Raw genomic sequence first — 56,395 nt, forward strand, 5'->3', positions numbered from 1 at the left:
TGCCCCGTCGCCTCGAGCTTGGACAGCACCTTGGCGACGGGCCCCTCAGTGTCGGCGGAGGTGCGGCGCGGCAGACCTTCGTGGTTCATCAGGGTCCTCTCGACGGTCCGATTCGCCGGATCAGCCGATTGGTCCGGGGTCCGGCGGACTGGCAAGATTAGCACCAATCATTCGCCTGAAATCCCGCCGACGAACCGGTAAACCGCCACCATGAGCGCCTACGACCCTGCCGAACTCTTCGACCTGACAGGCCGTACGGCGGTGATCACCGGCGGCAGCCGTGGACTGGGCCGGGAGATGGCGATGGCGTTCGCCGGCGCCGGCGCCGATGTCGTCATCGCGAGCCGCAAGCTCGAAGCGTGTGAGGCCGCCGCGGCCGAGATCGCCGAAGCTACGGGCCGGCGGGCGCTGGGCGTGGCCTGCCACGTCGGGCACTGGGACCAGGTCGAAGCACTCGCTGAAACGGCCTACCACGAGTTCGGCTCCGTGGAGATCCTCGTGAACAACGCGGGGATGTCGCCGCTGTACCCGTCGCTCGACGAGGTGACCGAGGCCCTCTACGACAAGGTCATGGACGTCAACCTCAAGGGGGCGTTCCGGCTGAGCGCGGTGATCGGCTCCCGCATGGCCGAGGCCGGACGCGGGTCGATCATCAACGTCAGCAGCAGCGCCGCACGACGTCCCACCCACACAGAGACCGTCTACGCCGCGGCGAAGGCGGGTCTCGAGGCGTTCACGATGGCATTCGCCCACGAGTACGGGCCGGCGGTGCGGGTCAACTGCATCGCCCCGGGTCCGTTCCTCACCGACATCGCCGACGCGTGGGACCCGTCTTCGATCGACAAGCTCGGCGAGGTGATGGCCATGAGACGGGGCGGCCAACCCGCCGAGATCGTCGGCGCGGCCCTCTACCTCGCCTCGGACGCCTCCAGCTACACCACCGGTTCGGTGATCGCGGTGGACGGCGGCCCGCCTCAGGCGCTGCTCTAGGGTGGCGGCGCCGCACGCTCACCGAATCGCTCACCGACCGCAGCTGCACAGGGGGAACCAGCGATGACCTGGGGATTCGAAACCGACCCGGAGTTCCAAGCCGAGCTCGACTGGATCGACGACTTCGTCACGAACGAGGTCGAACCGCTGGACCACGTGATCCCCCATCCCTTCGACCTCGCAGATCCGGTGCGTGCCGAGCTCATCCCGCCGCTCCAGGAGAGGGTCCGGGAACGGAAACTGTGGGCCTGCCACCTCGGCCCGGAACTCGGTGGCCAGGGATACGGCCAGGTGAAGCTCGGCCTCATGAACGAGATCCTCGGGCGCTCGGACAACGCTCCGAGCGTGTTCGGCTGCCAGGCGCCGGACTCGGGTAATGCCGAGATCCTCGCCCACTACGGCACCCCCGAACAGAAGGAGCGGTTCCTCGAACCGCTCCTGCGAAACGAGATCGTCTCGTGCTACTCGATGACCGAACCCCAGGGCGGCGCCGACCCGAAGGTGTTCCGTTGCACGGCCACCCTCGACGGAGACGAGTGGGTGATCAACGGCGAGAAGTGGTTCTCCTCCCACGCCCGCTGGGCCGACTTCCTCATCGTCATGGTGGTGACCGACCCCGAGGCCGAGACCTACCGCAAGATGTCGATGCTGCTGGTCCCCGTCGACACGCCCGGCGTCGAGATCGTCCGCAACGTGGGACTCGGGATCGAGGACGAGTCACAGGACAACGGTTCGCACGCCTACATCCGTTACACCAACTGCCGGGTACCCACCGAGAACATGCTCGGCGACCGCGGACAGGGTTTCGTCGTCGCGCAGACCCGCCTCGGTGGAGGACGGATCCACCACGCGATGCGCACGGTCGGGCGCTGCGGTCGGCTGCTCGACCAGATGGCCGAGCGTGCCCTGTCACGGACCACCCAGGGTGAACTCCTCGGCCGCAAGCAGATGGTCCAGGACATGGTGGCCGAGTCCTGGATCCAACTCGAGACCTTCAAGCTCCTCGTGCTGCAGACCGCATGGCGGATCGACAAGTACCACGACTACCAGCGCGTCCGCGCCGACATCTCCGCAGTCAAGGCGCTGATGCCGAAGGTGTACCTCGACATCGCCTCACGGGCGCTCCAGATCCACGGGTCCCTCGGCCTCTCGTGGGAGATGGGCTTCTCGCGCGAGGTGATGGAGTCCTTCGCCATGGGCCTCGCCGACGGCCCGACCGAGGTCCACAAGACGACCGTCGCGCGCCAACTGCTCAAGAGCTACGACGGCGGCGACGAGATCTTCCCGTCGACCCACATCCCGAAGCTTCGGGCCGCGGCGCGTGAGAAGTACCGCGATGTCCTGGAGCGCCACGGTCGCCTCTGACCGGCGGGCGCAACGCCTCAGTCGAGGAGTTCGATGCCCCGTTCGGCCAGGGCGAGGATCGCCGGCACCAGCGTCTCCTGGTAGGGGTCGTGGTGTCGCCCCTCGCGGTGGCGCCGGAGGTTGTGGCCCATGATGGCCGCCATCTTGAACCGGCCGAACGCCTGGAACCAGACCCAGTCACGCACCGGGCCACCCGACGCGGCCTCATAGGCAGCGACCACCTCGTCGGCGCTCGGCATGCCAGGGGCGTCGTAACTCGCGCCGGGGAGATCGCCCTGCTCGGTGAATACGCAGAACCATGCGAGATCCCCACGCGGGTCACCGATGGACCAGATCTCCCAGTCGATGATGGCTGTCGGGGTGACCCCGTCGATGAGGATGTTGCCAAGGCGGTAGTCGCCGTGCACGACCGACGGTTCGACGTCGTCGGGGACCTCAGCTCGCAGACGGGCGAGCAGTTCAGGTCCCCGGGGACGCAGTTCGGGGGGAACCGCATGCATCGTCTTCTCCCACTTCTGCATCTCCTCGACGATCGACACGACCGGTTCGTCATCGAGGCCGATCTGACCGGGGACTGCGCCGTGCAGGGCCGCCATCAACTCGACCGCGGCGAACGTCCGGGCCCGCGTGACTGCCGGGTCCAGGGCGTTCGCGCTGAGCACGGGTTCGGTGGCTTCACCGGTGGCGAAGGACATGGCGAACAGCGGTGGCGGATCGTCGTCAGTGAAGTACACGTCAGGCACGGCCACACCCTCGACGGTCCCGAGACCCTGAAGGAGGCGGGCCTGGCGCATGACGTCGTGGCGACCGACCGGGGTTCGCCCCGGCGGGGCGACCTTCATGACGATCTCGCGCCGCTCCCCCGCCCCGTGGAGCGTGCCTGCGAGAGTGAGCCCCGAGTGGCCGCCCATCATCATGTGAACGCCGTCGACGCTCGCGCCCGGCCAGACTTCGGCGGCGGCCGCCGTCGCCCGCCGCGCGACGTCGTCGAGATCCAGTGCCGGCCGCTCCCCCATCGCCCGATGCCCCTTTCGCCGCGTCCTGCGGAAAACCTAGCCCACTCGCCTTGGCAGAATTAGTGCGAATGTTTAGGCTCTATTCGAGCGACGCCACGCCGGAGGCACCCGATGACCCTGACAACGCCCGAGCCCACGACCACCGACCCACTCGGTGACGTCGCGATCATCGACTGTGACGCCCACTTCACCGAACCGCCCGACCTGTGGACCTCGCGTGCCCCCGCTTCGATGAACGGGAAGGTCCCCGTCCAGAAGACGGTCGACGGTCGCACCGGCTGGTACCTCGACGACGAGGTCTGGGCATCCACCGGCGGCAACACCATCCAGCAGGGACACAACAAGATCCTCGGCTCGCACGTGGTGCAGCCCTTCAGCGACATCGACCCCGCAGCGTGGTCGGTGCCCGAACGTCTCGAACTCATGGACGAACAGGGCATCCACGCCGAGATCATCTACCCCAACGGCGTCGGCTTCGCCTCGAACCACATCTTCGCCATCGCGGACCTCACCCGCCGACAGGCGATCCTGCAGATCTACAACGACTTCTTCGCCGACATCCAGGACGAGTCCGGCGGGCGACTGCTTCCCCAGGCGATGCTGCCCATCTGGGACATGGAACTCACCGTGGCCGAGATGCAACGCATGGCCGACCGCGGTATCCGGGGCTTCACGCTCTCGGACAAGCCCGAGATGATCGGTCTGCCGGAGCTGTGGGAGGACTACTACACCCCGATGTGGGACACGTTCGAACAGACCCGGTCCGTTGCAAACTTCCACATCGGCGCCGGCGCGACCCGTGAGGACCTCGAGTCCATCAGAGGGTCGCGGTTCAAGACCCGGGAGCAACGCATGGCCGACGAGGCCGAGGAGCGTCGCAAGAACCCCGGCAAGGCGTCCACGTGGTGGAACGAGTTCGACTCCCAGCGCCGCCTCGCCGTGCATGCCACGCAGATGTACATGAGCAACGTCCGCATCATCATCAACCTCTGCATGAGCAACCTCTTCGACCGCCATCCCGGCCTCAAGATCGTCTCGGCTGAGAGCGGGATCGGGTGGGTGCCGTTCATACTCGAGGCGCTCGAATACCAGTACGACGAGATGGTCACGGTGCCCGACGAGCTCTCCCATGCGCAGCGCCGGCCGCGTGAGTACTTCACCGATCACCTCTACGTCATGTGGTGGTTCGAGCAGTCCGGACCGGCCAAGCTCATCGCCGATATCGGCGTGAACAACGTCCTCGTCGAGACCGACGTCCCGCACCCGACCTGCCTGTACCCGACCGCCCGGGCCCACTTCGCGAAGGTGCTCGCCGACGTCGACGAGCACACGAAACGCCGCGTCCTGCAGGACAACGCGGCCGAGTTGTACCGCATCGAACTCTGACGTCGCGGAGCGTCCGGCCGCCTGGTCGCTGACGAACCAATAGGGTTCCCGAGATGAATTCCGGAGACCTGCCACTCGACGCCACGTCTGTCGACATGGCTCGCCGTCCCGCAGCGGTGAGCCTGAACGGCTTCGTCCTCGAGGGACTATGTGACGTCGATGCACTGGCCGACGCGGTCACCGCGATCCAGGACGACCGCCCCGAACTGCGGTCCCGGCTCGTCGATGCCGGCACCCTGGTGTCGAAGGGGTATGCATGGCGGCCGGGGGCGCCCGCCGAACCGCGGATCGTGGACCTGGGGGACCTGGACGACTTCGGCCGGGACTACTCGGCCGTCATCGACCGGATCTTCGATCGACAGTGCACATGGGACCTGCGAACCCATCGTCCCTTCGAGGTCACGATCGCCCGATTGAGTGGCGAGAAGACCTTCCTCTCCCTGGACCTGCACCATGCGGTCGGCGATGCCGAGACGAACTTCTCGTGCGTGAAGGCGATTCTCGCCGGTTACCACCTGCGCGTGACGGGCACCAACCCCGAGTGGGCGCGCCGCGACAGCCTCGCCAGCACCGCGGGTACCGCGAGGGCGAAGGCGGCGAGTTTCACCACCGTGGTGAAATACCTCCGCGAGTTCGCGCAGACCTACCCCGCCGACCGACTCACCCGGGCCCACGGGACCAGCGGGGCCCAAAGGGAACGGATCGCCGCGCGGGTGACCATCGACGACCCTGAGATCCAACGGACGATCCGCGAGCGCGCACGGGCGCAAGGTGCGACCATCACCGACCTCACACTCGCTGCGACGATGCGGGCCATCGCCACATGGAACCGCTCCAACGGCGCGGACGTCGACGTGCAGCGCGGGGCGATCGCCGTCAACCGGCGCAGCGCCGGCGGCCGTGGGAACAACGAGATCAGCATGGTCGTGGCCGCCAGCCTCAGCCGGGACCTCGACGACCGTGATGCGCTCATGGGGAACCTGGCTGCACAGCGCATCCACGGTCTCGAGCTCGGTATCGACGGGGGGCTTGCCAACGCGCTGCGCAACGTGACGACGCTCAGCACCCTGCGACCCCTGCACGTCATCGCCGAGAGGCGGGCTGCCTCTCGAACCGGTCCTCCCGGAACGGCCATGTTGACCAACGTCGGGGTTCTGTGGCCCGAGATCGTCGACGGTCGACCGACTGCACGGTCATTCCTGGCTGAGGCCGGTGGGCTACGACTCGTCGACATCGTCGTCGTTCCCAACCTCGACTCCTCGGGCGCGTTGATGCTGATCCCGATGACCTTCAACGGCAGGTTCCAGGTAGTGGTCGCAGGGAACACGGCCAGGATCCGACAAGAGGAGCTGAACGCTCTGACCGATCTCGTGGCCGACGAGATCGTCGCCTACGCCTGACGGAAGCTGCTCACTCTACCCGTCCAGGGTTCGCCGACTCCGACGAGCGGAACGATCCACAACCCTCTGTCTCTAGTAGAGGTCGATGGTCGCTCCAGAGGGGGTCGCATGCCCTGCCCCGGCCCATCAATTCTGATGATTTTCTGACATCACCTATGGCTACGGAGCGTGGTCGACGTCATAATGAGACCGTTCGTCGGCCACTCTGCGTGGTGCGGCGGGAGGAAGGCTACGAGCCGTCACCGAAGTTGGTCGCCGATCGGTGGGCGGGGAGCCAGGGCGAAACCGATCCTCATCCACACCCACGGAAACGGATCACGCTCATGAGGATCGGCTTCAACTCTCTGGCCCGCACCGCCCGCCTGCTGATGGCGTTCGCCATGCTCTCTGTCGTCGTGGTCGTTGCGGACACATCGGTTAACGCCTCGACTGCACTCGCCGACGCCACCCAGACGGCGGTCGTCTCTCCCTGCATCGACGCTGACACCGACGGATGCCGCGTCATCACCGTGCACAAGGTCGGCGACCAGGACGGCGTCGACACTCCGGGCGACATCGCCAACGACGGCATCGGCGACGCCGGGGTCTTCGACGGAGGCGGTCGTGTCGTCGACGGCTCGGACCTCAGCGGAGCGACCTTCGAGATCACCGGCAACGGCATCACCGATGGCGACGACATCCAGTGCACCACCGGCGGGGACGGCGAGTGCCAGTTCATCGTGCCCGACGGAAACGGCTACTCGGTCACCGAGGTCTCCGCACCGACCGGCTTCAACACGTTCTCGACCTTCGCCTACGGGCAGGGCAGCGGCGATGTCGGCGACGTCGACGCCTACCTCCCCCGCGCCGTCCGTGACGACGACTCCGATCGGGACCTGTACTTCGTCAACCGGCGCAACAACCCGGCGCTGCCCACTTCGTGCGGGGTGGATGTTGCGCTCGTCTTCGACAGGTCCGGTTCGATCGGCTCGAGCGGGTTCACCGAGAACTTCAAGACCGCCGGCAAGGACTTCGTCGAGGCGCTGAGCGGGACCAACTCGAACATCGCGCTCATCTCGTTCAGCGCGTCGGCGACCCTGAACCAGAACTACCTGAACGTCGGCGTCGAGGACGGCGCCAACGAGATCGAACTCAAGAGCGACATCGATGCAATCTATGCGTCCACCGGCGGCGGAACGAACTGGGACGACGCCTTCGACGTCGTCGCCGGCCTCGCCACCACACCGGACCTCGTCGTCTTCCTCACCGATGGGAATCCCACGGTCTACGCGAACGGCTCGGGCAGCTCCAGCACCGTCTCGATCATCGACGTCGAGGAGGCGGCGCAGTCAGCAAACTCGGTGAAGGCGAAGGGGAGCCGAGTCATCGCGTTCGGGATCCTCCCGAGCAGCGGCGGCTCGACCAACCCGGTCAACCTCGCGACCATCTCCGGGCCCACACAGAACTCCGACTGGTTCACGTCGGCCAACTCGAGCGCGCTTCAGACCTTCCTGGCCGAACTCGCCGTCGACCTGTGCGCCCCCTCGGTGTCGGCCACCAAGGTGGTCCCCGACGCCCAGGGCAACCTGGTCCCCGCGGCCGGATGGGACTTCACCGGCTACTTCGACGGGTTCACCACACCGGCCGTCCCTGCGACGGTCGACAGCCCGCCGGGGCTCCAGTCGCCCATCGACCAGACGACTGCCGGCTCCGGCATCGTCACCTGGGAGTGGAACCAGGACCTCGGTACGACGGTGGACTTCACGATCACCGAAGACCTCGCGTCCCAGGCCGGCTACGTCCTCGACGCCATCTCGTGCACCGATCAGAACGGCCCACTCGCAGACAATGACGTGACCGTCGACCTCGACGGAACCTCGGTGACCGTCACCGTTGCCAACGATGCGATCGTGAACTGCCAGTTCGTCAACCGCCTCACACCCGCAGGAGTGAAGATCGTCAAGACCGCCGGGACCGCAGCCGACGGAGCAGCGTTCGAGGTGACCGGGCCGTACCCGGCCGACGTGACCTACACATACGTCATCACGAACACCGGCGACACCAACCTCGCCGACATCGTGATCGTCGACGACCTCGGGACTCCCGGCGACGGAGGCGATGACGTCACCATCGACTCGTCGAACTGCACCGAGATCGACGACCTCCCGGCAAGTGGCCTGGCGCCGGATGCCAGCGTGACATGCACCCTGGTCCTCCCGATCTCCGCCGACACGACCAACGTCGCGACGGTCACCGCCAACCCCGTGGACGACCAGGGCGACGATCGCGCTGACCTCGACGATGTCACCGACGACGACAGCGCAGTCGTGACCATCTCCGCCTCACCCGACATCGCGATCGACAAGACCGTCTACCCAGGCCACGACTCCGGCCTCACATGTCAGGGCGAGGACCTGATCACCGTGGACCTCGGGTCCGATGTGACCTACTGCTTCACCGTCGAAAACACCGGCGACACGGACCTCGACGTGGGCGACATCACCGATACGACGCTCGGAGTCACCATCTCCGTCGATCTCGTGCTGAGCCCCGGCCAGTCGGTCACGAAGTTCGTGGAGACGACCGTCACGACGCTCACCGGCGACGACGACGGAAACGACGGGCGCCTCACGAACACGGCATCCGTGTCCGGCAACCCCGTCGACGACCAGGGCAACGACCTCCCCGGCATCGACGACGTGACTGACGACGACACCGCGGCGGTGGACCCGACCGATCCGGACATCGCGATCGACAAGACCGTCTACCTCGGCCACGACTCCGGCGCCGGTTGCCCGGGATCGGAGCTCGCCACAGCGGACTCCGGTGAAGCCGTCACCTACTGCTTCACCGTCACCAACACCGGCGGCACCTACCTCGAGGCCGTCACCATCGACGACGCCGACCTCGGCATCGACCAGGCCGACATGACCATCCTCGCCGGCGACCTGTTCCTCGCCCCGGGCGAATCGGTCACCCTCTACTACCAGACCGCCATCGACGGCGACCTCACCAACACCGCCCTCGCCACCGGCAACCCCGTCGACGCAGAGGGGACCGACATCCCCGACGTCGACAACCCGACCGACGATGACGACGCGGAAGTCGTCGACCCGGAGCCTGCGCTCGAACTGGCGAAGACCGTCTACGTCGGCCACGACGACGGGGCTTCGTGCTCCGCCGCAGGCGGCGGTGACGAACTCGTCACCGGTGGCGCCGGGCTTGCCGTGACCTACTGCTTCGTGGTCACGAACACCGGCGACACCCACCTCGCCGACGTGACGGTGGACGATCCCGACGTGCCAGGGCTGATCCTCGTCGCCGACGCGGCCAACGTCGATCCTCTCCCCGTCGGTCAGTCCGCCGTCTTCTACGGCGAGACAACCATCGAGGGGGACCTGACCAACACCGCGACGGCGAGCGGCGATCCCGTCGATGACGAGGGCACGCCGATACCTGGCGAGGACCCGGTGGGCGACGACGACTCCGCAGAGGTCGCCGAGGTGTCGGCCGCGATCGATCTCGACAAGCGCGTGTTCGTCGGTCACGACGCAGGGGCGTCGTGTGACAACGCGCTCAAGTCGATCCTGGTGGGCGACGACGTCGACATCACCTACTGCTTCACCGTCACCAACACGAGCGCCGGAATCGTGCACCTCGACGACATCGTCGTCCAGGACTCGACGTTCGGTTGGAGCTACGGCGACGGCGGTACCGACGAGCTGACGGCGAGGGCGGACCTCTCGGACACGCCCCCGCTGGCACCCGGTGAGGCGATCGTGCTGTTCATCGAGACGACCGGTGGAACCGAGGACGTGACCAACGACGCCACGGCGACAGCGAACCCGACCGACTCCGAGGGTACGGACCTGCCCGGGGTCGAGGACCCCTCCGACGACAGCTCGGCCGAGGTCGACGTGGTCGATCCCGACATCGAGATCACGAAGACCGTCTACTTCGGCACCGAGGATCCGGTTACGGGTTGCCCCGGTAGCGACTCCGTCGTCGCCCAACTCGGGGACTCCGTCACCTACTGCTTCGTCGTGACCAACACCGGCGACACCCACCTCGCCGACGTCACGGTGGACGATCCGGACCTCGGGATCAACGAAGCGGACATGACCCCGGTCACCGGAGGCGCTCCGCTCGCGCCGGGCGAATCCCTCACCCTCGCCTACGTCGCGACCGTCGAAGGCGACCTGGCCAACACGGCGGTCGCCGGTGGAACCCCGACCGATCCCGACGGCGGGGAGATCCCCGGCGCCGAAGATCCCAGTGACGACGACACCGCTGACGTCGACGAGGTCTCTCCCTCGATCGAGATCTCGAAAACCGTCGCTGCGGGCCACGCTTCGGACAATTGCCCCGGGGACGAAACCCTGACCGGCGGTTCCGGCCTCGCGATCACCTATTGCTTCGTCGTGACGAACACGGGCGACACCCACCTCATCGTGTCCGAGGTGATCGACGGCGATCTCGGCGTCACATTGCCGCTACCGGCTCCGAGCCAGCTCCTCGCTCCGGGTGACTCGGTCACCCTGCGGTACGAGACGCTCCTCGAGGCTGACCTCGTCAACACCGCCGACGTCGTCGGCAACCCTGTCGACGAGCAGGGCGAGGACCTTCCCGACATCGACGATGTCGACGACGAGGACTTCGCAGCCGTGAACCTTGTGTCGCCGTCGATCAGCCTCGCGAAGACCGTGTACGCCGGCCACGACGGCGGAGCCGGATGCCCGGGAACCGAACTCGTGACAGGACCGAACGGCACCGAGGTGACGTACTGCTTCGCAATCACGAACACGGGCGACGTCGCCCTCTCGCAGTTGGTGCTGCGCGATCTCGACCTCGAGATCATCATCGTCCTACCGGTGACTCTCGCCCCCGGCGACACCATTGTCCGTCATGTGACCCGCACGATCGACGGCGACCTGTTGAACACCGCCGTCGTGACCGGTGTGGCCGTCGACGGCAACGGGAACACCATTCCGGGCACCGACACCGTCCGCGACACCGACACCGCGCGCGTCAACGAGGTCGAAGCCGTCGTCGAGCTGTCCAAGACCGTCTACGCCGGCCACGACGCCGGCGCGTCCTGCACCGGGTCCGAAGAAATCACGGTGGACGCCGGCACCGACGTCACGTACTGCTTCGAGGTCGTGAACCTCAGCACGGGCGGCCTCCTCCTCGATGACATCCGGATCGCCGACGACACGCTTGGCATCACCGAAGCCGACATGACGATCCTCACGGAGCTGTCGGATTCACTCCCGCTTGCTCCCGGCGAACGGGTCGTCCTGTTCTACGAGACCGTCGCCGACGAGGACCTGGTGAACGTCGCAACTGCGACGGGAACGCCGACCGAGCCCGGCGGTGAACCGCTGACCGGGCCCGAGCCACCCACCGACACCGACGACGCCACCGTCGCCATCGCAGTCGATGATGTCGAGGTTCTTCCCGAGGTCGTCGACCGTCCGACCGGTCCACTGGCGTTCACCGGCATGGACAGCATGGCGCTGGCGCTGTTCGGCTCGGCTCTGGCGGCGGCGGGGGCGATCCTCGTCGCAGCGACCCGACGCCGACGGGGTGAAGCCACCTGACCACCCGTCGAGCGGACCTACGGCGCCCCTCGCACCCACTCGCGCAGGACGAACTTCTGGATCTTGCCGCTGGCGGTCTTGGGGAGTTCGTCGACGAGCTCGAGACGCTCGGGGTACTTCTGGCGAGCGATGTGCCGGGTCTCCAGATAGGCGGTGAGGTCCGCCAGCGTCGGTGATTCGCCGGCCATCGGCACGACAAAGGCGCACGCACGCTCGGTCATGACCGGGTCCGCCATCGCGACCACCGCCACCTCCTTGACGGCGGGGTGGCCGTACAGGAGGTCCTCGACCTCCTTCGCGCTGATGTTCTCGCCACCCCGGATGATGATGTCCTTCAGCCGTCCCCGGATCGTGACCGCCCCGTCGGCGTCCATCGACGCGAGATCACCGGTACGGAACCAGCCGTCGTCGGTGAAAGCGGCGTCGTTGAGCGAGGGGTCCAGGTAGCCGCCGAACACCTCGGGCCCCCGGGCGAGGAGTTCCCCAACGCCGTGGCCGTCGGGGTGGTCGATCCGGCACTCGATCGGACCGATCGGTCGCCCGTCCGTCTCGGCGGCTATCCGCTCATCGTCGTCGGGGCGGCCACACGTCACCGTCGAGAACTCCGAGGACCCGTAGATCCGCACCACGGCGGCATCGAGGACCCGGCGGGCCTGACGGACGAGATCCGGTGGGACGTCGGCGCCGCCACACGCGAACGCGGCGATCGGGCACTCCCCCGGGTCGGTCACGTAGTCGTCCACCAGCCCCTGGAGGAACGGTGTCGCCCCGATCGTGAAACGACACGACTCGGCGTCCACGAGCTGCCGGCACGCGACGGGGTCCCAGGTATCGAGGAGCACCGCCTTGGCGCCCAGCATCGCGGGTAGGAGCACGGCGTAGAGGAACCCCGAGACGTGGGTGACGGGCGACATTCCGAGGACCGTCGATGTCTCGTCGAGACCGAAGAGCTCGATGATCGAGCGGTTCTCGTAGTCCAGGTTGCGATGGTCGTGCAGAACGCCCTTGGGGTCGGCGGTCGTCCCCGATGTGTAGAGGAGCAGCGCGATCCTCTCCGCACTCCCCCGGTCTTCGACGTCCGGCTCGGCTGCCAGCAGGTCGTCGAATGGGACGAAGCCATCGGGCAAGGGACCCTGCGGACGAACGACGACCACGACTGGCGGGACGTCGATGTCGGCGAGGACATCGCGGATCATCGCGACGTGGTCGTGACCACGGAACCAGTGCGGCACGACGAGCGCCCGCGGGCGGGCCTGGTCGACGATGAAGGAGAGCTCGTGCTCCCGGTAGATGGGGATCACCGGGTTGACGACCGCACCGGCGCGGGCGACCGCGTGGATGACGACGCTCGCCTCCCACCAGTTCGGCAGCTGGAGCAGCGCGACGTCGCCGGGTTCGACCCCGAGGCGCCGCAGGCCGCCGACCACCCGGGTGACCCTGTCGAACAGGTCGCCGTAGCTGATGCGTTCCCCGGCGTCGACGATCGCCGTCACGTCCGCGCATCGAGCTGCGGCGTCGGCGACGTAGGAGCCGATGGTTCTCTCGCTGAACAGATCGGCCCACTGCGACCTGTCGACCTGGTGGGTCGCCTCGATCACGGCGGCTCAGATGCCGATGGCGGTCGCGAAGCTCTCCCGGTGATGGGCCGGGGTCCCGAGAAGCGCCTCGGAGGCCTTCGCCCGTTTGTAGTAGAGCGACGCGGGGTGTTCCCAGGTGAACCCGATCCCGCCGTGGACCTGGATGTTGTCCCCGGCGACGTCGACGAAAGCCTGCGAACAGAACGCCGCAGCCAGCGACGCCGTCAGCGCAACGTCGTCGTCCCCGTCGGCGACGGCCCGCGCCGCGTTCCACGACACAGCCCGGGCGGAGTCGACACGCAGCAACATCTCGGCGCAACGGTGCTTGACCGCCTGGAACGAACCGATCGGTCGGCCGAACTGGTGGCGTTCCTTCGCGTAGTCCACGGCCATCTCGAGGCAGCGTCCCATCGCACCGGTCTGTTCGGCCGCGAGCATCACCGCCGCCCGGGGCAGGAGGTGGCCGAGCGCTGCCGCGCCCGAGCCGGGCTCGGCGATCGCGACGGTGGGGCACTCGGTGAAGGTGACCATGGCCTGCTTGCGCGTGAGATCCATCGCGGAGAGAGGCGTGACGGTCAGCCCGGGGGTGTCGGCGTCGACGACGAACACCCCGACGCCGGCGTCACTGCGGGCCACCACGACGAGGGACTCGGCGGTGTGTCCGTCGACGACATGTGACGCGGCGCCTTCGAGCAGCCAGCGATCGGCCGGCATGGACGCCGCCACAGAGGTCCCCGCCACGTCATGGGCTCCGGTGCCATCGGTCATGACCAGGGTCGCGGTCCGCCCGGCGGCGATCGCCTCCAGCAGGGCCGCGGCGTCATCAGACGCCTCGACCGACCACAGCATGGTCGTCGCCAGCGCGGTGGCCAGCAGCGGCCCGCCGTAGAGCGCGCGTCCCGCCTCCTCCATCACGACGGCGAGTTCGACCCACCCGTACCCCTGACCACCGTGCTCGGCAGGGATCACCAGCGACGGCAGTCCGAGCTGTTCGGTGGCGAGGCGCCACACGTCGGAGTCGTGGCCACGGTCGGTCTCCATCTGCACCCGGACGGCGCTCTCGTCGCTGTGCCGTTCGAAGAAGCCACGAACGGCGTCACGCAGCTGCTCCTGGTCGTCGTCGTAGCCGACACGGGTGTCGGTCATCCGAACGCCTTCGCCGTCTTCTGGGAGTCGTAGAACTCGCGGAACAGGGTGAGCAGTCCGTCCCGGAAACGGAACAGCGCGATGTAGCGGTTGTCGTAGGTCTGGCCGGTCTCCTTCATCGTCCCGATGCTCGTGTACTCGACGATCCACTCGTCGGGGTCGGCCATCTCGTGGGTCTCGGTGACCGTGAACGCGAAGTCGACCCGCCCGTAGGAACCGGAGAGCCGTTCATGCAGGTTCTGCTTCCCGGCCGTGCGCGACGGTGTGCCGGTGTAGGAGAACGGCGCCTCGAAGACGACGTCGTCGGCCCAGTACCGCGCCATCTCGTCGACGTCGCCCTCGCCGACGGCTGCGAAGATCTTCTCGATGACGGCCATGTTCGCCCTCCGTCGGGCTGCGGCGTCGTCTCCGCTCATCGGGCGAGGAAGCCACCGTCCACGGGCATGGTGACGCCCGTGACGAAGCTCGACATGTCGCTGGCCAGGAACAGGACGACGTCGCCGATCTCGGTGGGTTGGGCGGGACGTCGCAGCGGAACCGAGGCGTCCAGGAACCCCTGCATGAGATCGCTGACGTCGGCGCCGGGTTCACGGCCGAAGAACCTGGGCAGCATCGGCGTGTCCACCGGACCGGGGCAGATGACGTTGACGCGGATCTTCGGGGCGAGGTGCAGCGCCGCAGACTTGGCGAACACGACGACGCCGCCCTTCGTCAGCGAGTAGAGGGGCGCGAACGGCGATCCCACGACCCCGGTGACCGATGCCGTCATGATGATCGATCCGCTGGGCGCCTTCTCCATCACCGGGATCGCCCTGGCGACGGAGAAGAACATCGACTTGAGATTGATGTCGAGGGTCCGGTCGAAGTCCTCCTCGGACACGTCCGCTATCCCCGGAGGGCCGGGGATGCCGGCGTGGGCGAACAGGACGTCGAGGCGACCGTGGTCGCGATCGACCGCGGCGAACAGGTCCGCGATCTGGGAGACATCGCTGACGTCGACGGCGTGGGCGCTGGCCGACCCCCCGGCGTCGACGGCCATGGCGACCGTCTCGGCCGCTGCGGCCTCGTCGATGTCGGCGACGACCACGTGCGCTCCCTCGGCGGTCATCTTCAGCGCACTGGCGCGCCCCATCCCCGATCCCGAGGCGGTGATGACCGCGACCTTGTCGTCGAGCAGACCCATGGAAGCTCCTCCCCCGACCGCGCGGACCGGCGGTCACGTACCTGTCCGGGAGATGTCCCCGGGACGTGGCGAATGATACGCACTATTCTCCCCGATGCTCAACGAGACGAAGTCCGTCGACCACCGCCTGGGAGGGCCCGTGCAGTTCGGAATGATCATCGGTGACGTGCCCCGCGACACGGACCCGATCGACCAGCTGGACGGCCTCCTGGCCCAGGTCGAGGCGGGTCAGCGCAACAACCTCAAGCACTTCGTCATCGGCCAGCACTTCCTCTACGGGGATCTCCGCTGGCTCCAGCCGATACCGACGCTGGCCCGCCTGGCCGCCGAGATCGACGACGACGTCCGCCTCGGAATCACCGTCATGTTGACCCCGCTCTACAACCCGGTCGTGCTCGCCGAGGAACTCGCGACGCTCGACATCATGACGCGGGGCCGCCTCGACATCGGGCTCGGGCTCGGCTATCGCAGCGAGGAGTTCGATCTCCTGGGCGTGCCCTTCAAACAGCGTGTCAGCCGCTTCGAAGAGGGCTTCGAGATCATGAAGCTGTGCTGGACGACGAACGAGTTCGACCACCACGGCCAACACTGGGACATCACCGGGGCCACGCCCCACATCCATCCCGTCCAGAGGCCGTACCCGCCCATCTGGATGGGGGCGCACTCGCGCATCGGGGCCCGCCGCGCCGGCCGGGTCGGCGACCGCTTCATCATCCCGCCCGAGTACGACATCGCAGAGATGCGGGTCCGCCTCGGGATCATGAACCACGAGTTCGCCAAGAGGGGCAAGACGCTGGGTCATCAGCCGCTGCGCCGCAACATGGTGGTCGGACCGACCACGGAGGCGGCCCAGGAGAAGTTCGTGGACCTCGTCAAGGACCGCTACCTCACCTATGCCCGCAAGGAGCTCGACATCCTCGACGAGGACGCTCTGGCTGCGAACTTCTTCGACTCCGTGAAGGACTCCGTCGTGGCGGACACGCCCGCCAACGCCATCGCGAACCTGACCGCGCTGTGCGCCGCCCTTCCGATCGACCCGATCATCGTCAAGCCTCACTGGCCGACGATCTCATCGGAGGCGGCCATCGAGATCCTCGACGATCTGGGCCGCGAGGTGATCCCCGCTCTGAACGAGATCGAGCCGATGCCCATCGCCGAGATACCCGCCGCGCTCGCTCCCGCCGCGGACGAGGTGGCCGCGGAGATCGCCGCCCAGGACGAGAAACAGCGGGCGAAGGCCGCCAACCGGAACCGATCGTCATGACAACGGAGGAACGACACACATGAGTGACCTCGAGACGAGGCTGCAGTGGATGGAGGATCGCTTCGCGATTCAGGACCTGATCGTGTCCTATGCGATCGCCATCGACGACCGCGACATGGACACCGTGGCGGACCTGTACAGCCCCGATGCCGTCTTCGACAGCGTGCTCGGCCGCAAGGAGGGCCGCGAGGCCGTCGTGGACTACTACGACAACCGCCTGGCCGAGTTCGGCGCCACGTACCACATCCCCTACATGAACTCCTGTGAGCGGGTCTCGGACACCGAAGCCACAGGAACGGTTCTCGCAGCCGCTGAGCTGGCGATCGACGGCAAGGCCTTCGTGACGGCCATCCGCTACCACGACCACTACGTCAAGGGCGACGACGGCAAGTGGCGCTTCCGCGAACGCGGCCTCGAACAGCTCTACGCGATGAACCTCGAGGACCTCCCCGACGGTCTCGGCAGCGATCTCCGCAAGCGGTGGGCGGGTCAGATGGCCGCGGCGGACATCCCGGAGAACAAGGCCACCTGGACAGCCCACCGCGCCAAGCACGGGCTGAGCTAGAGGATCAGGAAACCACAGCCCACCGCGCCAAGCACGGGCTGAGCTGGACGGTCGCGTCGCCCGCGCACCCGTCCGGCACCGACAGGGTCAGCTCGGCCAGTTCGTGAAGACGAGCGGGTACGCCTCGTAGCGGCCGGCCTGCGTGTCGGTGCGCCAGCGGGGAGGATCCGTGGGGTCGGGCTGGGCGCCGCGGGCGAACAACTCGTGGAGCAGGCGGGGCAGCACGCCGACCACCTGGGGCTGGCCCTCAGGGGTCCCGGGTAGTCCGATCGCGAGCGGGCGCCCGGAGCACAGGTGTGCGCCTGCGCCGAAGCTGAGACCGTGGGCCGCACGCCGACCGACGGTCTCGGCTCGGCGCGGGTCGAACTGCTCGGCGGTCTCACCGTAGGTGCCCTCGTCGGTGTTGGCCGGTCCGAGCATGCACGCGATGTCCTCGGACTCGCTGACGTGGCGTCCGTCGACGTCCTGGTCGTGCATCGCCCTGCGCAGCAACGCCGGTACCGGACCGTGCAGGCGCAGACCCTCCTCCACGGCATGACGGAGCATCTCGACGTCGGCGGTGACGTCCTCGTTGCCGGGGTTGGCCTTCACCCACTCGACGATCTCGTTGAAGACGTGGGGCGTCGCATGGGTGGTGGTGTTCGCGGACGCGACGACGAAGAACAGTGCCTCGCGCAGCCAGAGATCCTCGTCGAAATCGTCGCCCTCCTCCTTCAGGACGATCGTCAACAGGTCGATCGGCAGCGACTCCTCGGCGACCTCACCGGCCCGCCACGCAGCCACGAGCTCGCGCCGTCGGGCGAGGGAGTCCGCGTAGTACTCGGCCAGGAGGTCGTCCTTGGCCTCCATCGCCTCGCTCATCACCTCGCCGTGATCGCGGGTGGACCATTCGACCGAGGCGCCTTCACCGAGTCGCCGGGAGATGTCCTCGAGGCGCACGACGCGCGCCTCTGTGTCCACGCCGTCGAGACCGACGACCGCGGCGGTGATCGGCACGAGCACCATCCGTGTCAACCACAGCAGGTCGACCCGCGGGAGGCCGTCGGCCCGGCGGTCGCGTTCGGCCTGCTCGAGAGCGACGGCGAGCGATCGTCCCAGGACCTCGTGTTCGTAGTGGGCGAGCGCGCGCCGCTCGAACAGCGGGCGCTGGAGACGACGGCGGGCGAGGTGCTCCTCGCCGCCGAGGGTGAGAACGCAGCCGTTGAGTAACGGCGCCGAGTCCCGGAAGTGCAGTGCCGGCCTGAACTCCTCGGAACGGAGGATCTCCTCGACCTCGTCGTGGTCGGTGAAGTGCTGCATCTCCCACGGGCTCACGTGCTGGGTGTCGGTCATGTCTCCCCCGGACGCCTGTGCCGTTTCGTCACGGCAATCTTGCGTATTGAGGAGAATAGTACGTATGGTTTCTGACCGTCAGGGGCGGCCCTGTGTCGCGTCACATCCAGGGGGACTCGCAAGAGATGAGTGACGACCGCAGGACCGCCCCAGATCACTCCTCCACGCCGCTGGCAGACCTGCAGCGTCTCGACGGGCGGATCGCCGTCGTCACCGGTGGCGCTCGGGGCATCGGACTCACGACCGCCATGCGGCTGGCCGAGGCCGGCGCGGATGTCGCCGTGCTCGATCTCGACCAGGACGGCGCTGCCGATGCGGCCGGCGCCGTGGCGAACGCCCACGGCCGCAGGGCGCTCGGGCTGGCCGTGGACATCACCGACACGGGGTCCCTCGTTGCGGCGTTCGACCGCATCACCGCCGAGCTCGGCCCCATCGCCATCCTCGTCAACAACGCCGGCGTCTACCCGGCCACGATGCTCTTGGAGATGACCGACGAGCAGTGGGACCACGTGCTCGACATCAACCTGAAGGCCGTCTTCGTGGCCTCGCGCGAGGCGGGCAACCGCATGGCGGCCAACGGCGGAGGCGTCATCGTGAACATCGCCTCGGTGTCGGGTATCCGTTCCAGTCGCGGCGGCCGGGGCCACTACGTCGCCTCCAAGCACGGCGTGATCGGCCTCACCAAGGCGTTCGGCACCGAACTCGCTCCCCACGGCATCCGCGTTCTCGGTGTTGCTCCCACCACCGTCGACACACCCGGGCTCGCCGAGCAGATGTCGTCGGCACCCGGCAACACGGACTGGATCCGCGAGCTCGGTTCGGCACTGCCCCTGGGACGCGGCTGCGTGCCCGACGACATCGCCCGCGCCGTGCTGTTCTGCGCATCCGACATGGCGGCGATGATGACCAGCAGCACGATCCTGGTCGACGGTGGCCAGGACTCGGTGATGTGACGGCGCCCCTGCGATGACCTCGGAGTTCGATCGCGCCATCGCGCTCACTGACATCTGCGCGAAGCGCTTCGGCGCCCGGGTCCCGGAGGGTTGGCTCGGTTCCGGACGCGCTCAGGGTGGGCTGCTCGCCGCCCAAGTCCTCGCCGCCATGACGCGGACAGTCGACGACCCGACGCGCGCGGTGCGGTCGATCACCGTGCACATGCTGAGCGCGCCAGATGCCGCGGCGCCCTACGAGATCGAGACCACCGTGCAACGCACGGGGCGATCGGTCGTGAACCTCTCGGCGCGGATCCTCCAGGGCGGCCGCCCGCTCGTGATGGGCCTGGGCCTCTTCTCCACGGACCGACACGGCCCCGACTTCGACGAACTGCCCATGCCCGAGGTCGCCCCGGCGACGCCTGGGCGCGTTACCGAGACCTACGTACCCGAATTCGCCCACCCGTTCGCAGAGCGGATGGTCCTGCAGCACCGGACGGGTCCCGAGGCGTTCTCGTCGGCGGAGGGGCCGATGACCACCGGCGGGTGGATCGGGTTCTCCGATCCACGTCCGGTGGACGAACCCGGCCTCCTCGTAATGGGCGACGCCGGGATCATGCCGTGGTGGGTGCGGCTGCCCGAGATGCGACCGACCGCCACCGTCGACTACACGGTGCACTTCCGGGCGTCGTTTCCCCGCACCGACCCCGACGAGCTCGTCTACGCCGGGATGCAGACCCGACTCGTGCGGGGCGGCTTCCTCGACTGGGACGCCGTCCTGTGGGCACCGGACGGGACCGTGCTCTGCCTCGCCCGCCAGCAGCTCGTCACTATCGGCTGACGTCTTCCCCGTCGGTGCCGGTACCGGTGCCCGTCGCCGCCTCGCCGGTACCGGGCTCCCCCCCGGCCGCAGTGAGCGAGAGCTCCGTGGCCTTGATGGACAGCCACACGGTTCGACCCGGCTCGAGGTGCAACTCGGCGGCGGACCCCGGTGTGATGTCCGCAGTGAGCGGGACGGGCGAGCCGAGGTGAACCCGCACGGTCTCGCCGAGCGGTTCCACCGCGACGATCGTCGCCTCCCAGGTGTTGCGGGGGCTGCCGTAGGGCTTCGTCGGGTAGAGCGCAATGGCGGCCGGGCTGACGCTCACGAGCACCGGGCCGGAGATCGCGGTGTTCGCCGCGTGGAGCACCCCGCCGGCATCGACGGTGACCTCGCCACGCCGCGCTCTGCCGGCGATGAGGTTGATGCCGGCCACGTCGGCTACGTACGGCGTCGCCGGGTGTCGTCGGATCTCGTCGGGTGTGCCGCTCTGGGTGAGTCGCCCGTCCTCGATGATGTGGATCCGATCGGCGAGCAGGAAGGCGTCGGCGGGGTCGTGGGTGATCAGCAGCCGCGGGCCGCGATACCCCGCCAGGTGGGTTCGCAGCACCCGACGGAGCCGGGCGTGGGTGGTGACGTCGAGTGCGGCCAGCGGTTCGTCGAGGAGCAACAGCGACGGCTCCGGCGCGAGGGCCCTGGCCAGGGCGACGCGCTGGGCCTGGCCACCGGAGAGCTGCGGTGGATGGCGATCCGCGAAGTCTGCCAGGTCGAGGAGGTCGAGCCAGTCCCGGGCCCGGCTGCGGGCGGTCACCCGCCGAAGGCCCCGTGCGGCCAACCCGAAGGCGACGTTGTCCAGCACGCACAGGTGGTCGAAGAGCAGGTAGTCCTGGAACACGACGCCGATGTCACGGTCCTCGGGCGCCACGAAGATGCCCGCTCTGGGTGAATCCAGGGTGCGGCCGCCGAGCACGACCTCGCCGGCCTCGAGCGCGAGGAGACCCGTCAGTGCGGCGACCGTGGTGGATTTGCCGGATCCGTTCGGCCCGAGCAGTGCCGCCGTCTCGCCAGGTTCGATGCGGAGTGCGACGTCGAGGTCGAACCCGCCGCGCGCCGCGACGATGTGGGCTTCGAGCCCCGTGGCGATGTCCGTCGCTGTCATCGCCGAGACCACCAACGGTCGCGCAGGCCGATGAGAACGGCCAGGGAGACCGCGACGAGGACGAGGCTGACGGCGATCGCCGTGTCACGGTCGGATTCGAGGGCGACGAAGACCGCCAGCGGCAACGTCTGGGTCCGTCCCTGGAGGTTGCCGGCGAAGGTCACGGTGGCACCGAACTCACCGAGGGCCCGCGCCCAGGCCAGGACCATCCCGGCGACGAGCGACGGGGCGATCATCGGCAACGTGACTCTCCGGAAGACCGTGAGCCGGGAGGCCCCGAGACTCGCCGCGGCCTGCTCGTAGCGCGTGTCCATCCCGGTCAGCGCGCCTTCGACCGTCACGACGAGGAAGGGCATCGCGACGAAGGTGTTGGCCACGATGACGCCCCAGGTGGAGAAGGGCAGGAGGAACCCGGTCGCCTCGTAGAGGGACTCGCCGACCCAGCCGCGCCGACCGAGCGCGAAGAGCAGCGCGGCGCCGCCCACGACCGGCGGGAGGACCATCGGCAAAGTGACAAGCGCGCGGACAAGCCTTCGGCCCGGGAACTCGACCCTCGCGAGCAGCCATGCGAGCGGTACGCCGAGGACCGCCGATATCGCTGCGGCCGCGACCGACGTGATCAGCGACAGACGCAGCGCATCGCCGACGACATCGGTGGTGAGAAGGTCGGGCAGATCACGCCAGGGAGTGCGGGCGAGGAGGCCGGCGAGTGGGACCGCGAAGACGAGGGCTCCGATGAGCCCCAGCAGCCCGAGAACGAGCGGCGGCCGTTGCGGGGGCCGACGGCCCACCTGGCGCGTAGAGGTCATGCCGGCAGGAATCCCGCGTCAGCGAGGATCGCCCGGGCGTCGGCGGATACGAGGAACTCGACGAACGCCGCGGCGAGGTCCGGTTGCGGCGCCCCGCTGATGACGGCGGCGGGATACGGCGCTTCGACGTTGACGTCAGCGGGGATCTCGATGCGCTCGACGTCGGCGCCGGCGACGATCACATCGGTCTCGTACACGATCCCGGCGTCGAGCTCACCGGCGGCGATCTTCGTGAGCAGCGAGCGGACGTCGGGCTCGTTCGTATCGAGGGATGGTTCGACTCCCGCAGCGGCCAGCACCTGCCGGGCGAAGTCGCCGCACGGGACGCCTGCCGAGCAGAGACCGATGAGCAGATCGGCATCGGCGAGGTCCGCGAGCGACGCCACCTCGCCGGGGTTGCCGGCAGGAACAGCGATGGCGAGTCGGTTGCGCGCGAACACGACGATCTCACCGTCGACTGCGCCCGCCTCGACGACCCGGTCCATCGTCTCGGTGTTGGCCGACGCGAAGACATCGGCCGGCGCCCCCGCCAGGATCTGCTCCCGCAGCGACGAACTCCCGCCGAGGTTGAACTGCACGTCGACCCCCGGTGTGGTGGCCTCGAACGCCGTCTCGATCTCGGCGAACACGTCGGTCAACGACGCAGCAGCAAACACCAGCACGGTCTGGTCGTCCCCATCGCTGTCGCCGCACCCGCCACCGAGGAGGGCGATGACCACGACCATGGCAACTAGTCTCGTTGTGACCAACATGTCTCGATGAGACTAGTCCCCTACCTCGAGGTGACGACAGCGTGGCCGCACCGGAAGTCTCCCTCAACGAGTGGGTCGTCCTCGCCCTGCTGGCCGAAGGGCCGTCGCACGGTTTCGCACTGGCGAAGAACCTCGAAGCGGGCACGGACCTCGGCCGTGTCCTCACGGTGCGGCGGCCACTCGTCTACCGGGCCCTCGGCCGTCTGGTCGACGCACGACTCGCGGAACCCCACCACAGCGAGCCCGGCGTCGCCGGACCGAACCGCACGGTGCACCGGCTCACCCGCAGCGGGCGGACCGCGGTGCGTGCGTGGCTCCGACGCCCGGTGGAGCACGTCCGGGAACTCCGGATCGAGTTCCTCGTCAAGCTCCGCCTGGCGCGGCGAGCCGGATCCGACACCACGGAGCTGGTCGCGGCCCAGCGCGAGGCACTGGCGGACACGCTCGCCCGCCTCGCGGCTCTCGACGACGACGCCGACGAGGTCGACCTCTGGCGACACCACAACGCCGTGGCCGTGCAGGCCTTTCTCGACCACATCGCCGGCTGATCCCAGGCGCGGCGGGTCCGGGTCCGCGAGGATCGCGGCCATGACAGATCCCCGCGCGACCTCGACGGGTCCCCGCACCGGCGTGATCGTCGGGTCATGGCCACTCGGTCTCCCGACATCGGGGACCTACTACCGCGACCTCGCCCAACAGAGCGAGTCGCTCGGCTACGACCTGCTCTTCTCGGGTGACCACCTATTCATGTACAGCCCCAATGTGGAGGCGCTCACGGTCCTCGCCGCCTTCGCGGCGGCGACCGAGACCATCGGGATCGGCACGGCGGTGTTGTTGCCGGCGCTGCGGGAACCCGCCCTGGCGGCAAAGCAGCTGGCGAGCATCGACTACCTGTCCGGCGGCCGTCTGACGGTCGGGGTCGGTGTCGGCGGCGAGATCGAACAGGAGTGGCGGGCCATGGAGGTGCCCATTCCCGAACGCGGCCGACGAACCGACGAGTACCTCGAGCTGATGGCGGCGCTGTGGTCGGGCGGGCAGGTCGACTTCGACGGCGAGTTCCGCTCGGTGCACGGTGTATCCGGATCCCCGCACCCGGTTCGACCCGATGGCATCCCGATATGGGTCGGCGGCCGCAGCGATGCCGCCCTGAGGCGCGCAGCACGCCACGAGGGATGGTGCGCCTACGCCTGTTCGCCCCGTCGCATCCGCGAGAGCGTCGCCCGTCTCGACGAGCTCATGGGCGACCGTCCACCCGGATACCGGATCTCGATGGTGCTGTTCACCGTGGTGAACGACGACGGGGACCGGGCACGGTCTACAGCCACCGAGGTCCTGAACGCCCGCTACCGCCAGGACTGGGACCGGTTTCTCGACACGATGTGCGCCGTCGGCGATCCCCACCACGTCGCCAGCCGTGTCGCCGAGTTCCGCGCCGCAGGTGTGGACGACGTGATCCTGTGCCCGCAGGTCCCCGCCGAGGCGCTGCCCGACCAGCTCACCCGTCTGGCTGAGATCTGCCCAGGTCGCGCATCCGCCCGTGCGATGAAGGGCTCCGGCTGGGAGGGCGATCTCGATGAGATACGCGCCAGTCAGACACGGTGGTGATGCCGCCGCCTGACGGGTGGCCGGCCCGACGATCCGGCGCCTGTTGTCACACCTCGGGGCCTACCGTGCGGCGATGGACGTAGTACATCCGTAGTACAATCCTGTGCCATGGCGACGATCACGGTCCGTCTCGACAACGACGACGAGAAGCTCCTCGACGAGATCACGGCCATCTACGGCAGCCGGTCCACAGCGATCCGAGAAGCCATCCGCGCGCTGTCCGGCCAGGTGGAGCGTGACCGCGCGATCGACGAAGCCCTGGCTGCGTGGGAGGCGGAGGCAGGTCCTGTCGACGAGAACGAGGTGGCCGCGATGATCGAGCGCTACGACCTGTGATCCTCGACGCCGGCTATCTCGTCGCATTCGATCGAGGCGAAGAACGTGCCCGCTCCTTTGCAACAGCACTGCGCCGCCGAGGTGGCCGGTTCCACACCAGCCATCCCGTTCTCGCCCAGGTCTGGCGCTCAGGTGACAGACAGGCCCGGCTCGCCGCTGTTTCTCGCGGCTTCGTTGCACATCCGCTGGACGACGGCCGAGCGGTCGGCCACCTCCTCGGACTGACCGGATCAGCCGACGTCGTCGATGCACACCTCGTTCTCCTCGGAGCGCAGCTCGACGAGCCGATCCTCACGAGCGACCCGGAAGATCTCCGTCGTCTCGCAGAAGCCCTCGGCCCGGCCGCGCCGCGGATCGAGGCCTGGTAGCGGAGCTGAGCCCTCAGCGGAAATCACGGCTGGCGGGAGAGCCGGTGACGGCAAGGGGTTCGAGCCGTTCGGCGATCACGTTGACCACACCCTCATTCCGTTCCAGGCGGCCCCGCACCACCAGCGCCGGGCAACCCAGCGCGATGCGGCGGTGACGGGCCCAGCATCCCTTCGACACGACGACGTTGATGAGCCCGGTCTCGTCCTCGAGGTTCAAGAACGTGGTCCCACCCGCGGTCGCCGGACGCTGACGGTGCGTCACCACCCCCGCCACGACCACCTTGGAGCCACGGTGGTCGGGCAGATCGACGGACACCGTCACCCCCATCTCATCGAGCTTCTCCCGCAGGAACCGGGTGGGGTGACCGTCGACGGCCACCCCGGTCACCGACAGGTCCGCCAGGGCCAACTCCTCGGGGGACATCCCCGGCAGGGTCGGCGCCTCGGCCCCCGTGACGATCCCCTCCAGGCGGTCCTCCCCCGTCTGTGCCACCGCCCCCGCACTCCACAGCGCCTCACGCCTCTCCAGGCCGAAGCACCCGAACGCCCCCGCCGATGCCAGCGACTCCAGAACCGGCAGGCCCACCCCCACTCGCCGCCGCAGGTCCTCCATCGAGGCATAGGGCCGACCGGCGGCGATGCGTTCGGCCAGTTCGTCGCCGACGCTGCGCACCGACGCGACCCCGAGGCGCACCGCCACTCCCCCGGCCGATCCGGGCGCCGGTTCCAGGGTGGCCACGTCCGCGGACGCGTTGACACACGGTGGGAGAACCTCCACCCCGTGACGACGGGCGTCGGCCATCAGCGTGTGGGGCGAATAGAACCCCATGGGCTGGGCGTTCAAAAGCGCCGCGCAGAACGCCGCCGGGTAGTGGTGCTTGATCCACGATGACGCGTAGACGAGGTAGGCGAAGCTGACCGAGTGGCTCTCGGGGAACCCGAAGTTGGCGAACGCCGCCAGCTTCTCCCAGATCTGGTGGGCCACGTCGCCGGTGATCCCCCGCTCAGCCATCCCCTTGTAGAGCCGGCCCCGTAGCCGCTCCATCCGGGCCTGGCTGCGCTTGGACCCCATGGCCTGACGTAGCTGGTCGGCCTCGGCCGCGCTGAACCCGGCGACGTCGATCGCCATCTGCATCAGCTGCTCCTGGAACAGCGGCACCCCCAGCGTCTTGGCAAGCGCCCCCTCCAGCAGCGGATGGAGATAGGTGACCGGTTCCCTGCCGTTGCGGCGGCGGATGTAGGGGTGCACCGACCCGCCCTGGATGGGGCCCGGACGGATGAGGGCGACCTCCACGACGAGGTCGTAGAAACACCGGGGCTTCAGCCGCGGAAGCGTGGCCATCTGGGCCCGGGACTCGACCTGGAAGACGCCGATCGAGTCCGCCCGGCACAACATGTCGTAGACCACGTCCTCCTGGGGCAGCGTGGCGATGTCGACCCGGCGGCCGTGGTGCTCGCCGATCAGGTCGATCGCGTAATGCAGCGCCGAGAGCATCCCGAGGCCGAGAAGGTCGAACTTCACGAGCCCGACGGCGGCGCAGTCGTCCTTGTCCCACTGCAACACGGAACGGTCCGCCATCCGCGCCCACTCCACCGGGCACACCTCGATGACGGGCCGGTCACAGATCACCATGCCACCCGAGTGGATGCCGAGGTGACGGGGCCCGTTCTCGAACTCCGCCGCGAGCGCCATGACCTCGTCGGGAACGGCCCTCTCCGCCGGTGTCGTGTCGGCCGCGGCTCCGCGCCCGTCGGTGGTCGACGCATGGGAGGCCAGGCCTGTCCAGCGGTCCAGGTTCTTCGCGAACGCATCCTGTTGACCGGGCGCGTAGCCGAGAGCCCTGGCCGCGTCACGCACCGCGGACCGGGCCCGGTAGGTGATGACGTTGGCGACCTGGGCGGTGTGGTGACGGCCGTAGCGCTCGTAGACGTACTGGATGACCTCCTCGCGGCGGTCGGACTCGATGTCGATGTCGATGTCGGGTGGCCCGTCACGGGCCGGCGACAGGAACCGTTCGAACAGCAGCCCGAGCGACACGGCGTCGGCCGCGGTCACCCCGAGCGCGTAGCAGACGGCCGAGTTGGCGGCCGATCCCCTGCCCTGGCACAGGATGTCGTTGCGGCGGCAGAACTCGACGATGTCCCACACCACGAGGAAGTACCCGGGGAATCCGAGCTGGGCGATCACCGTGAGCTCGTGGTCGATCTGGCGCCATGCCCCGTCGGCGCGGGGGTCGCTACGGGGGCCGTAGCGGCGGGTGCCACCGGCTTCGGTGAGCGCCCGCAGGTAGGCCATCTCGTCGAGGCCGGCGGGGCACGGGTACGGCGGCAGCTTCGGCGCGACGAGCGACAGGTCGAAGGCCAGGTCCCGGCCGATCTGAGCGGCACGTTCCACGACCCCCGGGTAGCGGGCGAAGCGACGCGCCTGTTCGTCACCGGAGCGCAGGTGCGCGCCCGACGCCGCCGGTAGCCAACCGTCGATCTCCGCGAGGCTCCGGCGGGCCCTCACCGCCGCCATCGCCGTGGCGAGCCGACGCCGTACCGGGGCGTGGTAATGGACGTTGTTCGTGGCGACGACCTCCACCCCCGCCGCGGCGGCGATCTGCACCAGCGCGTCATTACGGGGACCGTCGAGGGGATGGCCGTGGTCCCACAACTCGACGACGACGTTGTGCCGCCCGAACGCGGCGACCAGTTCGTCGAGGGCGCGACGCGCCGCCGACGGGCCGGCCTCGGCCAGGGCCGCCGGAACGGTCCCCTTGCGGCACCCGGTCAGCACCATCCACGGGTCGCCGTCGGCCAGGTCAGCCAGCGCGTCGAGCGCCACCCTCGGTGCCCCTTTCTCCCCCTCGAGTTGGGCCAGGCTCACCGCCCGCGCCAGCCGGGCATAGCCCGCCGGCCCGCGGGCCAACACGAGGAGATGGTGTCCCACAGGGTCCGGGCGCCCCATCTGCGGCTCGGTCATGCCGAGGCTCAACTCGGCTCCGAACACGGTGGGCAGACCGTGGGTGCGGGCTGCCTCGGCGAACCGTACGACCCCGTAGAGCCCGTCGTGGTCGGTCAACGCCAGCGCCTCCAGACCGAGCCGCACGGCCTCCTCGGCCAACTCCTCGGGGTCCGACGCCCCGTCCAGGAACGAGAAGTTCGAGTGGCAGTGCAACTCGGCGTAGGGGGTGGCGCTGGTCCCGCGCACCAACGCGGGAGGGGCGTCGTAGGGCAGACGTACCCTCGACCACGCCGGGCTGTCACCACCGTCGGCGACGACCCCGGAATCGGGGTCCGGCACCGGGCGCGGCCGACCGGACAGACGTCGTTCGAGCTCGGACCACGGCACCGGTGGGTTACGCCAACCCATGAGCCGGACGTTAATCGAACATGTGTTCGCTCACCAGTCGCGGACTCAGACTCCCACCACGGCCATGTCGAGACTGCGCGCCACGTGCGCCTGGCGGATGTCGAACGTCAGCACCGTCGTTCCCGAGCCGGCTCTCATGGCAGCAGCGAGATGCAGCGAATCGAGCGACCGGCACAGCGTCTGCTCGGCTATCCGGGCGGCCCCGTTGCACGTGACGGCGTCCAGTCCGACGAGGGCGAAAGTGTCGAAATCAGCCGAGAGTCGACGCCGCGCCTCGATCAGGTCCTCGCCGTGGAGCAACCGGGCGAGGTTGCGGCGCACCTCGACCTCGGTCAGCCGCGACGTGACGAGTACATGGTCGAGGGACATGAGTTCGACGGCGACATCGGAATCGCGCTCGTCGATGTAGCGCTTCAGAAGCGCGCTGGAGTCGACGTAGAGGGTCACCCCCGGTCCTCGTCGAGGACGTCGATGATGGTCCTCGACGAGTGGAAACGCGGACCCGACGCGAACTGCGTACGTCGTGCCGGCTCGATCCACCCTTCCTCGACACCCCGTCGAACGGCGGACGAGCCGGTGTCATAGGACACGATCCTCGCCACCGGGCGTCCCCGATCCGTCACCACCACCGACTCGCCATCGCCGGCACGGCGCAGGTACTCGGACAACTTCGCCTTGAGCTCACGGACTCCGACTTCCATGTAGTCACTCTAGGACATTGTTGTAGTCACGTCGATGGATCAACGCCCGGAAGCGAGATGCGCCGCCCGCACCGCGAGCGCCTGTCGCATCTCCGTCGTGACGTCCGCGAAGAACTCCTCGCGGTAACTCTCGTCGGTCAGCGAACTGACCGCGAACTGAAGCGCCGAGAACGCCGCGATGAACCCGGCCACGGCGAGGTGCTCCCATGTGACCACCACCTCCGAGGAGAAAAGGAAGAACGTGCCTATCGACTCGGGCTCCTCGGTGGTCGTCCACTGGGCGATCGTCTCACCCCGCACGGTCAACAGGCCGAAACCGACGTAGAACACACCGATCCCCACCGCGACGGTGAGGATCCGGAAGGCCTGGGCGACGAACAGCAACAGCGCCACGTTGAAGCGTTCCGTCGCCCGGAGGGGCTCGTGGTCCATCGCGGTCGCCGCCCCGGGGACGGCGACGGGTGCGTCGTCGCAGAGCGCGTCCACCTCGGCCCACGACCCGAACCGGGCGAGCCCGTCGGTCTCCCGGGGGATCCGCAGCGCCACGAACGCCAGGCCCACCCCGACGAGCGACCCGACGACGATGCCGTAGAACGCGGGCGGGAAGTCGTGCGCCACCTGCCACATCTCGGCATTCAGGAAGAGGAAGGCGGAGAACAGCAGGAGGATCGGCAGGCTCCGGGCCACCAGGCGTGCGACGTCGCCGATCTGGCTGACCATCAGCTGGCCGGCTCGCACGATCATCGGACCCAGCGCGTAGCCGAACACGACGAAACCCACACCGAGAATCACGATGTTCGCGGAGACGACGGCCAGTGCCCGGACCCAGTCGCCGACGATCAGGGCGAAGGCGCCGGGAGCGAAGATGAAAGCGGCCAACTCGAGTGGGCCGACGTCGTCGGGCAGCGCGAGCGCCCGCCGTCCCCGCAGGCGGTTGACGCCCACCGCGACGGCTGCGAGGAAGGCGAGACCGGCGAGCACGATTCCGGCCTGCGACCAGCCGGAGAACTCGTCGCCGAAGGTCACGAACACCTCGACGAAGAAGACGAGGACGAGGACCGGAGCGAGTCGGGTGAAAATGCCGGTCGTCGCGCGGTACTCGGCGTAGAGGTACGGCAGCCCGCGGCGACGGAACCAGCGTTCCAGTTCCCGGTTCTCGGGGTGGCCGCCGTGCGGTGTGAGCGTTGCCATCGATGCCATCGTTGCACCGGATGGGGGCCCGAGCGCGCGACCTCTGCGAGAATCGTCGTTCGTGACGGGACAGAGGCTGACACTCACTGCGGCGATCACGTCCACGACGACCGCAGCATTTCCTGCATTCCTGGCCGGAGCCGTGGGCGTCCAGTTGCGCGAGGACCTCGATTTCAGCGAGGGCCGACTGGGTGGCGCGATCGCCATCTACTTCTTCACCGCGGCGATCACGTCCACGAAACTCGGGAAGCTCGCCCAGCGACTCGGTCCGACCAACGCGCTGCGCATCGGTTGCGTGATGTCGGCGACCGCGATGATCTGCATCGCGACCATGGCGGATTCGTGGCCGACGCTCTACGCATTCCTCGCCCTGGCGGGCCTGTCCAACTCGCTCGTCCAGCCGTCGACGAACCTCCTGCTGTCGGACCGCTTCGACGACGGCAACCTCGGCTTCGCGATGGGGCTCAAACAGTCCGGCATGCCACTGGCCACGCTGTTGGGCGGCGCTGCGGTTCCCGTGTTCGCGCTGACCGTCGGTTGGCGCTGGGCCTACGTGGCGGCGGTCGCGGTGCCGGCGATCGCATTCACACTCCTGAGTCGGGTGCACGCCGACATGCACGTGGCACCGAAACGCCACGGGCGTGTCCAGACTCCGATGGGGCCGTTGCTGTTGCTGGCCGTCGCGATGGTCTTCGGCGGCGCTGCGGTCACCGCACTCGGCGGATTCCTCGTCTCGTCCGCGGTCGACTCGGGCGTCCCCGACGGGCTCGCCGGCTGGATGCTCACCATCGGCAGCGTGTGCGGCATCTCCGTGCGACTCATCGCCGGCGCCCGAGCGGATCGCGGCACCATCGAACCGCTCGCCGCGTCGACGGTGATGCTGGCACTGGGTGCGATCGCATTCGCCGGACTCGCCATCCAGGACGCCTGGGCGATCTACGCGTTCACACCGCTCGCGTTCGGTGCGGGCTGGGCGTGGCCGGGGCTCTACCACCTCGCCGTGGTACGCCGTAACCGGGAGGCGGCCGCTGCGGCCACCGGCATCACCCAGGCCGGCGCCTACATCGGCGCGGGCGGCGGACCGTTGCTGTTCGGGGTCATCGTCGAAGCGTCCTCGTACCGCGTGGCCTGGCTCGTCTCTGCGGCCTACGCGCTGATCGGCGCGGCGGCGCTGGTCGGAGGCCAGATCTGGCTGAGGCGCCTGGTTCCGACCGACACGGTGGTGCGCTAGCCGCCGACGGCAGCACCGACGTCGGCACCTTCGCGAAACGCGTGCATGGCCGTGCGCGGCGCCACGGCGTCCCCCGCGAGGTGAACGTGCGCACCGGTGGCCTCCGCCGACGCCCGAAGAGCCGTGTTCGCCCGGGCGTGGACACCGGCGACGACGGCGTCGAAAGGGCGCGTCGAACGCTGCTTCGAATAGACGTGACGGGTGGTCACCGCGCCATTGGCGATGTCCACGAAACCGGTCGAGGACTCCACTGTCGAGCCCTCGACATGGAGGGCCTCCATCAAGGCCCGCAGGTGGGTGAATCCGACGGCCCACATCGGTGAAGGCCCCGGCGTGATGAACGTGACCTGAGCCCCGCGGGCGACGAGGGACTCCGCGGCCAGGGCCACCTCGTTGGTGCCGAGGTGGTCGACGACGAGGATCCCCGCACCGGAGACGTCGAACGGTTGACCGTCGAGACGCCCCCACGCGGCGTCGTCGGTCGACAACACCGGCACGGAACCGTCCCCCACCCCGAGTGAGGCGGGATCCGGTGATGCTCCCGTCGCCAGGACGACCGCCCCGTACCCGGCAGGGACGTCGTCGAGGTGTTCGCCGAGGCGCATCTCGACCCCGAGGTCTTTGCAGCGGTCGACGAGGTGTCGCACCGAATCCAGGAGCTCTGCGGCCGGCCCGCACCGTTCGAGCGCGAGCAGCCGCCCGCCCGGGCGGGACGCGGCGTCGACGACGGTGACCCGGTGGCCGCGCACGGCCGCGGCCTCGGCCGCCTTGAGCCCGGCCGGTCCGGCCCCGACGACGAGGACCTTCGCAGACCCGTTACGCCGCACCGGCGCCAGTCGGTGTTCACGGCCGACGTCGGGGTTGTGGAAACAGGTGATCGGCAGGGCCCCGACCATGCGGTCCACGCAACCCTGGTTCGCTCCCACGCACGGGCGGATCTCCGCGGTGCGACGGCTCGAGTACTTGGTGATCACATCCGGGTCCGCGATGTGAGCCCGGGTCATCGCGACCATGTCACACACACCCGCGGCCAGCGCCGCCTCGGCGTCATCAGGGGTGTGGAGCTTGCCGACCCCGATGACGGGGACCGCCGCGTCGATGGCCTGGCGAAGTCCCCCGGTGAGAGGCAGCCATTCTCCGTGGGGATGGCGGTAGTTGCCGATCGAGCGGGCGTAGTGGGAGGACTTCGCCCCTTCGGAGTGATTCAGGTAGTCGAGGCCCCCGTCGGCGACGAGCGCAGCCGCCACGTCCTGGAGCCCCTCGGCGCCGAGGCCGCCCTGGTCGGGACGAACCCAGTCATCGGCGGAGATCCGCAGACCAACGACGTGCTCTGCGCCGAGCGCGGCGCGGACCCGGGCGATGAGCTCGCGGGCGAAGCGCAGCGGCTCACCCCACTCGTCGTCGCGGTCGTTGCCCCACGGGCTGAACGACTGCTGGAGGAGGTAGCCGTGGGTGGCGTGCAACTCGACCCCGTCGAGGCCGGACTCGACCGCCAGGACGGCGGTGCGGACGTAGCCGTCGAGGACTTCTTCGATCTCTACGCCGGTCATACGGTGCGAGCCCTCCCCCTCGGGCGAAGGCTGACCGTCGAAGGACCACAGGGGTTGCAGGTCCTCGCGGCCGTCGGAGGTGAACTGGGCGCCGAAGTGGAACAACTGGACCAGCGCGGTCGTGTCGTGACGGTGCAGACGGTCGGCGACATGGGCCCACTTGGGAGCCAGGTCGTCGCGGTCGTAGACGTGATGACCGAGGGCGTGGCTGGAGGGGTGGACGTGGACAGGTTGGAGGATGATGAGGCCGGCACCGCCGCGCGCCCGGGCCTCGAGGTAGCCCGCGTAGCGGTCGGCGGATTCCCCCGGGCGGTAGAAGTCGAGGAAGGCACCGTGGGCCGTCACCACGGCGCGGTTGCGAACCGTGACAGCGCCGACGTCGATGGGTTCGAGCAGGGTCGCCATGGGGCGACACTAGGCGAGCCCCGACCCCTCAGTCGTAGCTCGCCGCGAGGTACCACTCACCACCCTCGAGGACGACGAGCATGGCGGCCCCGTCGTCGAGGATCATCTGGAAACGGGCCCGGCGACGCTGCGACCGGGGATCCCACCACCGCTCCTCGACCGGCCAGGGGCCGGCCCACGATGCGATCGAACGTGGCGGTCCCCTCTCGGGGACGATCGTCGCCGGCTCATCGGACAACAGACCCCGTCCACTGACCGCCACCGGCTCTCCCGCCTCGTCGAGGACCCGCACGGGCACCGGCGCCGGGTGGACGACCGCCGGCGAAGGTGGCGGCAACGCACCGGGCCATGGCGGCGTGTCGGGCGGCCGGACAGGTGACGGGGCGGACCCGAGCACGGAGGATTCGACCGCTCGCCGTTCACGTTCGACGAGGTCCACCGCCTCGGCCGCCACCCTCACGATCATCTCGGCCGGGTCACGTCCACCACGTCGTTCGGGAACCGACACCGTGCCGACCCCGGCGATCCCCTGGACGCGGGCGACGGCACGCGTCACCCGTTCGACGACGGCGGTCTGTGACCCCCAGAAACCGAGCTGACGACCGACCGCCGGTCCGACTTCGAGCGCGGTGAGGCCGAGGCGGGCCAGGCCGCCCGTGGGTCGCACGGCAGGGGGCCCGGTGAGCCAACCGTCGAGTTGCCACCGCACGCGATCAGCGATCGCCGCGGGGCCGAGTGACCCCTCGCCGCGCCACAACCGGACGAGGGTCTCCCCGTGTTCGGTCTCGGCGGCGATCTCGACGAGCCCACAGCCCGACCCGTGGGAGCCGAGCCGGGTCGAGAGTTCGTCGGCGAGGGTCCGGGCGACGAACGCCGCCGCCTCGATGCGTTCGAGCGGCGGGTCGAGATCCATGGTGACGGTCATGTCCGCCGGGGGGTCACGCAGATCCGGTGGGCGGCGGTCGAGGCCCCGGGCCAGACGGTGAGCCGTTGCTCCGACCTCGCCGAAACGACCGAGCACGTCGGTTGCCGGCAGTGCGGCCAGGTCCCCCAGGGTGCGCACGCCGAGGCGCTTCCAGACTTCGACGGGCGCGTCACCGGTGCCGCCGTCGCCGACGGACACGATGTCGTCGACAGGGCGGGAGGCGAGGAACGCCCTGCTCCGCCCTGCGGCGACGACAGCGACCGGGCGGGCGGACCGGGCGGCGAGGCGGGCGGCGAAGACCCCGTCGGCGATGCCCACGTATACCGGCGGTGTCACGTTGCCGGGACCCACGGTCACATCGGCGAGCAGTTCGTGGACCCTGCGGGCCAGCACCTCGTCACCACCGAAGTAGCGCGACGGCCCCCGGGTGGGGAAGGCACACACACCGGGGCGGAGGATCTCCACGCGGGGACAGATGTCGTCGAGGACGGTCAGGACGGGTTCGTGGTGACGGACCTCCGCCGCGGGGTCACGTTCGACCACGACGAGGTCCGCACAGCGCGACTGGGCTTCACGACGGCTGAGGCCCCGGTGCACCGTCGCCCGTCGGGCGGCCGGCGAACAGGCGACCACCCGGTTGGCGACCACCACCGCGACCGGCTCGTCGAGAGGTAGGCCGAGCGCGACGACGGGCCAGTCGCCCTGGGCGACGACGAGCATGCGAACGGGGACGTCCCGACCATGGGCGGAGACCACCGCGCGAGTATCGAACACATGTTCGTCTGCGGCAAGCCGTGGTCAGCGGGCCGGCGCGAGGGCCGTGTAGTCCTCCTCGACGGCTCCGTGGACGACGTTGCCGTCCATGTCCTCCACCCAGGCGTGGGCGCTGAACCCCCTCGGGCCTGCCGTGGCCACGCCGAAGCGCACCTCACAGTCGTGGCCGCGTGAACGCATGAGCCGGCGCATCGCATACGCCTGCGGGAGACACGTGTAACCCGGGATCACGCGCGCCGACGTGGACACGGCACTCGAGAGGCGTACCGGGTCCGCTCGCCGCCGACCGAGGGCGCCGGCCGACTCGTTGAGCGTGGCGGTCGGACGGAACCTGAAGGCGATGCGGTAGCGGGTTCCTACGACGACGGCCACCATCACGAGCCAGGCCATCGTCATGCGACGGGCGAGTGCGTTCATCACGGGTCGGTGACGGCGAGGTTCCGTTCGACGAGGTCGACCAGCAGAGCCTCGAGGTCGGTGCGGGCCCGCCCCTCGTCGACATCGAACTCCGAAACCACCAGGGCAGTCAGTTCGTCCAGCGACCTCGGCTCCTGTATCCATGACCACACCGAGGCCGCCACAGGGTTGAGCCCGTGGTACTGGCCGGTGCCCAGGTTCAACACGACCGTCTCTCCGTCGATCTCGTTGGCGACCAGCGACGTGCCGACGACGTACGTGGGTCCGGTTTCCATCGCGATTCCTCCGCTGCAGAGCCTAGGCCCGCACCAGGTCCAGGATCTCCTCGACGTGCTCGTCGAGTCGGGTCAGATCCCGGGGGACCGACAGAAGCGAACAGGGGACGGCGCCGACGAGACGGCCCGCCGCGGCGAAGGACCGGTCGAGTTCGGTCGGGTCGGTGTGATCGAGCAGGAACTGGCACCTGATGATGGCCTGCAGAAGCGCTGCCCCCTGCAGTGGTGAGACCTCCAGGCGCATCGTGGTCGCCGGGGCGAGGAGAAACACCCGATCCAACGGCAACGCCGACGCGGCGAAAGGAACCGCTCCGGCATTCCCGTACCTCGACTTGCCCGACGCGAGTCTCACCGTGTCGTTGCGTTCGGACTCCGGCAGGAGCGTGTCGAGCGAGTCACCCCACAGACGAACCCCCGGATACGAAGGTCGGACCCGGGCAACAGTGCCGTCATCGTCGAGCACGAGGCAGTCGTCGCTCACCACCGGATGGCCACGCCGGCCGAAGTGCGCCGCCAGAGTCGACTTTCCTCGTCCCGACACACCGAGGAAGGCCGCGGCCACCCCGTCGAACTCGACGGCGCTTCCGTGGAACACGGCGGCACCGCGGTGCGAGAGCGCGAGGGGCACCACCTGGTCGAGGAGGGCGCCGACGACGACTCCCCTCGAGCTCGCCGGCGTGGCTCGACACCGGATCGTCGCTGCATCGGATGCGATCTCGTACTCGACCTCCTCTCCGACCCGCAGGACGTACCCGCCGGCCCCGTTGCGTGCCGCCCGCAGGCGGGGAGTCCCCGATGCGTCGTCCCAGGAGCGGAACCACTCACGCTCTGCGGGGTGCGGTCGGGAAACCTCCTCCCAGATGACCTCGAGATCCACCGACGCGGTCCGCTCAACCGCGGGGAGCTCGCCGAGGGGACGATTGGACCTGATGGTGAGCCCGTAGGCGATGTGGTGGTGCATGTCGTCGCCCGGGATCAGTGGTGGTGGAGGCGGGTGTCGTTGACCGGGCCAGAGTGCCACGGATACGGTCGCAGGATGAACACCGATACAGACCCCCGCAGTCCCCAGCCCAAGGCCCGGCGCGCCTACGAGGTTCCCGCGGTCACCGACTTCGGTTCAGCCGAGGTCCTCACCCAACAGATCTCGAATCCCGACTACGTGAGCTCGTGACTCCGGAGGTCGGGGTCGGGACTACGTCCCGATCCCGACCTTGGCTCTGATGATTGACGAACGCTCTCCCCTTGCAACCCTGCTGTGGGTGGACGAGCAATACCACTGCGACGAGAGCCTTCCCGATTGCTTCGGTGACAGCTACCTCGTAGCTCTGAACCCTGTGTTCCGTGGCGTGCGTCTCACGGCCCGGGAGATGGGTGTCCGCTTCGTCGATCGGCCCGATGCTCTGGGGCATCGCTACCGGTCCGCGCCACTGACCGCTCTCGCTGCGATCCTCGCGTCCGGGACGGTCCCCTACGCGGGAGACGTGGCGACACTGCGTGAGATCGCCGCCTCCGGCGTTCCCGTCGCCGCAGACGCGAACGAGCTGCGACTGTTCTTCTCGGGTCACGTGGTGATGCACGAGTCCGCCCACCTGGTGGCCGACCGGATCTTCTCTGAGGTCCTCCGCACCGGGCCCGACATCGCGCCGGTGGAGGCGACCATCGCCGCACTCCTGGGCGAGGCCGTCGCCAACACGACCGAGACGCTCGGCGGCCTCCACGCGACCCACGGCACCCACCAGCTCCTGTACTCCTGGAACTCGCTCAGCTCCGGGAAGGAATCCACACGCGCCGCCCTGCGGGCACTCGTCGCGCGCCACGGAATGAAGATCGTGTTCGGCATCGCCATGTGGATCTACTTCCATCAGAACCTCATCGCCCACACGAACGCGTGCCCACCCACCTACATGGCCGCGTGCGGGCGGTCGGTCTTCGACGGGACCGACGTGCCGGCCGCGGATCGCCAGGTCGCGGTGACGACGTGCGCCGCGATGCTCGAGTTGAACCCCGGAGCGCGCGAGACGACCACCCCCGCCTACTTCCGCCTCTCGGGCACCGAGGAGGACTTCCGGACGGCGGCATCCCTCGACCTCGGTGACCGCGACGTCATCGATGCGCTGGGCATCGCTGCGGCCATCACCGAACTCACCGCGCGGGTGAGCGAGTGGCTGGTCGATCCCGCCGACATGGCGAGTTGACTGTCACCGGAGCGCAGCGGCCCGGACCACCCGCCGGTTGGTGACGGCGCGGGCGATGGCGACGGCCAGCATCGCCGAGCTGAGACCCATGCCGATATGACTCAGGTGGTGGTAGCCGATCGTGTCGACAGCGAAACCGGCCGCCACGGCGGCGATGGCGCCACTCGCCGACATCGCGACATCAGACAGCCCCTGGGCCGAGACCCGGACCTCGACGGATACCGACTCGGTCAGCAGTGCACTTCCCGCCACCAGCGCGAGGCTCCACCCGAAACCCAGGGCGAAGAGTGCCAGCAGCATCATCACGGACTCCGAGCCGTGGGAGTGGCCGGCCGTGTCGGTCGCCAGCACCAGGACGGCGGCACCGAGTGCGAGCGTCGGCACCCTGCCGATCCTGTCCGCCAGCCGACCCGCCACCGGAGAGAAGGCGTACATCCCCGCGATGTGGGTGCTGATCACGAAACCGATGAACGCCTTCGACTGTCCACCGTCGTCGAGATGGATCGCCGTCATCGACATGACCCCGACCATGGTCGCGTGGGCGACGACGACGGAGGCCAGTGACACGGCTGCGTCGAGGTTCGTGCGGATGGCCGTGATGGCGGGACGCAGGGGACGACGCCCCACTCCCGGCGCGTCGAGGCCGCCCGCTTCGACGAGAGGGTCGGGCCGGAGTCGCTTCGCGACGAACAGGGCGGCGCAGAATGCGAGGACCACTCCCACGATGGGCAGACCCGCCAGTTCCTCCAGACCGAGTGAGTCGGCCACCCGAGAGGACGGGCCGAGCAGGTTCGGCGCAGCGACGGATCCGACCGTCATCGCCCACACGACCGTGCCGATGGCACCGGCGCGTCCGGCGTCATCGGCCAGGTCGGCCGCGGCGAACCGGGCCTGGAGTCCGGCCGCCTGGCCGATTCCCACGGCGGCCATCCCGACGAGCAGAAGCGGATAGGAGCCGATGGCTGCTGCCAGACCCACTGCGAGCGCACCGACGCCACCGACGGCGAACCCGCCGGCCAGAACGGGTCGCCGGCCCACCTTCGAGGCATGACGGGCGAGCGGTAGGGCGGCGAGCGCGGTTCCCAGGGTGAGAGCCGCCGTTGCGGTGCCCGCGAGCGAGTCGGTGTCGGTGATCTCCTTGGCCAGCAGCGAGCCGATCGTGACGACGGCTGCGGTGGTCCCACCCGCGAGGACCTGGGACCACACGAGGGTCCGCACCGTACGGCGCTGCAGTTCTGCACGGGAGACGGCCTCTCCGATGCCGGGCCCGGTCGCGGTCACCCGGCGAGTGTAAGAGCGCGACCACCCCCATGTGGAACCGTTTCGGTCTCCTCGGCCACGCGGACGACGCCATCGGCATCGGGAAGCCAGATTCGACCACGACGGATACCGCCCTGGCGGCGGCCGGAGACGGCGAGTTCCACCCGGCGGGCGCGTAGGACTCCATGGCCGCGACCGAGCCCGGTCCACACCGACCCGGTGACGGCGACCGTGACGTCGGGGGCGTCGGGCCAGTCGGTTCCGCCGACCCGCATCAGCACTCCGCCGCGCTCTCGGTTGCGGCTCACGAGCTTGCGGGTCCGGGAGGCCGAGAGCCGCGGCTGGTCGACGACAAGGGTCAACTCGAACGCGTCGACCAGCGCGGCGGTGACCGCCGGAACGAGCCGGGACTCGGGGTCGTCGACGAGGACGAGACGTTCCAGGGGAAGGCCGAGTTCATCGGCGGCGGCCAGTCCGAGACGACGCGACCCCACCACCGCGACCCATGAACCCGCCGATGCCGCCTCGACACACAGGGCCAGGGCGACCGACACCGCCGCACCCTCCCCGGTCACGGCCAGGGTGGACCCCCGGACGAGTCCACCCCGTCCGATCAGCGAGGCGAAGGCGCCGGCGACGGGCAGAGTCTGTTCGAGCGCGAGGCTGACGGGCCGGAGATGTTCGGCGACGGCGGCGAGTTCAGGACGGGGGGAAGCCACCGCGCGAGTATCGAACATGTGTTCGGGGAGTTCAACCCCTCGCCGGTCTACTCTGCGGCGTCGTCGCCCATGTCGAAGCTGGGCACCTCGACGCCGGGGCGGTAGTACGTGAAGAGATCCTCGAGGATCTCCTTGATCCCCTCGGCCGAGCCACCCTTCGCGATGTCGACCGTGACGACGTTGGAGTTGACGTGGACGCCGTCGACACCGCCGTGTTCGAACAGGCGGCGGGCGAGACGGTCAGGCGGACGATCCCGGACGACGTCTTCGATGGAGCTGTAGTGGAGATGCCCCATCCCGGTGATCGACCGGTTGATCTCGAAGCGCACGGCGTGCGTGGCGCTCGACGGCTTTTCTACGACGGTGACGGGCTGACCCATGGCGGCGCATCGTAGCCGTGAGGACCCCCACCGGGGCCAGATCAGGCGGCGGAGCCCACGGGGGTCCGGGTGCCCGTCCGCCCCCGCAGCGCGAGCGCGGCCAACCCGATGGAGAACACTGCGAGCACCGTGTGGATCGCCTTGAACCCCGCGTCGTGGTTGCCGTCGAGAAGAATCCCGCCTCCCCGCACCACCCAGAACGCCACGGTCCAGGACGCGAAGACCGCCAGGAGCCGGGCGGCACCGGCACCGAGGCCGTCCCTGCGTGAGCGCCACAGAGCGACACCCATGGCGACGGAGAAGCCGATGAACACGACGGCCACGCCGGTACGCCACGTCCGGTCGAAGGCGTCGAGACCGTCGTCGCTGAAGACGTTGCGGATCCGCGACGTCCACACGAAAAAGGTCCACACCACGAGCGGTCCGATCGTCTTCAACGAACGCCTGTCCATCGATGTCACCACGCTCATGCCTCTCGGTCTTCAGAGAGCCGACCCCGGACCTCGAAGACCCGAAGTGCCTCACCGGCCGTCTTGCGGAGAGACTCCCACTCCTTCAGGCGCTGGACCTCTGCGAGATCGGGAAAGCCGCCGGGAAGGACAACTGCCGCTGCATTCACGGCCTCAGCGTAGGCACCCATCGTCTCGACCTCGGCATCGGAGAACACGTCGGGCAGGTCAGCCCGAGTCGGCGGATCCGTTCGCACCCAGTCACCCCACTGGTTGACGACATCGATGGCCACGTTCACTCGGGGCACCGCTCGCTGACAGGCGGCCTGAGCCTCGAAGGACGCAGCCAACTCCAGGTACTCGATGATCCGATTCCTGATCCGCTGTTCGACCACACGCTGCGGCACCTCACCGTGGTCACGCATAGATCCGACCGTAGCGTCGGCCCTCCCTGAGAAGAGAGCAGTAAGGCTGCACGCGACAACGTCGTAGCGAAAGTGGCGGGCGACTTACGCTCCGTGGTCTTCCCGAATGCCGCAACCCATGGGAGCCGGGGCCGTTTTCGCTCCAACGTTGGCACCAACCAGCAACCGCCGCCCATGGCTGTGCAAGAGACCCCGACGCGTACGACCGAGAGGCGTCAGCGCAGGCCGGTCCGGGCCGCCGAGCCGATCAGGCCACCTCGAAGAGGGACCCCTGGCCGTCGTCGCGCACGAACCGTGGACCCGCCGAGAACGCCAGGGTGTCCATGAACGCCCAGCTGCGCCGGTGGATCGTGGTCGGACCCCACGCCTGCAACGCCGCCCGATGGCGATGACACGGGTACCCCTTGTTCTGGGCGAACCACCACGCCGGGTAGTGCTCGGCCTCCGCGATCATCAGCCGGTCCCGGGTCACCTTCGCGAGGATCGACGCCGCCGCGATCGACAGGCACACGGCATCACCCTTGACGATCCGGCGTGCCCCTCCGACGAAGTCCCACTTCCCGTCGAGGACGACGGCATCGGGTTCCACATCGAGCGCAGCAAGGGCACGTCGGGCGGCGAGGCGCTGGGCCTCGGACATGCCCAACTCGTCACACTCGGAATGAGATGCGTGGCCGACACCCCACGACACGCACCATCCGGCGATCCGCTCGAACAGCGCCTCGCGCTCCGCTGAAGTGAGCATCTTCGAGTCCCGCACCTTGTAGATGCGACGGTCCCGGGGAACCACCGCGGCACCCACGGTGAGCGGACCGGCCCATGCACCCTTGCCCACCTCGTCGAGGCCGACGACGAAGTCGTGACCACTCCCCCACAGTTCGCGCTCGACGGCGAGGCTCGGCGAGGTGGAACGGTTCGCCTTCCGCAGGCGCGGCACGGGCATCGTCAGACCCGCTCCCCTGCGCCGGGCCGGGTCGCCATCAGGCCCGTTCCAACTTCGCGATCTCGGCGACCTCGTCGGGGTCGACGACGCCGGCCAGAAAAGCGTCGATGATCTCGACCGCCAGGGGCGCCGAGGTGAGACGGATACCCATCGCAAGGACGTTCGCATCGTTCCACCGACGCGCACCGGTGGCGGTCTCGGCGTCGGTGCACAGCGCCGCACGGATCCCCGGCACCTTGTTCGCGGCGATCGACACGCCCGTCCCGGTCCAACAGCACACGACACCCAACTGCGCGTCGCCCGTGGCGACCGCCACACCCACGGCGCGACCGACGTCGGGCCACGGTTCGTCCTCGGCCACGGTCACCACCGTGTGTCCGGCCTCGCCGAGATGCGAGACCATCGCCGCGGTGAGCGGCGTCGACATGTCTGTTCCGAACGCCACTCTGGCCATGGGCCGAGACTATTCGCTCCGGTCACCAGCAACGGCCGCCGTGCTGAGAAGCGTCTCGCCCCGGGTCTCCTCGCTGCGCCAGCCCGCAGCGAGCCCACAGGTGAGCTCCGTCGGCCCGCTCGCCTCGAGGTCCCACAGCAGCGCGGGTCTCTCCCCGTGCCAGCGGGTACCGAACGAGAGCAGTCCGGACGTCGTACGCAGGTCGTGGACCTCGACGGCGACCCCGACCGCACCGAGCGCGGCATCGGGAACGACCTCGATCGACCCGGGCTCATCGCGGACCAGCCTGGCCACCGTCGAGAGGACCACCTCCGCCGCGGCCCCGACAGGGTGACCAGTGGGTTCATGGCGCGCTTCGGCCTCACCGCCCCGGCCTCCCACCCGACGGTCGAGGTGGTCGGCGGCCTCGTGCATGCCTCGTCGGCGGAGTGCCGCGAGGGCGACCGTGGCGGCGACCGCCCCGTGAGGTTCGGATCCACCGGCGCGGTCCACCGCCCGGGCGACCACCTCGGCGTGGTCGTCGAACCAGTCGCCGGGGTCGTCCGCGATGAGGGCGACGCGCGCCGCGGCCCATGCGATGGTGGCGCGGTCGCCGGGCCCGTCCACGAGCGGAAACCCTCCGTTGCGACGCTGACGGTGGAGCACGCCGTCGAGGAGCGCCATCGCCTGCGCACCGAGGCCAACCGTCGCCAGCGCCACGGCGACGGTGCCCACGTCGGTGCCCGTGCGCAGCGGCGCGACACCGTCGAACGGGCCGTCGGCGGCGAGAACCAGCACCCGCACGGCGTCGGCCCACCCGTCGATCTCGGGACCTCCTGCGATGTGGACCCGTGCCAGCGCGTCGAGGTGCGTGGCCCATCCGGAGGCCACCGAGGACGCGTCCGCCAGGCCGTCCACCTGCTCCGCCGTGACACCACCCGACGGTCCCGCCACCACGACCCGGAGGCGCGTCCGGTGCGGTAGCGGCCACATGGTCGCGTCGGGCGGGGCTCCGTCGACGTCGGCCACCGTCACCGACGACGGCTCTCGCCGCGCGACGAACGGGACGTCCCCACCGGTCACCGCGAGGGCGACGGGAACGGGGCTCGCGTTCTCGAACTCGATCACGAGCACGGGGCGACCCGCGTCGACCGTGGTCCACATCCGCTGGATGGCGTCGCCGCCCGGAATCCGCATACGGGTCTCGACGATCGCACCGCCGGCTTCGACGACCTGACGCACGGCCGCCTCGGCCGCTGCGTGATGCCAACGATCCTCGGCACCGATGGACCAGCCGAGTCGGCCCGCTGTGGTCGTGATCACCCCGCGCTCGTCCACAGCCACGAAGGGTCCGTGGCCCGGGACGCCCAGCAGGTGGGTGACTGTGGTCGGCGCGGCGTGTTTCACCAGTTCTCCGGATCGGACTCGTGACCCCGGGCGGGCCGCAGCAGCCCACGGTAGGCCTCCGCAGCGCTCATCTCGCCGCTGATCACCGCGCTGACCATGGCCGCGATGGGAACCGCCACGTCGTGAGCTGCGGCGAGCCTCACGACGACCTCGGCCGTCTCGACGCCTTCGGCCACCTGGTTCATCGCGTCAACGACCTCGCTGACGGATCGGCCCCTCCCGAGCTCTTCGCCGACGTGACGGTTCCGGCTCTGGGAACTCGTGCACGTCGCGATGAGGTCGCCCAGCCCCGCGAGCCCGGCGAAGGTCGCCGGCTCACCACCCATGGCCACGCCGAGGCGGGTGAGCTCAGCGAGGCTCCGGGTGATCACGGCGGCCCGGGTGTTGTCGCCCGTACCCAGGCCGTCGGCCATTCCCGACGCGATCGCGTAGACGTTCTTGAGGGCACCACCGAGTTCACAGCCGACGACATCGTGGTTCGTGTACACCTTGAAACGGGGCGAGGCGAACACCTGCTGCACGACCGCCGCAACCGCGTCGTCCGACATCGCGATCACCGAGGCGGCCGCGTCGCCGGCGAGGATCTCCTTGGCGAGGTTCGGTCCCGTCAACGCTCCGGCGAGGTGGCCCGGCACGACATCGGCGACGACCTCGGTCATCCGCATCCCGGTCCCGCGTTCGAGGCCCTTGGCGACGCTCACAACGTGCGCCCCTGCGCCCACGAGCGGCGCCACGGCCTCGAGAATCTCCCGGAAGGCGTGCGACGGCACGGCCATCACCACGATGTCGGCGTCCGACACCGCCTCGCCGAGTTCGGGAGTCGCGACCAACGTCGAGGGGAGGGTGAAGCCTTCCAGGTAGACGGGGTTCATGTGATCACGGGTGATCGCTGCGGCGAGGTCCGCCTCGCGACACCACAGGCGGGTGGACGCGTTCCGACTCGCCAGGGCTGCGACCGTTGTGCCCCACGAGCCCGCGCCGACCACCGCGACCTGGACGTCCATGATCGGAGAACCCTAGCGGCGACACCTCCATAGACTCCGGTGCATGACCCCGGCGCAGTGGCTGCTCGTCCCCGTGAAGAGCTTCGCCGCGGCTAAGGGACGCCTCGCTGAGGAACTCGGTGCCGATGCGCGCGCGGATCTGGCGCGGTCCATGGCGACCCATGTCCTCGACTGCGCGGGTGACCTACCGGTCGCCGTGGCATGCGATGACGACGCGGTCCGCGCCTGGGCTCTCGGCCACGGCGCGACGATCGTGTGGTGCCCGGGAACCGACCTGAATGGTGCGGTCACCGCCGGCGTGAGCGAACTCGCCGACCGGGGGGCGCGCCGTGTCGTCGTCGCACACAGCGATCTCCCCCTCGCCAACAGCTTCGAGGAGCTCCTCACCACCGACGGGGTGGTCCTCGTCCCCGACCGCCACCTCGCAGGAACCAACGTTCTCGTGGTCCCCACCGGCCCGGGGTTCACCTTCTCCTACGGGCCCGGTTCTTTTCGCCGCCATATCGACGAAGCGCACCGGCTCGCACACAGCGTCCGAATCGTGCGGGACGAGTCGCTCGGATGGGATGTCGACGAGCCCGCCGACCTCACAGTTCTGGAGCACGCGAGATGACGACGTTCACCCACGACCTCGAGACCCCGGGCCGGGCGCTGTCGATCTCCGCGCACCCCGACGACACGGAGTTCGGCTGCGGGGGCACACTCGCCAAGTGGGCCGCCGCAGGATGTGAGGTCTCACTTCTCGTGTGCACCGACGGGTCGAAAGGGACCTGGGACCACACCGCCGATCCCGCCGTGCTGGTGGCCGCACGCCACGAGGAACAACGCGAGGCCGCCCGCAGGCTGGGCGCCATCGGCGAGGTCGTCTTCCTCGACATCACCGACGGCGAACTCGAGGCGGACCTCGTCACCCGGGGCATCGTCGCATCCTGGATCCGCCGCCTGAAGCCCGACGTCCTCCTCGGCCACGACCCGTGGAAGCGCTACCGCCTCCATCCCGACCACCGCAACGCAGGACTCCTGGCCGTCGAAGGTCTGGTCGCCGCCCGCGATCCCCACTTCTTCCCGGAGCAGGACCTCGATCCCCACCGCCCCACGGAACTGCTGCTGTTCGAGGCCGACGAACCCAACCACGTCGAGGGGATCTCCCGATACCTCGACACGAAGGTCACGGCGCTCGAGGCCCATGTGAGCCAGTTCGAGACGACGATGGGCATCGCCGACGACGTCGACGGATCCCAGACGGCGGCCTTCCGGGAGAGGATCCGGCGCGAAGCGAGTGCTGCCGCAGCGCTCGACGTCGACGACGCCTTCAGCCATGCCGAGGCTTTCGCCCGCATCGACGCCCACTACCTCTGAGCGCCGCCTCGAAGACCGGACGTGCTGTCAGCGCGCCGAACGGGCACCGGTACGGCTCCGACGACCGGACCGGGCTTTGCCCACCGTCGGTTGCCACCGGAAGGACCTCACTGCCACGACCGCGCCCAGCACGCCCCAGACCGCAACGACCGCCAGGTCACCCCACTCGAACCCCGAGCCCGTGCTGGTGGGGTCGAACGGCGCGAGGAAGGCCTCGACGAAGTGCTTGAGCGGGAAGATGTCACCGACGGTGTCGAGCCACGCCGGCGGGTCCTCGAGCGGGATGAAGACGTTGGAGATGAAGCTCAGCGGGAGGATCGTGGCGTTGGCCATCGCCGGCGCAGCTCCACCCGAGGGCGCCAACGAAGCGAGCGCCACGCCGAGGGCGGCGAACGCGAAGACCCCGAACCCGAACGCCACGGCGGCGGCGGGGATCCGGTCGGCCGGAAGCGAGACGTCGAAGCCGACAACCGCGATTCCGATCATGATCGCGTTGGCGATGGCGGCTATCCACACACCCGACCCGATGGCCCCGGCGATGTAGACCCACGGCGGCAACGGTGTGGACCGGAACCGTTTCAGCACCCCGTCCTCACGGTAGATCGCCAACCCGGTTCCGAGGTTCGTGTAGGTGGCCGACGCCGCTGCGAACGCCGCGAGAGCAGGCGTGTAGAACTGGGTGATCGAGACCGGGCCCCGTCCGCCTATCTCGACGTCGCCGTCGAAGATGGCGTCGAACAGGACGAGCATGATCAGCGGCAGGGCGATGGTGAAGAACGCGCCGATCGGTGCCCTCCAGAAGAGCCGGTTCTGGTAACGGATGTGGTGGGCGACCAGACGTGCCACGCTCGGCTCAGTCACGGGCACCGCTCTCCTCGGCGGCACCGGCCTCGGCGCCGGGCTCCGTGAGCTCCAGGTACACGTCTTCGAGCGTCGGGCGGGTGACGGTGAGCCCCTCTAGCTCGAGACCGAGACCGGTCGCCCAGGCACAGATGTCACCGACGAAGGCGGTCGGGCGTGCGCTGCGGGCCGAGAACCTGTTGCCGGTGACCCGACCCTGGGCGAGTAGTTCCTCGGGGACCACGACACCGGCGGGCACGACGAACCCGACGACCGTCTCGCTCGGGCCTCCGAGATCACCCGGTCGGCCCGTGGCCACGATCTCACCTCGTGCGATGACGGCGACGCGGTCGGCGAGATGCTGCGCCTCGTCCATGTAGTGCGTCGTCAACAGGATGGTCCGGCCCTCGCCGCGCAGCCTGTCGACGAGCTCCCAGGCACGACGCCGCGCCGACGGGTCGAACCCCGTCGTCGGCTCGTCGAGGAAGATCAGGTCAGGAGAACCGACGAGACCGAGCGCGAGGTCGACGCGCCGCTGCTGGCCACCGGAGAGACTCCCGATGCGGTCATCGGCCTTCTCTGTGAGCCCGACCGTATCCAGCACCTCATCGGTGGGGAGACGCCGGGAGTACGCGGCCCCGTAGACGTCCACCACCTCGCGTGGGGTCAGGAGGCTCTCCGAACCCGACGTCTGCAGGACGACGCCGATGCGGTCCCGCAGCGCCAGCCCACCCGTGGCGGGGTTCATGCCGAGAACCTCGACGGTGCCGGCCGACGCCTCGCGATGCCCCTCGAGGATCTCGACGGTCGTCGACTTACCCGCGCCGTTGGGACCGAGCAGGGCGAAGACCTCACCCTCTTCGACGGCGAAGGACACACCCCGAAGGGCATGGTTCGTGCCGTACCACTTCTCGAGATCGACGACCTCGATCGCGAGGGTCATGGGAAGACGGGGGCCACGATCAGTTGAGGCTCGTGGACTGGACGATCCAGCCGTCGCCGCCTTCAGCGACGACGATCGTCGCCTCGATCAGATCAGGGGCCTGTCCGATCGCGTAGGAGTTCCCGTCCTTCACCGAGCAATAGGTCCCGGTCTCGTAGTCCGCCGGATCGAGGTTGCGACAGTCCCCGACATAGGCGACCCCGAGGTCGGTGACGACATAGAGGAAGACAGCATCCTCCGAGGTCGGTTGCCCCACCTCGAGCGCGGGCTCGGGAAGTGGGTCCGGCAGGGTGGACGCAGTGGCCGGGGTGGGCGTCGGGTCGGCCGATCCGTCCGAAGCACCGTCGCCCGATCCGTCGTCGAGAGCGACACCACCGCCCGATCCGTCGTCCGTGGTGGACCCGTCGGCGGAGTCACCGCCCGCGGCGTCTCCTCCGGAACCGTCGTCGGTCGCGGCACCGTCGCCGGATCCCTCGTCGGCGAACTCCGGATCGTCGCCGCCGCAGGCCGCCCCGAGCAGCGCGAGGACGACGAGAAAGGTGACGGGCAGGAGAACCCGGATGAACTTGGGTGACTTCGTCATTTGGTGGCCTCTGTGAGGAGTCGTGGTCGGCGGACCGGTCGCAGATCGTACACGGGGGCACCCCCACGTCGGTGCCGCCCTGCGGCGCGTCAAAGCCCGGTGCCGCCCCGCTCTCGCGCACCGAAGGTCAACAGCGGCGACGCCGCTGCGCTACTCCTTGAGGTCGTCGGCCGCGTCCTCGACGGCGTCCTCAGCAGTCTCCACGGCGTCCGCGGCCGCGTCAGCGACCTCGTCACCGTCGTGGTCGAAGCGATCCTCGACCTTCTCCTTGACGTCACCTGCCAGGTCCTTCGCCTTGTGGGCGACGTCTCCAGCCACGTCCTTGGCCTTGTGGGCCACCTCTCCAGCGGTGTCCTTGCTCTTGGAGAACAAGTTCTTGACCGTGTCCATGAACGACATCGGGTCTCCTTTCGTCGGGGCTCAGAACGGTCGGTGTCGTTCTGAGGTGATCTTTCATTGTAGGCCGTGGACCGTCCGGCCCCCGGGGAGACCTTCGCTAGGGTCGTTCCATGGCCCCCACCCTCGCCAGGTACCGCCCCCTCGTCGCCGAGCTCGTGAAGCGGATCCGCGACCACAACCTCACCGTCCAGGCGGCGGGCATCGCCTTCTACGCGCTGTTGGCGATCCCCGCCGTCGCCGTCGCCCTCTTGTCGCTCTACGGCCTCGTGGCCGATCCCCGGGACATCCGCAACCAGATCGAGAGCAACCTCTCGGGCCTCTCCGAGAGCAGCCGCTCGGTGATCATCGAGCAACTGGAGGGGATCACATCGTCGTCATCGGGTGGCCTGGCCACCGGACTGGTCGTCGGGGTCGCACTTGCGCTGTGGACGGCGTCAGGGGCGATGGTGAAGATCTTCAACACGCTCAACACCGTCTATGAACTGAGCGAGCGGCGGAAGTTCGTCGCGCTCCGACTCCGGGCGCTCGTATTGACCTTCGGGGCGATCGCCTTCATCGCCACAGCGGCGTTCCTGCTCGCCGCGCTTCCGGCCGTGGTCGCCGACACCGGTCTCGGCGGACCCGTGCGCTGGCTCGTGAACACGCTGCGTTTCCCGGCACTGCTGGTGGCGATGACCTACGGCCTGGCGATCCTGTACCGGCTCGGCCCGGACCGGCGCACCGAGCGCCACCGCCTGCGGCTACGCGGGCCGGTCGCGGCCACGGTGCTGTGGCTCGTCGCATCCGGACTCTTCAGCGTCTACACGGCGAACTTCGGCTCGTACAACGAGACGTACGGCACCCTGGGCGGGGTCGTCCTCGTACTGCTGTGGCTGTGGTTGACGGCGCTCATGGTGCTCGTCGGAGCCGAGATCGACGACCTCGTCGAGAAGCGCTGAGAGCTGCGCTCAGGCGTCGGTCCCGTCGGAGTTCCTGCCCTTGCGACGCTGCTCCATCACTGCCACCTGAGCATCGACCTGACGCTCGAAGAGCGCGAACATGCCGGGGAATCCGTCGATCTTGCGCATCCGCATCTCGGCGTATACGAGACCACCGCCGAACAGGATGATCCCCGCCGGCCAGTTGATCAGCGTCCGCACGATCACGAACTCGTTCGCGCTCGAATTGGCGAGCAGCCATGTCTCGTAGCCGCTCGAGATGATGTACCAGATGCCCGTCGCCACCGAGAGGTGCGCCGTCACGGACCGGTAGATCGAGTGGGCCCTGGTGGCCTCGTCGAAACCGATGATGTAAGGGGCGGCCATCCCGACGATGTTGCGGCCGATGATCGCGGACCCGATGAGAACGAGTCCGATGGCCACCTTGAGGCCGATCCCGATCCCGAAGTAGACGTCTTCGCTGTCGGTCAGGATCCCCACGATGCCGCGGGCGACGATGAACCCCAGGACGAGCGGCAGGAACTTGCCGATGGGAAGGTCGGCACGGCGGCGCCGGACGGCTGCGAACAAGCCCCAGGCGGTGGCGCCGATGATCCCCGCCGTCAGCCCCCAGATGCGGTTGAGCACCACGAAGCCGACGATCGGAACGATCGAGTCCACCCCGGCCCAGGGGTCCGCCGCCGTCGCCGGAAGGTTGTACGGCGCCTCGGCTTCGGGCGCGTCGCCAGCCACATCGGATTCGGCGGACGCGCCGGCGTCGTCGGCGGCCGCTGCGGCGTCGCCGCGGGGGTCGGTCACGCCCCCCAGTGTGGAGGACGACCGGGCTGTCCGCACGCGCGGTCGTGGCACAATCACGACGTGGACTTCTCGATCGACGACACGACCATCCGGATCTTCCTGCATCTTCTCGGGGTGACGGTCTGGGTCGGTGGCCAGATCGTGCTCGGGGCGCTGATCCCCGTGATCCGACGACTCGGTGAGGACGCACCCCGCAAAGCCGCACGCCAGTTCAACCGTGTCGCCTGGCCGTTCTTCGGACTCGCCGTCGTCACCGGAATCTGGAACACCGCCGAGGTCGACTTCGACGCCACGACCACGGGCTGGAAAGCCGCACTGTTCGTGAAACTCATCCTCGTGGCGGTATCGGGTGTCACCGCCTGGATGCACACCAGGGCCCGCAACGCTGCCGCCCGCGGCGCGTTCGCCGCGGCGACGCTGCTCGCCTCACTCGGCGCCCTTCTCCTCGGCACGGGCCTCGTGACCTGATCCCACGCCGGAGTCCGGGCCGTGTCGGCGCAGCCAGGCCCACATCGCGATCCCGGATGCGACGCCGGCGTTGACCGACCGGGTCGAGCCGTACTGGGTGATCGCACACACGACGCTCGCAGCACCGAGCGCCTCAGCGGACAGTCCCGGTCCCTCCTGACCGAACACCAGGGCGCAGCGTCGCGGTAATGGCGTCGTCTCCAGCGGTACCGATCCCTCGACGTTGTCGATGCCGACGAGCGGACAGTCCTCACCCCGTGCCCACCGGGCGAACGCCGCGATGTCGGGGTGGTGGACCACGTCGAGATAGCGGTCGGTGACCATCGCGCCGCGTCGGTTCCAGCGGCGGCGACCGACGATGTGCACCGCGGCGGCGCCGAACGCGTTGGCATTACGGACGACCGCGCCGATGTTGCGATCGTGTTCCCAGTTCTCGACGGCGACGTGGTAGTCGAAGCGGTGGGCGGCGAGGTCGGCGACGATCGCCTCGTGGCGCCAGTACCGGTACCGGTCGACCACGTTGCGGTGATCGCCCGCGGCGAGCAACTCGGGGTCGAACCTCGGATCCTCGGGCCACGGCTCGGGGTGGGGGCCGACTCCGGGACCTTCGACCAGCGGCGGCGTCACAGGTCGGCGACGACGGTGGCGATCGCGACGAACTGAAGAGCCGCGGCGATCGTCACGTTCACGTGCCAGACCTCGTGGTAGCCGAAGTGACGCTGCGACGGGTTGGGGCGACGTACCCCCAACAGCAGTGCACCGACGGTGTAGAAGAGCCCACCGACCCAGATGAGGATGGCGCCGGTCGGGCCGATCTGGGTCCAGATGGCCGGCATCGCGATCACCGACGCCCAGCCCAGCGCGAGGAACAACGTGTTCATCATTCCGAATGGCGGCTTGAAGGGCAGCCACCGTAGAAGGACGCCGACGCCGGCGCCCACCCACGCTGCCACCAGCAGGAAGACACGAACCCAGCCGTCGAGGCCGAGCCCGGCGATCGCCGTGTAGGAACCCGCGATGAACAGGTAGATCGCCGTGTGGTCCAGTTGCCGCATCCGCCACCAACCCACGTCGCCCCAACGCCGACGGTGGAACAGCGCGCTCGTGGCGAACATGTTCACGAGGGTGAGGCCGTAGACGGCGGCTGCGATCCGATCGCCGACGCCGGGCGTCGCCGCGACGAGCACCGCTGCTGCGACGAGCGCGACCGGGACCATGAACATGTGCATGCGCCCACGCCACGACGGCGGATCCAGCGACGCGATCCGGTACGGGTCGGTCGAGAGGTCGAGGTCGGCGGGGAGGTCCAGGCGCGGCATCAGTGGGGTCCCGCCGTGCTCATCACACACGAGACTAGCCACGACGCGGAGCCGGTCCCGAAAATCGCGCCCGTGGCAGCGGTCACCGACGAATTCGTGGCGAACCGGACGAATCACTACACCGGCGCGGTGGTGCCGCCGATAAGACATCCATGAGGGCACGGCTCGGGGCACCCTGGAAGAAAGTGCGCGATCAGATGTCGGCCGAGATGGCCGCGCTCGTCCGCGACCCCGTATTCGTTCTCGACCGTGCCGGTGACTCCTTCGAGCTCGCGTACGCTGACGATGAACTGGCCGCGGGTGGCGACGCCCGCCACCTCATCGGAGCACGGCTCTCCGAATTCCTCGACCCGCGCGACCTCGGCCCGTTCGTCCAGTGGGCCGAGCTCGTCCTCGCCGGTCGCGAGACGCGCAAGGACGTCATCCAGTTCCCCCGCCCCTTCAACGACCACGAGTACGAGGTGTCCGCGCGTCGGACGTCGGGCCCGGGAGGGCGACGGAGTCGGATCCTCGTCCTGTGCCGCGACGTCAGCGACCAGCGTGCCGCCGAGGCGTCCCAGGACCAGGCGAACCGACGGTTCGGCAAGCTCGTGGACCACGTCCCCGGCCTGATCTGGCTCCTCGACCGCAACGGCAAGGTGACGGGCGTGTCCTCGGGCGTCCAGCGACTACTCGGCCTCGACGTCGACGAGGTGGTAGGTCTCGCCTTCGCCGACCTCGTGACCGCCGGCGACCGCGAACGCACCCGCGAGCTCATCAGCCGGTCGGTGCATCAACCCGACGACCAACTCCTTCTCGCCGACACGGAGCTCATCGGCCGCGACGGACGTCGTGTCTGGGTGGAGAGCATCGTCACGAATCTCCTGAAGGACCCGGACATCAATGCGCTCTGCGTGAACTCCCACGACGTCTCCGATCGACGTCGCGCCGAGGAGATCCTCGCGCGTCGGGCGAGCTATCACCCCCTGACCGACCTGCCCAACCGGATGCACCTCGCCGCCCACCTCGACAAGCTCGCAGAAGGAGGCACGTGGCCCAACGTCGGGCTCGTGACCCTGAACCTCGACGAGTTCACCATCGTCAACGACTCCCTCGGCCATACGACGGCGGATCGGGTACTCCAACTCGTCGCCGCCCGTCTCGAAGGCCACCGCAGCACCGACTACGTCGCCCACCTCGCGGGCGACGAGTTCGCGGCGGTGTTCGAGGGTGTCCGCGACCCCGACCGCCTCGTCGGGCGCGCCGAGGGGATCGCGGCACACCTCGCGGAACCGATCACCCTCGACGGCCGCGAGATCTTCGTCACGGTGTCCGCCGGTGTCGCCATCGCCGGCGAGTCCGTCGGGCCGGACCGTCTCGTGCAGAACGCCGACACCGCCCTGCAGGAGGCCAAGGCGATGGGCCGCAACCAGGTCGTCTTCTTCTCCAACGAACTGGAGGCGAAGGCCCGCAGCCGCGTCGAGATCATGTCAGCCCTTCCGAAGGCGATCCGCGACGACGAACTCGAGGTCCACTACCAGCCGATCGTGACCTTCGACGGCGCATTGCACGCCGTCGAGGCCCTACTGCGGTGGCGCCGCGGCGACACCTGGGTCAACACCGGCTCGCTCATCGAGTTGGCCGAGCACTCCGGTCAGATCGTCCCGCTCGGCGAGTGGGTCCTCAACCGTGCACTGCGCGACCGGGCGGAGTTGCTCGCACGGGCACCGGACTGTCGCAGTGTGCGGATGTCGATCAACGTGTCGGCCCGCCAACTGCTCGAGGCGGGTTTCGATCGACTCGTCGAGCGGGCACTCGTCGAGACCGGCACGAACCCCGCGCTCATCACGATCGAGGTGACCGAATCGATGACGATGCACGACCCGGCTGCGGCGATCCGGGCCCTGCTACGCCTGCGCGAACTCGGTCTGTCCGTTGCGATCGACGACTTCGGCACCGGCCAGTCCTCGCTCGCATACCTCGAGCGGCTGCCGGCCTCGACGCTCAAGATCGACCGCGCCTTCCTCGTGGACCTCGACGGCGCCGAGAGAATCGCCAAGGTTCTGCCGTCGATCATCACGCTCGCGCACCGCTTGGACATGGCGGTCGTCGCCGAGGGTGTCGAGACCCCCGAGCAGCGCGACTTCCTCGCCGACAACTACTGCGACTACGCCCAGGGCTGGCTGTTCGCCAAGGCGATGCCGCTGCCGGACCTCGTCGAGGCGGTCACGACCGGTCGCCTTCCCATCGAGGGCGCCGACGCACCGGCGCCGGAGCACGGTGTCGACGTGACCGACGACGCCGACGCGGCGATCGCGCTCGACGAGTTCAGCTTCCAGGGTCCGTGAGACCCCGGCGCGCCAGTTCGTAGAGAAGCACCGAAGCCGCTGCCGCGACATTGAGCGACTCGACCCCCGGCGCCATCTTCAAGGCGACCGTGACCGCGGCGCCCACGCGCACGACCCGCGAGATCCCCACGGACTCGTTACCGACCACGTAGGCGGCCCTTCGGGGCAGTTCCGCAGTGAAGAGATCGTCGCCGCCGGCATCGAACGCGACGATCTCCACGGCATGACGCTGGAGGCACTCGACCACGTCGTCGATGGTCGTCGCCCGCAACACGGGCGCCGTCAGGGCCACTCCGGCCGATGCCTTGAGCGTGGCGGACCCCAGCCCCGCCGTGCCCACGTCGGGGACGACGACGCCATCGACCCCGACAGCGACCGCCGTGCGCAAGACGATGCCGAGGTTGGCCGGCGTCGTCACACCGTCGATGACGAGCAGGGCGACCGGCCGACCGCGCCTGTCGGCGAGCCACCCGTCGAGCCCTGCGGGCAGGGGCAGCGTGGCCGTCGCGACGACGCCCTGATGCTCGCCACCGCCTCCGGCCAGGGAGTCCAGGCGACGGTCGTTCACAACTTCGACGGTCACCGCAGCAGCCTCCGCCGCGGCGATCAGGGCATCGAGCCCGCCGCCGCGCGCCGATGCCGCCACGTGCACCCGGTGGACCATCGCCGGAGCGAGTGCCAGGAGCTCCGCGACCGGGTGACGCCCCACCACCGTCACGGTTTCCGATCCGTTCACCGATGTCATGTCGCCCATCATCCCGCCATGGCGCGACCTCCCGGCAATCCGGGCGCCCGGAG

57 protein-coding genes (1 of these 57 running past the window's edge) are annotated in these 56,395 nt (G+C 69.0%); 21 read left to right on the forward strand and 36 right to left on the reverse strand.

Annotated features, from left to right (window positions below):
• Positions 1-89, reverse strand: the beginning of a protein-coding gene (locus RIE08_12470; GenBank protein ID MEQ8718416.1) for a carboxymuconolactone decarboxylase family protein. Its footprint begins 487 nt before the window's first position; the window shows 89 of its 576 coding nt (coding positions 1-89); its start codon is at positions 87-89; the stop codon falls past the left edge of the window.
• Positions 90-210: 121 nt separating this feature from the next.
• Here RIE08_12470 and RIE08_12475 point away from each other — a divergent pair, with 121 nt between their 5' ends.
• Complete coding sequence (locus tag RIE08_12475; protein MEQ8718417.1) at positions 211-990, forward strand: glucose 1-dehydrogenase; 780 nt, start codon at positions 211-213, stop codon at positions 988-990.
• Between the two features lie 63 nt (positions 991-1,053).
• Complete coding sequence (locus RIE08_12480) at positions 1,054-2,355, forward strand: acyl-CoA dehydrogenase family protein (GenBank protein MEQ8718418.1); 1,302 nt, start codon at positions 1,054-1,056, stop codon at positions 2,353-2,355.
• Positions 2,356-2,372: 17 nt separating this feature from the next.
• On the opposite strand, the gene RIE08_12485 is transcribed toward RIE08_12480, so the two are convergent.
• A complete protein-coding gene (locus RIE08_12485; GenBank protein MEQ8718419.1) occupies positions 2,373-3,371 on the reverse strand; it encodes a phosphotransferase family protein in 999 nt (332 codons plus the stop codon).
• A gap of 111 nt (positions 3,372-3,482) precedes the next feature.
• Between RIE08_12485 and RIE08_12490 the strand changes: the two genes are divergently transcribed.
• The 3 genes from RIE08_12490 (at position 3,483) to RIE08_12500 (ending at position 11,736) form a co-directional block, all read left to right on the forward strand.
• Positions 3,483-4,757, forward strand: coding sequence for an amidohydrolase family protein (locus tag RIE08_12490; protein ID MEQ8718420.1), 1,275 nt, complete (start codon positions 3,483-3,485; stop codon positions 4,755-4,757).
• Positions 4,758-4,810: 53 nt separating this feature from the next.
• Positions 4,811-6,157 (forward strand): hypothetical protein, encoded by a 1,347-nt coding sequence (locus tag RIE08_12495; protein ID MEQ8718421.1) that lies wholly within the window; start codon positions 4,811-4,813, stop codon positions 6,155-6,157.
• Positions 6,158-6,480: 323 nt separating this feature from the next.
• The gene (locus tag RIE08_12500) at positions 6,481-11,736 is read left to right on the forward strand and encodes a VWA domain-containing protein (protein ID MEQ8718422.1); all 5,256 of its coding nucleotides are present in this window, start codon (positions 6,481-6,483) and stop codon (positions 11,734-11,736) included.
• 17 nt (positions 11,737-11,753) lie between these two features.
• Here the strand turns inward: RIE08_12500 and RIE08_12505 are convergent, their stop codons facing one another.
• Genes RIE08_12505 through RIE08_12520 form a run of 4 tightly spaced genes read right to left on the reverse strand, consistent with a single transcriptional unit; the run spans position 11,754 to position 15,642 of the window.
• Positions 11,754-13,334 (reverse strand): AMP-binding protein, encoded by a 1,581-nt coding sequence (locus RIE08_12505; protein MEQ8718423.1) that lies wholly within the window; start codon positions 13,332-13,334, stop codon positions 11,754-11,756.
• Positions 13,335-13,340: 6 nt separating this feature from the next.
• A complete protein-coding gene (locus RIE08_12510) occupies positions 13,341-14,459 on the reverse strand; it encodes an acyl-CoA dehydrogenase family protein (protein ID MEQ8718424.1) in 1,119 nt (372 codons plus the stop codon).
• Positions 14,456-14,836, reverse strand: a complete 381-nt coding sequence (locus RIE08_12515; protein ID MEQ8718425.1) for a nuclear transport factor 2 family protein — start codon at positions 14,834-14,836, stop codon at positions 14,456-14,458. The genes RIE08_12510 and RIE08_12515 overlap by 4 nt, the downstream gene beginning before the upstream one ends.
• A 35-nt stretch (positions 14,837-14,871) precedes the next feature.
• A complete protein-coding gene (locus RIE08_12520; GenBank protein ID MEQ8718426.1) occupies positions 14,872-15,642 on the reverse strand; it encodes an SDR family NAD(P)-dependent oxidoreductase in 771 nt (256 codons plus the stop codon).
• Positions 15,643-15,736: 94 nt separating this feature from the next.
• Between RIE08_12520 and RIE08_12525 the strand changes: the two genes are divergently transcribed.
• Both RIE08_12525 and RIE08_12530 read left to right on the forward strand, forming a co-directional pair.
• Positions 15,737-16,906: an LLM class flavin-dependent oxidoreductase gene (locus RIE08_12525; GenBank protein ID MEQ8718427.1), complete on the forward strand. Its 1,170-nt coding sequence runs from the start codon at positions 15,737-15,739 to the stop codon at positions 16,904-16,906.
• Positions 16,907-16,925: 19 nt separating this feature from the next.
• Entirely contained in the window at positions 16,926-17,471 is a 546-nt protein-coding gene (locus RIE08_12530) for a nuclear transport factor 2 family protein (protein ID MEQ8718428.1), read from the forward strand.
• Positions 17,472-17,558: 87 nt separating this feature from the next.
• Here RIE08_12530 and RIE08_12535 read toward each other — a convergent pair whose 3' ends face one another.
• The gene (locus RIE08_12535) at positions 17,559-18,803 is read right to left on the reverse strand and encodes a cytochrome P450 (protein ID MEQ8718429.1); all 1,245 of its coding nucleotides are present in this window, start codon (positions 18,801-18,803) and stop codon (positions 17,559-17,561) included.
• A gap of 125 nt (positions 18,804-18,928) precedes the next feature.
• Between RIE08_12535 and RIE08_12540 the strand changes: the two genes are divergently transcribed.
• Together RIE08_12540 and RIE08_12545 are read left to right on the forward strand one after the other, a co-directional pair.
• Positions 18,929-19,756, forward strand: a complete 828-nt coding sequence (locus tag RIE08_12540) for an SDR family NAD(P)-dependent oxidoreductase (protein MEQ8718430.1) — start codon at positions 18,929-18,931, stop codon at positions 19,754-19,756.
• A gap of 13 nt (positions 19,757-19,769) precedes the next feature.
• Positions 19,770-20,576, forward strand: coding sequence for a thioesterase family protein (locus tag RIE08_12545; protein ID MEQ8718431.1), 807 nt, complete (start codon positions 19,770-19,772; stop codon positions 20,574-20,576).
• On the opposite strand, the gene RIE08_12550 is transcribed toward RIE08_12545, so the two are convergent.
• The 3 genes from RIE08_12550 to modA are packed head-to-tail and all read right to left on the reverse strand — an operon-like array spanning position 20,566 to position 23,248.
• The gene (locus RIE08_12550; protein ID MEQ8718432.1) at positions 20,566-21,714 is read right to left on the reverse strand and encodes an ATP-binding cassette domain-containing protein; all 1,149 of its coding nucleotides are present in this window, start codon (positions 21,712-21,714) and stop codon (positions 20,566-20,568) included. The two genes, RIE08_12545 and RIE08_12550, sit on opposite strands and share 11 nt — an antisense overlap.
• On the reverse strand, positions 21,711-22,523 hold the full coding sequence (locus RIE08_12555) for an ABC transporter permease (protein MEQ8718433.1): 813 nt from the start codon (positions 22,521-22,523) through the stop codon (positions 21,711-21,713). The genes RIE08_12550 and RIE08_12555 overlap by 4 nt, the downstream gene beginning before the upstream one ends.
• Entirely contained in the window at positions 22,520-23,248 is a 729-nt protein-coding gene (modA, locus tag RIE08_12560; protein MEQ8718434.1) for a molybdate ABC transporter substrate-binding protein, read from the reverse strand. Before modA ends, RIE08_12555 begins: the two co-directional genes overlap by 4 nt.
• A gap of 68 nt (positions 23,249-23,316) precedes the next feature.
• Here modA and RIE08_12565 point away from each other — a divergent pair, with 68 nt between their 5' ends.
• From RIE08_12565 to RIE08_12580, 4 genes are all read left to right on the forward strand, one after another.
• Positions 23,317-23,823, forward strand: a complete 507-nt coding sequence (locus RIE08_12565; GenBank protein ID MEQ8718435.1) for a helix-turn-helix transcriptional regulator — start codon at positions 23,317-23,319, stop codon at positions 23,821-23,823.
• A gap of 40 nt (positions 23,824-23,863) precedes the next feature.
• The gene (locus RIE08_12570; GenBank protein ID MEQ8718436.1) at positions 23,864-24,880 is read left to right on the forward strand and encodes an LLM class flavin-dependent oxidoreductase; all 1,017 of its coding nucleotides are present in this window, start codon (positions 23,864-23,866) and stop codon (positions 24,878-24,880) included.
• Between the two features lie 108 nt (positions 24,881-24,988).
• Positions 24,989-25,216 carry a ribbon-helix-helix domain-containing protein gene (locus RIE08_12575; GenBank protein ID MEQ8718437.1) on the forward strand — a complete coding sequence of 76 codons (228 nt, stop codon included), beginning with the start codon at positions 24,989-24,991 and terminating at the stop codon, positions 25,214-25,216.
• Positions 25,213-25,584 (forward strand): hypothetical protein, encoded by a 372-nt coding sequence (locus RIE08_12580; protein ID MEQ8718438.1) that lies wholly within the window; start codon positions 25,213-25,215, stop codon positions 25,582-25,584. The genes RIE08_12575 and RIE08_12580 overlap by 4 nt, the downstream gene beginning before the upstream one ends.
• Before the next feature lie 13 nt (positions 25,585-25,597).
• On the opposite strand, the gene RIE08_12585 is transcribed toward RIE08_12580, so the two are convergent.
• From RIE08_12585 to RIE08_12600, 4 genes are read right to left on the reverse strand one after another with little or no spacing between them, the layout of a single operon-like run.
• Positions 25,598-28,939: an error-prone DNA polymerase gene (locus tag RIE08_12585; GenBank protein MEQ8718439.1), complete on the reverse strand. Its 3,342-nt coding sequence runs from the start codon at positions 28,937-28,939 to the stop codon at positions 25,598-25,600.
• Between the two features lie 45 nt (positions 28,940-28,984).
• Positions 28,985-29,386: a type II toxin-antitoxin system VapC family toxin gene (locus tag RIE08_12590; protein MEQ8718440.1), complete on the reverse strand. Its 402-nt coding sequence runs from the start codon at positions 29,384-29,386 to the stop codon at positions 28,985-28,987.
• Entirely contained in the window at positions 29,383-29,640 is a 258-nt protein-coding gene (locus RIE08_12595; GenBank protein ID MEQ8718441.1) for a type II toxin-antitoxin system prevent-host-death family antitoxin, read from the reverse strand. Before RIE08_12595 ends, RIE08_12590 begins: the two co-directional genes overlap by 4 nt.
• Before the next feature lie 39 nt (positions 29,641-29,679).
• Complete coding sequence (locus RIE08_12600; GenBank protein MEQ8718442.1) at positions 29,680-30,831, reverse strand: hypothetical protein; 1,152 nt, start codon at positions 30,829-30,831, stop codon at positions 29,680-29,682.
• 61 nt (positions 30,832-30,892) lie between these two features.
• On the opposite strand from RIE08_12600, the gene RIE08_12605 reads away from it, so the two are divergent.
• The gene (locus tag RIE08_12605) at positions 30,893-32,062 is read left to right on the forward strand and encodes an MFS transporter (GenBank protein ID MEQ8718443.1); all 1,170 of its coding nucleotides are present in this window, start codon (positions 30,893-30,895) and stop codon (positions 32,060-32,062) included.
• Here the strand turns inward: RIE08_12605 and RIE08_12610 are convergent.
• The 5 genes from RIE08_12610 to RIE08_12630 are packed head-to-tail and all read right to left on the reverse strand — an operon-like array spanning position 32,059 to position 37,429.
• Positions 32,059-34,017: an FAD-dependent oxidoreductase gene (locus RIE08_12610; protein MEQ8718444.1), complete on the reverse strand. Its 1,959-nt coding sequence runs from the start codon at positions 34,015-34,017 to the stop codon at positions 32,059-32,061. The genes RIE08_12605 and RIE08_12610 overlap by 4 nt on opposite strands.
• A 28-nt stretch (positions 34,018-34,045) precedes the next feature.
• On the reverse strand, positions 34,046-35,698 hold the full coding sequence (locus tag RIE08_12615; GenBank protein MEQ8718445.1) for a DNA polymerase Y family protein: 1,653 nt from the start codon (positions 35,696-35,698) through the stop codon (positions 34,046-34,048).
• A gap of 42 nt (positions 35,699-35,740) precedes the next feature.
• Positions 35,741-36,133 carry a lasso peptide biosynthesis B2 protein gene (locus RIE08_12620; GenBank protein MEQ8718446.1) on the reverse strand — a complete coding sequence of 131 codons (393 nt, stop codon included), beginning with the start codon at positions 36,131-36,133 and terminating at the stop codon, positions 35,741-35,743.
• Positions 36,133-36,408, reverse strand: coding sequence for a PqqD family protein (locus RIE08_12625; GenBank protein MEQ8718447.1), 276 nt, complete (start codon positions 36,406-36,408; stop codon positions 36,133-36,135). The genes RIE08_12620 and RIE08_12625 overlap by 1 nt, the downstream gene beginning before the upstream one ends.
• Positions 36,409-36,430: 22 nt before the next feature.
• Positions 36,431-37,429 (reverse strand): hypothetical protein, encoded by a 999-nt coding sequence (locus tag RIE08_12630; protein ID MEQ8718448.1) that lies wholly within the window; start codon positions 37,427-37,429, stop codon positions 36,431-36,433.
• A gap of 15 nt (positions 37,430-37,444) precedes the next feature.
• Here RIE08_12630 and RIE08_12635 point away from each other — a divergent pair, with 15 nt between their 5' ends.
• Both RIE08_12635 and RIE08_12640 read left to right on the forward strand, forming a co-directional pair.
• Entirely contained in the window at positions 37,445-37,579 is a 135-nt protein-coding gene (locus RIE08_12635) for a hypothetical protein (GenBank protein ID MEQ8718449.1), read from the forward strand.
• Positions 37,580-37,628: 49 nt separating this feature from the next.
• Positions 37,629-38,603, forward strand: a complete 975-nt coding sequence (locus tag RIE08_12640) for a hypothetical protein (GenBank protein ID MEQ8718450.1) — start codon at positions 37,629-37,631, stop codon at positions 38,601-38,603.
• 3 nt (positions 38,604-38,606) lie between these two features.
• Here the strand turns inward: RIE08_12640 and RIE08_12645 are convergent, their stop codons facing one another.
• From RIE08_12645 to RIE08_12685, 9 genes are all read right to left on the reverse strand, one after another.
• The gene (locus RIE08_12645) at positions 38,607-39,884 is read right to left on the reverse strand and encodes an MFS transporter (protein ID MEQ8718451.1); all 1,278 of its coding nucleotides are present in this window, start codon (positions 39,882-39,884) and stop codon (positions 38,607-38,609) included.
• Positions 39,881-40,582: a hypothetical protein gene (locus RIE08_12650; GenBank protein ID MEQ8718452.1), complete on the reverse strand. Its 702-nt coding sequence runs from the start codon at positions 40,580-40,582 to the stop codon at positions 39,881-39,883. Before RIE08_12650 ends, RIE08_12645 begins: the two co-directional genes overlap by 4 nt.
• 47 nt (positions 40,583-40,629) lie before the next feature.
• Positions 40,630-40,962, reverse strand: coding sequence for a hypothetical protein (locus tag RIE08_12655; protein ID MEQ8718453.1), 333 nt, complete (start codon positions 40,960-40,962; stop codon positions 40,630-40,632).
• A gap of 41 nt (positions 40,963-41,003) precedes the next feature.
• Complete coding sequence (locus RIE08_12660) at positions 41,004-41,432, reverse strand: hypothetical protein (protein MEQ8718454.1); 429 nt, start codon at positions 41,430-41,432, stop codon at positions 41,004-41,006.
• A complete protein-coding gene (locus tag RIE08_12665) occupies positions 41,429-41,836 on the reverse strand; it encodes a hypothetical protein (protein ID MEQ8718455.1) in 408 nt (135 codons plus the stop codon). The genes RIE08_12660 and RIE08_12665 overlap by 4 nt, the downstream gene beginning before the upstream one ends.
• Before the next feature lie 247 nt (positions 41,837-42,083).
• The gene (locus RIE08_12670) at positions 42,084-42,779 is read right to left on the reverse strand and encodes a ribonuclease HII (protein MEQ8718456.1); all 696 of its coding nucleotides are present in this window, start codon (positions 42,777-42,779) and stop codon (positions 42,084-42,086) included.
• A gap of 37 nt (positions 42,780-42,816) precedes the next feature.
• A complete protein-coding gene (locus RIE08_12675) occupies positions 42,817-43,233 on the reverse strand; it encodes an RpiB/LacA/LacB family sugar-phosphate isomerase (protein MEQ8718457.1) in 417 nt (138 codons plus the stop codon).
• A 9-nt stretch (positions 43,234-43,242) separates the two neighbouring features.
• Positions 43,243-44,619: a hypothetical protein gene (locus tag RIE08_12680; GenBank protein MEQ8718458.1), complete on the reverse strand. Its 1,377-nt coding sequence runs from the start codon at positions 44,617-44,619 to the stop codon at positions 43,243-43,245.
• Positions 44,616-45,623, reverse strand: coding sequence for an NAD(P)H-dependent glycerol-3-phosphate dehydrogenase (locus RIE08_12685; GenBank protein MEQ8718459.1), 1,008 nt, complete (start codon positions 45,621-45,623; stop codon positions 44,616-44,618). The genes RIE08_12680 and RIE08_12685 overlap by 4 nt, the downstream gene beginning before the upstream one ends.
• Positions 45,624-45,666: 43 nt before the next feature.
• Here RIE08_12685 and cofC point away from each other — a divergent pair, with 43 nt between their 5' ends.
• Positions 45,667-46,236 (forward strand): 2-phospho-L-lactate guanylyltransferase, encoded by a 570-nt coding sequence (gene cofC / locus RIE08_12690; protein MEQ8718460.1) that lies wholly within the window; start codon positions 45,667-45,669, stop codon positions 46,234-46,236.
• A complete protein-coding gene (locus tag RIE08_12695) occupies positions 46,233-46,982 on the forward strand; it encodes a PIG-L deacetylase family protein (protein ID MEQ8718461.1) in 750 nt (249 codons plus the stop codon). Before cofC ends, RIE08_12695 begins: the two co-directional genes overlap by 4 nt.
• Positions 46,983-47,009: 27 nt before the next feature.
• On the opposite strand, the gene RIE08_12700 is transcribed toward RIE08_12695, so the two are convergent.
• The 4 genes from RIE08_12700 to RIE08_12715 form a co-directional block, all read right to left on the reverse strand.
• Complete coding sequence (locus tag RIE08_12700) at positions 47,010-47,843, reverse strand: ABC transporter permease (GenBank protein MEQ8718462.1); 834 nt, start codon at positions 47,841-47,843, stop codon at positions 47,010-47,012.
• On the reverse strand, positions 47,836-48,765 hold the full coding sequence (locus tag RIE08_12705; protein ID MEQ8718463.1) for an ABC transporter ATP-binding protein: 930 nt from the start codon (positions 48,763-48,765) through the stop codon (positions 47,836-47,838). The genes RIE08_12700 and RIE08_12705 overlap by 8 nt, the downstream gene beginning before the upstream one ends.
• Positions 48,766-48,784: 19 nt before the next feature.
• Positions 48,785-49,348: a hypothetical protein gene (locus tag RIE08_12710; GenBank protein ID MEQ8718464.1), complete on the reverse strand. Its 564-nt coding sequence runs from the start codon at positions 49,346-49,348 to the stop codon at positions 48,785-48,787.
• A 150-nt stretch (positions 49,349-49,498) separates the two neighbouring features.
• Positions 49,499-49,747, reverse strand: a complete 249-nt coding sequence (locus RIE08_12715; GenBank protein ID MEQ8718465.1) for a hypothetical protein — start codon at positions 49,745-49,747, stop codon at positions 49,499-49,501.
• Between the two features lie 110 nt (positions 49,748-49,857).
• Between RIE08_12715 and RIE08_12720 the strand changes: the two genes are divergently transcribed.
• Positions 49,858-50,685 (forward strand): YihY/virulence factor BrkB family protein, encoded by an 828-nt coding sequence (locus tag RIE08_12720; GenBank protein MEQ8718466.1) that lies wholly within the window; start codon positions 49,858-49,860, stop codon positions 50,683-50,685.
• A 9-nt stretch (positions 50,686-50,694) separates the two neighbouring features.
• Here RIE08_12720 and RIE08_12725 read toward each other — a convergent pair whose 3' ends face one another.
• Positions 50,695-51,483, reverse strand: a complete 789-nt coding sequence (locus RIE08_12725) for a DUF3159 domain-containing protein (GenBank protein ID MEQ8718467.1) — start codon at positions 51,481-51,483, stop codon at positions 50,695-50,697.
• 60 nt (positions 51,484-51,543) lie between these two features.
• Here RIE08_12725 and RIE08_12730 point away from each other — a divergent pair, with 60 nt between their 5' ends.
• Positions 51,544-51,951: a hypothetical protein gene (locus tag RIE08_12730; protein MEQ8718468.1), complete on the forward strand. Its 408-nt coding sequence runs from the start codon at positions 51,544-51,546 to the stop codon at positions 51,949-51,951.
• Here the strand turns inward: RIE08_12730 and RIE08_12735 are convergent.
• Together RIE08_12735 and RIE08_12740 are read right to left on the reverse strand one after the other, a co-directional pair.
• Complete coding sequence (locus RIE08_12735) at positions 51,910-52,578, reverse strand: TrmH family RNA methyltransferase (protein MEQ8718469.1); 669 nt, start codon at positions 52,576-52,578, stop codon at positions 51,910-51,912. The genes RIE08_12730 and RIE08_12735 overlap by 42 nt on opposite strands.
• Positions 52,575-53,270, reverse strand: a complete 696-nt coding sequence (locus RIE08_12740; protein ID MEQ8718470.1) for a hemolysin III family protein — start codon at positions 53,268-53,270, stop codon at positions 52,575-52,577. Before RIE08_12740 ends, RIE08_12735 begins: the two co-directional genes overlap by 4 nt.
• A 185-nt stretch (positions 53,271-53,455) precedes the next feature.
• On the opposite strand from RIE08_12740, the gene RIE08_12745 reads away from it, so the two are divergent.
• Positions 53,456-55,597 (forward strand): EAL domain-containing protein, encoded by a 2,142-nt coding sequence (locus tag RIE08_12745; protein MEQ8718471.1) that lies wholly within the window; start codon positions 53,456-53,458, stop codon positions 55,595-55,597.
• Here the strand turns inward: RIE08_12745 and RIE08_12750 are convergent.
• Positions 55,578-56,342: a TrmH family RNA methyltransferase gene (locus RIE08_12750; GenBank protein ID MEQ8718472.1), complete on the reverse strand. Its 765-nt coding sequence runs from the start codon at positions 56,340-56,342 to the stop codon at positions 55,578-55,580. The two genes, RIE08_12745 and RIE08_12750, sit on opposite strands and share 20 nt — an antisense overlap.
• Between the last annotated feature and the right edge of the window lie 53 nt (positions 56,343-56,395).

It is taken from the genome of Acidimicrobiales bacterium, from assembly GCA_040219085.1.
In the GTDB taxonomy this organism is placed as follows: domain Bacteria; phylum Actinomycetota; class Acidimicrobiia; order Acidimicrobiales; family JAVJTC01; genus JAVJTC01.

Bases quoted from the DNA above. Each gene is read 5' to 3' on its own strand.
- RIE08_12475 (MEQ8718417.1), top strand. From the start codon at position 211: ATGAGCGCCTACGACCCTGCCGAACTCTTCGACCTGACAGGCCGTACG.
- RIE08_12480 (MEQ8718418.1), top strand. From the start codon at position 1,054: ATGACCTGGGGATTCGAAACCGACCCGGAGTTCCAAGCCGAGCTCGAC.
- RIE08_12485 (MEQ8718419.1), bottom strand. From the start codon at position 3,371: ATGGGGGAGCGGCCGGCACTGGATCTCGACGACGTCGCGCGGCGGGCG.
- RIE08_12490 (MEQ8718420.1), top strand. From the start codon at position 3,483: ATGACCCTGACAACGCCCGAGCCCACGACCACCGACCCACTCGGTGAC.
- RIE08_12495 (MEQ8718421.1), top strand. From the start codon at position 4,811: ATGAATTCCGGAGACCTGCCACTCGACGCCACGTCTGTCGACATGGCT.
- RIE08_12500 (MEQ8718422.1), top strand. From the start codon at position 6,481: ATGAGGATCGGCTTCAACTCTCTGGCCCGCACCGCCCGCCTGCTGATG.
- RIE08_12510 (MEQ8718424.1), bottom strand. From the start codon at position 14,459: ATGACCGACACCCGTGTCGGCTACGACGACGACCAGGAGCAGCTGCGT.
- RIE08_12515 (MEQ8718425.1), bottom strand. From the start codon at position 14,836: ATGGCCGTCATCGAGAAGATCTTCGCAGCCGTCGGCGAGGGCGACGTC.
- RIE08_12520 (MEQ8718426.1), bottom strand. From the start codon at position 15,642: ATGGGTCTGCTCGACGACAAGGTCGCGGTCATCACCGCCTCGGGATCG.
- RIE08_12525 (MEQ8718427.1), top strand. From the start codon at position 15,737: ATGCTCAACGAGACGAAGTCCGTCGACCACCGCCTGGGAGGGCCCGTG.
- RIE08_12530 (MEQ8718428.1), top strand. From the start codon at position 16,926: ATGAGTGACCTCGAGACGAGGCTGCAGTGGATGGAGGATCGCTTCGCG.
- RIE08_12535 (MEQ8718429.1), bottom strand. From the start codon at position 18,803: ATGACCGACACCCAGCACGTGAGCCCGTGGGAGATGCAGCACTTCACC.
- RIE08_12540 (MEQ8718430.1), top strand. From the start codon at position 18,929: ATGAGTGACGACCGCAGGACCGCCCCAGATCACTCCTCCACGCCGCTG.
- RIE08_12545 (MEQ8718431.1), top strand. From the start codon at position 19,770: ATGACCTCGGAGTTCGATCGCGCCATCGCGCTCACTGACATCTGCGCG.
- RIE08_12550 (MEQ8718432.1), bottom strand. From the start codon at position 21,714: ATGACAGCGACGGACATCGCCACGGGGCTCGAAGCCCACATCGTCGCG.
- RIE08_12555 (MEQ8718433.1), bottom strand. From the start codon at position 22,523: ATGACCTCTACGCGCCAGGTGGGCCGTCGGCCCCCGCAACGGCCGCCG.
- modA (MEQ8718434.1), bottom strand. From the start codon at position 23,248: ATGGTCGTGGTCATCGCCCTCCTCGGTGGCGGGTGCGGCGACAGCGAT.
- RIE08_12570 (MEQ8718436.1), top strand. From the start codon at position 23,864: ATGACAGATCCCCGCGCGACCTCGACGGGTCCCCGCACCGGCGTGATC.
- RIE08_12575 (MEQ8718437.1), top strand. From the start codon at position 24,989: ATGGCGACGATCACGGTCCGTCTCGACAACGACGACGAGAAGCTCCTC.
- RIE08_12585 (MEQ8718439.1), bottom strand. From the start codon at position 28,939: ATGGGTTGGCGTAACCCACCGGTGCCGTGGTCCGAGCTCGAACGACGT.
- RIE08_12595 (MEQ8718441.1), bottom strand. From the start codon at position 29,640: ATGGAAGTCGGAGTCCGTGAGCTCAAGGCGAAGTTGTCCGAGTACCTG.
- RIE08_12600 (MEQ8718442.1), bottom strand. From the start codon at position 30,831: ATGGCAACGCTCACACCGCACGGCGGCCACCCCGAGAACCGGGAACTG.
- RIE08_12610 (MEQ8718444.1), bottom strand. From the start codon at position 34,017: ATGGCGACCCTGCTCGAACCCATCGACGTCGGCGCTGTCACGGTTCGC.
- RIE08_12620 (MEQ8718446.1), bottom strand. From the start codon at position 36,133: ATGAACGCACTCGCCCGTCGCATGACGATGGCCTGGCTCGTGATGGTG.
- RIE08_12625 (MEQ8718447.1), bottom strand. From the start codon at position 36,408: ATGGAAACCGGACCCACGTACGTCGTCGGCACGTCGCTGGTCGCCAAC.
- RIE08_12635 (MEQ8718449.1), top strand. From the start codon at position 37,445: ATGAACACCGATACAGACCCCCGCAGTCCCCAGCCCAAGGCCCGGCGC.
- RIE08_12640 (MEQ8718450.1), top strand. From the start codon at position 37,629: ATGATTGACGAACGCTCTCCCCTTGCAACCCTGCTGTGGGTGGACGAG.
- RIE08_12655 (MEQ8718453.1), bottom strand. From the start codon at position 40,962: ATGGGTCAGCCCGTCACCGTCGTAGAAAAGCCGTCGAGCGCCACGCAC.
- RIE08_12660 (MEQ8718454.1), bottom strand. From the start codon at position 41,432: ATGAGCGTGGTGACATCGATGGACAGGCGTTCGTTGAAGACGATCGGA.
- RIE08_12665 (MEQ8718455.1), bottom strand. From the start codon at position 41,836: ATGCGTGACCACGGTGAGGTGCCGCAGCGTGTGGTCGAACAGCGGATC.
- RIE08_12670 (MEQ8718456.1), bottom strand. From the start codon at position 42,779: ATGCCCGTGCCGCGCCTGCGGAAGGCGAACCGTTCCACCTCGCCGAGC.
- RIE08_12675 (MEQ8718457.1), bottom strand. From the start codon at position 43,233: ATGGCCAGAGTGGCGTTCGGAACAGACATGTCGACGCCGCTCACCGCG.
- RIE08_12685 (MEQ8718459.1), bottom strand. From the start codon at position 45,623: ATGGACGTCCAGGTCGCGGTGGTCGGCGCGGGCTCGTGGGGCACAACG.
- cofC (MEQ8718460.1), top strand. From the start codon at position 45,667: ATGACCCCGGCGCAGTGGCTGCTCGTCCCCGTGAAGAGCTTCGCCGCG.
- RIE08_12695 (MEQ8718461.1), top strand. From the start codon at position 46,233: ATGACGACGTTCACCCACGACCTCGAGACCCCGGGCCGGGCGCTGTCG.
- RIE08_12705 (MEQ8718463.1), bottom strand. From the start codon at position 48,765: ATGACCCTCGCGATCGAGGTCGTCGATCTCGAGAAGTGGTACGGCACG.
- RIE08_12710 (MEQ8718464.1), bottom strand. From the start codon at position 49,348: ATGACGAAGTCACCCAAGTTCATCCGGGTTCTCCTGCCCGTCACCTTT.
- RIE08_12715 (MEQ8718465.1), bottom strand. From the start codon at position 49,747: ATGTCGTTCATGGACACGGTCAAGAACTTGTTCTCCAAGAGCAAGGAC.
- RIE08_12720 (MEQ8718466.1), top strand. From the start codon at position 49,858: ATGGCCCCCACCCTCGCCAGGTACCGCCCCCTCGTCGCCGAGCTCGTG.
- RIE08_12740 (MEQ8718470.1), bottom strand. From the start codon at position 53,270: ATGCCGCGCCTGGACCTCCCCGCCGACCTCGACCTCTCGACCGACCCG.
- RIE08_12750 (MEQ8718472.1), bottom strand. From the start codon at position 56,342: ATGACATCGGTGAACGGATCGGAAACCGTGACGGTGGTGGGGCGTCAC.